The organism is Streptomyces sp. NPDC101776 (assembly GCF_044766845.1).
GTDB lineage: Bacteria > Actinomycetota > Actinomycetes > Streptomycetales > Streptomycetaceae > Streptomyces.
The window spans coordinates 169815-224928 of sequence record NZ_JBIWMV010000018.1 but is presented as its reverse complement, the minus strand read 5'-3'; the positions used below and the strand labels follow the sequence as shown (position 1 = coordinate 224928).

The following is a 55114-nucleotide window of genomic DNA, read 5'->3' as shown; positions in this document are numbered from 1 at the left end:
GAGGTGACGTCCGGCGCGGCGGATCGACTGGGGTTCGAAGCCGCTGCCGTCGTCGGTGATCCGTAGGACCGCTCCGCAGCCGTTTCGCTCCAGGGTCACGGTGACATGGTCCGCGCCGGAGTGCCGCAGTGCGTTGTGCAGGGCTTCCTGGGCGACGCGCAGCATGGCCTCCTCCTGGGCGGCGGGCAGGGCGCGGAAGCCTCGGCCGGTGAAGGTCACGCGCGCGGTGTGGGCGCGGTCGAGGACCTGGATCTGGGTGCGCAGGGTGGCGCTCAGTCCGTCCTCGTCGAGGGCGGCGGGGCGCAACTCGACCACTGCGGCACGCAGTTCGTCGGCTGCCTCGGCGGCGAGCGCGGCGACCTGTTGGAGTTCGCCCTTGGCGCGGGAGGGGTCGCGGTCCACGAGGGTGGCGGCGGCCTGTGCGGTGAGGCGGAGGGAGAACAGCTTCTGGGCCACCGCGTCGTGCAGTTCGTGGGCGAGCCGGGAGCGCTCCTCGGCGATGGTCAGTTCGCGGCTGCGCTCGTAGAGGCGGGCGTTCGTGAGGGCGATCGCGGCGTGCTGGGCGAGGATCGAGAGCAACTCCTCGTCCTCCTCCGTGAAGCCGCAACTGCCGTCCTTCTTGGGGCAGTTCTTGTTCGCGAGGAACAGGGCGCCGATGACCTCGTCGTCGTCGCGGATGGGCAGGCCCAGGAAGTCGGACATGTCGGGGTGGGCCGAGGGCCAGCCCTCGAAGCGCGGGTCCTTGCGCACGTCCGCGAGGCGTTCGGCCTTGGCCTCGTGCAGCATCGCGGCGAGGATGCCGTGCTGGCGCGGGAGCGGGCCGATGGCCTTCCACTGGGCGTCGCTCACACCGTCGACCACGAACTGGGCGAAGCCGCCGTGGTCGTCGGGGACGCCGAGCGCGGCGTACTGCGCGTGGAGCAGCTCGCGGGCCGAGGCGACGATCGTCTTGAGGACGTCGCGCACCTCGAGATGCCTGCTCATGGCCAGCAGCGCGGAACTCACCGCCGCGAGGCCGGACCGTGGACCTTGACTCATGTCCTCACGGTACCGGCGGGGTGTGACAACGCGGATCGGGCTGGTGACTGCCGTCGTCTCGTCCGCAAGGCCTAGGGCGAAGGGCCCCGGTGGACTGCGGCCGGCGTCCGACGCGGCGGAGGCGGTCCCGTTCCTACGTTGGGGGCACGCCGATGGCGGCGTAGTGGACGAGGGGACGTGTGTCATGTCGGTAGCGATCATCACGGGGGCGTCCAAGGGGCTGGGGCGGGCCCTCGCCGAGGCCCTGTCCGCGCGGGGCTGGGACCTGGTGCTCGACGCCAGGACCGAGGGGGTGCTGAGGGAGACCGCGGGGGCTGTCGCCGCGTACGGCACGCGCGTGGAGGCCGTCGCCGGGGATGTCACGGACGCCGCGCACCGGGCCGAGCTGGTGGCGGCGGCGGAGAAGCTGGGCGGTGTCGACCTGGTCGTGAGCAACGCGAGCGCGCTGGGCGCCGAACCGCTCGTACGGCTCGATGAGCTGCCCCTGGACGGGTTGCGGCGGGCGCTGGAGGTGAACGTGGTGGCCGCGCTGGGGCTGGTCCAGGAGGCGCTGCCGCTGCTGCGGGCCTCGCGGGCGGGCGCGGTGATCGCGGTCAGCTCGGACGCGGCGGCCGAGGCGTACGAGACGTGGGGCGGTTACGGGGCGTCCAAGGCGGCCCTCGACCATCTCGCGGCCGTGCTCGGCGCGGAGGAACCCGGGCTGCGGGTCTGGTCGGTCGACCCCGGGGACATGGGCACGGACCTGTACGCGGCGGCCGTACCGGACGACGACGATCCGCGGCCGTCGCCGGCCGAGGTGGTGCCGGCCTTCCTGCGGCTGCTGGACGAGCGTCCCGCGAGCGGGCGCTACGGCGCACCGGCCCTCCTGGAGGAGCGGTGACAGTGGCCCTGCGGGTGCCGGAGGAGCTGTCCGCGCGCGTGCCCGCCGAGCAGCGCGGGCCGGGGCTCGACCGGGATGCCGTACGACTGCTGGTGTCGCGGGGTACCGAGGTGGCGCATCACGTGTTCGCGGAGTTGCCTCGGCTGCTGCGGGCCGGGGATCTGCTGATCGTGAACACGTCGCCGACGCTCGCCGCCGCGGTGGACGGGTGGATCGGGCACGCACGCGTGGTGGTGCATTTCTCCACGCGGGGCGATGACGGGCGGTGGGCGGTCGAACTGCGTGAGCCGGACGGGAAGGGCACCTCACGCGCGCGTGCGGGCGGCCCGGCCGGTGTGGAGGTGCGGCTGCCCGGGAATGGGCGGCTGGTCCTGGAGGAGCCGCTGAGCGGGCGCGGGGAGCGGTTGTGGTGGGCCCGGGTGTCCGGTGCGGGGGTGCTCGATCCGGGCGTGGCGCCCCTAGGAGTACCAGCGGCGGGCATGGCGGCGCCGGAGGCGGGCGCGCGGGGAGCTGGAGTGGGTGCGCCCGAGCGCGGCGGGGCAGAGACAGAAGGGGCGGGTGCGGGCGGGCCCGGCGCAGATGTCCCGGGGCAGGCGGCTTGGGGCGCGAAGGTGCCGGAGGCAGGGGTGCTGGAGGCAGGGGTGGCGGAGCTGTTGCGTGCCTACGGGCGCCCCATTCGCTACTCCTACACGGAGCGGGATCAGCCGTTGTCCGTCTACCAGACGGTGTTCTCGTTGCCGTCGGAGGACGGGACGGGCAGCGCGGAGATGCCCAGCGCCGCTCGGCCCTTCACCGCGCGGCTCGTGGCGGAGCTGGTGAGTCGGGGGGTGCAGTTCGCGCCGATCTCCTTGCACACGGGGGTGGCGTCGGCCGAGGTGCACGAGCCGCCGTATCCGGAGCGGTTCGCCGTGTCGGAGGTGTCGGCCCGGTTGATCAATGCCGCCCGCGCGGGGGACGGGCGGGTGATCGCGGTGGGGACCACCGCCGTGCGGGCCGTGGAGTCCGCCGCCGGGGACGACGGGGTCGTACGCGCGCGTGCCGGGTGGACTGATCTCGTCGTCACCCCGGAGCGGGGGGTGCGGGTGGTGGACGGGCTGGTGACGGGGCTGCACGAGCCGGAGGCCTCGCATCTGCTGATGCTGGAGGCGGTCGCCGGGCGGGCTGCCGTAGGTCGCAGTTATGAGGAGGCGTTGCGGGGGCTCTACCTGTGGCACGAGTTCGGGGACGTGCATCTCATCCTCCCGGAGGAGGACCCTCACACGGTGCGTTGCTCTCGCAACTGCGGGTGAGGTCGGGGCGCGGGCGATGTGAGCCCGCACATAGGGCGCAGATCACGTACTAGGACACATAGGAGATAAACCCGACCCGCCTGAGCGGGACAGACGGTCCCGTCTGTCCCGTTTTGCCCTGTGCCGATCCACTACCCGGGATCGTACGTCACACCTTTGCCAGGGGTTTTTGCGGCCGCTAAGAATTGCAGCCGTCGCTCAGCGCCGCGGATCCCGTCCGCGGCGTTTGTGCCGGAAGCACCCGCGTCCCCGCCGGACGGTGAGCGACCTCCGCGCCATTCGAAGAGGTCCACCCGCCATGCCCAAGAACATGAACACTCCTGGTCATAGTCGTCTGACCAAGCTGAACAAGCTGACGAAGCAGCACAAGATCGCGCTCGCCGGTGTCGCCACGCTCGGCGCCGCCGCCCTCGCCTTCTCGGCGGTTCCCAGCGACGCGGGGACGACCACCAGCGACGCCGCGTCCTCGGCCCACGTGGCGTACAGCACGGAGCCCATCAAGGGCGTCAAGGCCAGCGTCACCGACCAGCTCGCGGGCGCCAGCGTGAAGACCGAGGCGATCCAGGCGAAGGCCGACGCGAAGGCGAAGGCCGCGAAGGCCAAGGGCGACGCTGCCGCCGCGAAGAAAAAGGCCGCCGCCGAAGCCGCCGCCAAGAAGAAGGCGGAGGCCGCCCGCAAGGCCAAGAAGGCCGCGAGCCGCTCCACCCAGCGCGTCAAGATCCAGCCCGTCGCGGCGACGACGTACTCCAACAACCTCAACGGCTGGATCAACCACGCCCTGGCGATCATGAAGCAGAAGGGCATCCCGGGCTCGTACAACGGCCTGTACAAGAACATCATGCGGGAGTCCTCGGGCAACCCGAGCGCCATCAACGGCTGGGACGTCAACGCGGTCAACGGCACCCCGTCGATCGGTCTGCTCCAGGTCATCCAGCCGACGTTCAACGCGTACCACGTGTCCGGCACCTCGACGAGCATCTACGACCCGGTCGCCAACATCACCGCCGCCGCCAACTACGCGGCCGACCGGTACGGCTCGATCGACAACGTCAACAGCGCGTACTGAGACGCGTACCGAGGCCTCCGGCGGACCTCTGGGTCTCGGTATCGACGCCGAAGGGCGGCACCCGTGTGAGGGGTGCCGCCCTTCGGCGTCTGTTTTTCAAACTCACGTGAGTTTGCTTTCCGGACTCACTTCCGCATGGCGCCACTCACTTCCGCATGGCCCTACTCACTTCCGCATGACCCCACTCACTTCCGCATGACCTCAGGCTCGTGGCGGCGCAGGAAGCGGGCCACGAAGAAGCCGCAGATGATGCCGAGGGCGATCAGGGCGGCCATGTTCAGGCCCCAGGCGCCGACGGTGTGCTCCCAGAGCGGGTCCGCGCTGTCGCCGGGCTTGGGCGGGCTGATCTTGTTGAAGTCGAGCGTGGCGCCCGCGGCGCCGACCGCCCAGCGCGACGGCATCAGGTACGAGAACTGGTTGACGCCGATCGCGCCGTTCAGGGTGAACAGGCAGCCGGTGAACACGACTTGGATGATCGCGAACATGACCAGCAGCGGCATGGTCTTCTCGGACGTCTTCACCAGCGCGGAGATGATCAGGCCGAACATCATCGAGGTGAAGCCGAGACCCATGATCGGGATGCAGAGTTCGAGCATGGTCTGGCTGCCGAGGATCAGGCCCTGCTTGGGGATCTCCCGGCTGGAGAAGCCGATGAGACCGACCATCAGGCCCTGGAGCGCGGTGATCACACCGAGCACGAACACCTTGGACATCAGATACGCGGAACGGGACAGCCCGGTCGCGCGCTCCCGTTCGTAGATGACCCGTTCCTTGATCAGCTCACGGACGGAGTTGGCCGCGCCGGCGAAGCAGGCACCGACCGCGAGGATCAGCAGGACCGTGGTGGCCGTGCCGTTCGGGATGATGGTGCCGTTCGCCCGGGGCGGGTTGGGCAGCAGGCTGTTGCCCGCGTCGATGAGCAGGCTCACCGCGCCCAGGACGCCCGGCAGGATCACCATCAGGGCCAGGAAGCCCTTGTCGGAGGCGATCACCGTCACATAGCGGCGCACCAGCGTGACGAACTGCGACATCCAGCCCTGTGGCTTCGGCGGTTTCATGGCCTGCATCGGCGGCATCTGTACGGACTGTGGTGCGATCGCGTCGATGTCCGCGGCGTACATCTGGTAGTGCTGCGAGCCCTTCCAGCGGCCTGCCCAGTCGTAGTCGCGGTAGTTCTCGAAGGCGGAGAAGACATCGGCCCAGGTGTCGTAGCCGAAGAAGTTCAGTGCCTCCTCCGGCGGCCCGAAGTAGGCGACGGCGCCGCCCGGCGCCATCACCAACAGCTTGTCGCAGATCGCCAGTTCGGCCACGGAGTGGGTGACGACGAGGACCGTGCGGCCGTCGTCGGCGAGGCCGCGCAGCAGCTGCATGACATCGCGGTCCATGCCAGGGTCGAGGCCCGAGGTGGGCTCGTCGAGGAAGATCAGCGAGGGCTTGGTGAGGAGTTCCAGGGCGACCGAGACGCGCTTGCGCTGGCCGCCGGAGAGGGAGGTGATCTTCTTCTCTTTGTGGATGTCGAGCTTCAGCTCGCGCAGCACCTCGTCGATGCGGGCCTCGCGCTCGTCGCCGGTGGTGTCGGCGGGGAAGCGCAGCTTGGCCGCGTACTTGAGGGCTTTCTTGACGGTCAGTTCCTTGTGCAGGATGTCGTCCTGCGGGACCAGACCGATGCGCTGGCGCAGCTCGGCGAACTGCTTGTACAGGTTGCGGTTGTCGTAGAGGACGTCGCCCTGGTTGGCGGGCCGGTAGCCGGTGAGCGCCTTGAGCAGGGTCGACTTGCCGGAGCCCGACGGGCCGATGACCGCGATCAGCGACTTCTCCGGTACGCCGAAGGAGACGTCCTTGAGGATCTGCTTGCCGCCGTCGACCTCGACCGTCAAGTGCCGGGCGGAGAAGGAGACTTCACCGGTGTCGACGAACTCCTCGAGCCGGTCCCCGACCAGGCGGAACGTGGAGTGGCCGACGCCGACGATGTCGTTCGGGCCGAGCAGCGCCGAGCCGCCCTTGGTGATCGGCTGGCCGTTCACGTACGTGCCGTTGTGCGAGCCCAGGTCACGGATCTCGAAGCGGCCGTCGAGCGTCGCGTGGAACTCGGCGTGGTGGCGCGAGACTTGGAGGTCGGAGACCACCAACTCGTTCTCCAGCGCACGGCCGATACGCATCACGCGGTCCAGCGAGAACTGGTGGAACGTGGTCGGGCTGCGGTCGCCGTAGACCGACGGCGCCCCCGCGCCGACGCCGGATCCCTGCTGCGGCGGAATGCCCGCGCCGGCGGCCGGCTGCTGGAAACGCTGCTGCTCGGGCGTCTGCTGCGGGGCTGCCTGCTGCGGGGCCTGCTGTGCCCAGCCGGGGCCCGCTCCCTGGGCCGCGTACGGCTGTTGCTGCGGCTGTGGAGCCACGACCGGGGCCGCGGCGCCGGACAGGCTCAGGCGCGGACCGTCGGTCGCGTTGCCCAAGTGCACGGCCGAGCCCGGGCCGATCTCCATCTGATGGATCCGCTGGCCCTGCACGAACGTGCCGTTGGTGCTGCCGTGGTCGTCGATGACCCAACTCCGGCCGCCCCAGCTGATCGTGGCGTGCCGCCAGGAGACCCTGGCGTCGTCGACCACGATGTCCCCCTGCGGATCACGTCCGAGGGTGTAGGGCCTGGACGAGTCGAGCGTCCAGGTCCGTCCATTCAATTCCAGTACGAGTTCCGGCACTCCATGCCCCACTGAGTAGTCCCCCGAGTTACCCCCATCACAGAGGGAGTCTAGGGATGGCGAACATCGTCGGGAACTATTTCAGGCTGCACCCCCTGACCGAAAGTCGGACCTTGTGAAGACCACGTCCGCACGCTTCCGCCGGTTCCGTTGACGGGGTTGAAACCGACCCGGAGAGTGGTAATCCACGCGAGGGGGACATGCGTGGTGTCCGCACAGTGCCGCGGATCGGGGGGTCTGCCATGAGCTCAGCGACGAGTGTCAGGACGGCGAGCTACGACACGAGGGTGCCCTGGGGTGACGTCCTGCTGTCCGCGATCGCGGCGGTGAGCTGGGCGCTGATAGGGATGGCGGGCACGGCCGCGCTCGGTCTGCACCTGCTCGGCGCCGACGCGACGGGCTCGCTCGGCCCGATGACCGCGGCGGTGGTGGCCCTCGGCGCGGGCGGTTCGGTCACCCCGACCGGCGACGTCTCCGCCTTCGGCCTGACCGGCGCCCAGGCGACCACGGCCGTGACGATCACGCCGTTGGGCGTGAGCCTGGTAGGAGCACTGCTTCTTTCGTACTTCTTCCTACGGTCCCTGCGGGCGGCCGGAGTTGTGATCTCCCCGGCCGAACTCCTCGCGCGCGCGGGCTCGGTGATCGCCCTGTTCGTGGCGATGCTCGGCGGGCTGGCCTGGGCCGGGCACGACGTCATCACGATCGACGGAAGCAAGCTGGGCCTCGACAAGCTGACGGGCGGCGGCGGAAGCGGCGGCGGGGTCAACATCCCCGGGATCGGCGACATCGGGGACATCGGCGGGCTGCTGCCGGGCAAGATCAGCGACCTGGTCAAGGCGAAGGCGGCGGTCGGCTTCACGGTGGACACGGCGCCGACCCTGCTGGGCGGCCTCGGCTGGTCGGCCGGCATCCTCCTCATCGCCCTGCTGGCGTCCCGCCGTACGCCACTCCCCCGCGGCTGGGAGGCCGTCCACCGTGTCGTACGGCCGGCCGCGTCCGCGCTCGTGGCGGTGCTGCTGGTCGCGGTCGCGGCGGGGCTCGCGGCGGCGGCGTACGCGGCGATCGGCGACGACCACCCGAAACGCATCGGGGGCGCCGCGCTACTGGGCGCCCCCAACGGGGTCTGGCTCGGCATCCCCATCGGCCTCTTCGTCCCCTGGGACGGCAAGGCGACGGGCGAACTGGCGAAACTCCTCCCCCATCCCCTCGACGACCTCCTCAGCGCGAAGTCCGACCAGCCGGTGACGTTGGGGCGCCTGGCCGAACTGGACGGCCGGGTGTGGTTGTTGGGGGTTGCCGCGGGGCTGATGATGCTGCTGGCGGGGGTGTTGACGGCGGTGCGGACGCCGGTGGGGGCACGTGCCGTGGGCGGGGCGGGAGTTGGGACGGGGGTCCGAAGTCCCGTAGGTGGGGCGGGGGTTGGGGCGGAAGCCCGATGGGATTCAGGTGCCGGGGCGAATTCCGGAAGGCGCGGGAGCGCGGGCGCGGGGAATCCGGGAGCTCTGGGGTTCGCCGGGCGGTGCGCTCTACGGCTCGGGGTCGTGACCGCGATTGCCCTGCCGTTGTTGGCCTGGCTGACGGATGTGTCGGTGGACGCGTCGCTGTCGGTACTGGGGTTCGACGCGTTCGGCGCGGGAATCGAACTGCACGGGCATCTGGGCATGGCGTTGGTGCTCGGTGCGGTGTGGGGGGCCGGGGCGGGGGCTGTCGGGGGGTTGCTCGCCTACGCGACCGGGGCGGCGGGGCGGCAGGCTTCGCGGCTGGCACTGGGTGACTTGGGGGCGACGGGGTCGGGGACGGGGTCGGGTTCTGGGTCGGGTTCTGGGTCGAGGTCGGATTCTGGTTACGGGTCGGATTCGGATGGCTGGGCTCCGGGGCAGCCGGGGTATCCGGAACACGCGCCGTCCGCGGGGGGTGCGGGACGCGCCGGGCATCCGGAGACCGCCGGGGACCCGGGGCCCTACGTACCGAGTTCCCCCTACCGCGCGCCGAACCCTGCGACCAACCCGTATCTGCAAGTGCCCGATGAGCTACGGCAACCGGAGGACGGTGGGCCACCGCCGCCTCGTGGAGCGGCCTGGCCTGGTGGGAAGCAGCGGGGGCAGGGGGGTGGGGCGGTGCCTCGGGGGCCGGGGGCCGGGGGTTCGGGGTCCGGTGGTTCGGGGCCTGGCGGTGCAGGGCCTGACGGTGGGGGTCGGTCGCGTGGGCCGGGGTGGCCGCCGGGCGCCGGTTCACCGACGGAAGGCGTCTGGCCGCCTGGTGCTCGGTCGCCTCAGGAGGGCGGTCGGCCACCGGCCCGAAACCCACGGTCCTCCGGTGACCCTCAACCACCGGGAAACGCGGGGCAGTTCGGAACGGGTCCAGCACCCGGAGGCGTAGGGCCGGGTAGGGGCGGGCCGTATCCCGGAGGCGCGCCGTCGGCCGATGGCGCTCGTGCGGGCGGTGCGGCACAGTCGCCCGGTACGCCTCCGCCGCCTGTCGACATGTACGGCGCTCCGACCATGGCCCAGTCCTACGAGCCGCCGTCCCGGCCGCCTCGGCGTCCGCCCGGGGCACGTCCAGGGGACTGGCCGGAGGACGACTCGGACGGTGGGCAGCAACCTCCCACTCCGCCCCCGTCACCACCACCGCCGCCGCCCCCTCCGGGGAGGCCTAAGGGGCGCCGGTGATCCACGTCGGCGTCGGGTGAGCTGCGGTGATCGGACGGAGTGTGGAGGGTGGGGTGTGGGGGGGGCGGGGTGTGGAGGGTGGGGTGGAATTCCTATGGCCCGACAACCCGGCAACCCGATAGCCCGATAGCCCGACGGCCGGGTATATCGCCGACCCACCCGTCCAGCCGTATCCCCCGCAGCCAGTGCCCATCAACCGTCCCCTCCGCGACGACCGGCCGACTCCCGATCGACACGGCGACCTCACCCCGATCACCTCGACGCGTCTCATGACCGCCTCTCAGCCGTCTCACGACCGTCCGCAGCCCACTTCTGACCGCCGCCCCGCCCCTCCGTGATCAACCCGTAAGGTTCGCGCCACCGACTCGACACCCACTGTTCCGTGTCCGCTAGGCGGACCTCTGCGGCATAAGGCACTCCGTGCCGGATACGGTGGGTACATCATGAGCGCTTCGCAGACCTCTGACGTCCCCACTCTCCTCGTCAAGATCTTCGGCAAGGACAGGCCGGGCATCACGGCCGGACTCTTCGACACCCTCGCCGCCTACTCCGTCGACGTGGTCGACATCGAGCAGGTCGTCACGCGTGGCCGGATGGTGTTGTGCGCACTCGTGACCCCGCCGCCCGCCGGGCTCGAAGGGGATCTGCGGGCCACCGTGCACAGCTGGGCCGAGTCGATGAAGATGCAGGCCGAGATCATCTCCGGCCTCGGCGACAACCGGCCGCGTGGGCTCGGGCGTTCACTCGTGACCGTGCTCGGCCACCCGCTCACCGCGGAGTCCACCGCCGCGATCGCCGCCCGTATCACCAAGGCCGGCGGCAACATCGACCGTATCTTCCGGCTCGCCAAGTACCCCGTGACAGCCGTCGAGTTCGCGGTGTCCGGAGTGGAGACCGAGCCCCTGCGCACCGCCCTCGTCACCCACGCGGCAACGTTCGGCGTCGACATCGCCGTCGTGGCGGCGGGGCTGCACCGGCGGGCCCAGCGGCTCGTCGTCATGGACGTCGACTCCACGCTCATCCAGGACGAGGTCATCGAACTCTTCGCCGCGCACGCCGGCTGCGAGGACGAGGTCGCCGAGGTGACCGCCGCCGCGATGCGCGGTGAGCTGGACTTCGAGCAGTCGCTGCACGCGCGCGTGGCGTTGCTCGCGGGGCTGGACGCCTCGGTCGTGGACAAGGTGCGCAGCGAGGTGCGGCTGACGCCGGGGGCTCGCACTCTCATCCGTACGCTCAAGCGGCTCGGCTACCAAGTCGGCGTCGTATCAGGCGGGTTCACCCAGGTCACCGACGATCTCAAGGACCGGCTCGGGCTCGACTTCGCCCAGGCCAACACGCTGGAGGTCGTCGACGGGAAGTTCACCGGCAAGGTCACCGGCGAGATCGTCGACCGCGCGGGCAAGGCGCGGCTTCTGCGCCGCTTCGCCGCCGAGGCGGGCGTACCGCTCGCGCAGACCGTGGCGATCGGCGACGGCGCCAACGACCTGGACATGCTCAACGCGGCCGGTCTCGGCGTCGCCTTCAACGCGAAGCCGGTTGTACGGGAGGCCGCGCACACCGCGGTGAACGTGCCGTTCCTCGACACCGTGCTGTATCTGCTGGGCGTCACCCGCGAAGAGGTCGAGGCCGCGGACACGCACGACGAGGACTGATTGCGGCCCCGTAGATCCCGCACAGCCTTCGGGCCCGGCACCGGATGGTGCCGGGCCCGTTGTCCTGTGGGTCTGCGTGCCCGCGTGTCTGCGTGCCCGCGTGTCTGCGTGCCGTGCGGGTCCGCCAGTCCGCCGGTCTATTCGGACGGCGCCCAGTAGTCGTCCAGCGCGGCCACGCCCGGCTCCAGTGCCTTCCAGGAACCGGTGAAGGACAGGACCGCGAAGCCGGCGGCCGCGAACCCTCGCTGGTTCAGCCGCTCACGGGCCTCAGCGGAGCCCGCGCCCGCGTCCGCGCCGGGGAGGATCTCGGCCAGGCCCTGCACGCTCGGGTTGTGACCGACGAGGATCACGTTCCGCGCGTCGTCCGGCGTCTCGTTCAGTACCGCGATCAGCTCGCCGGGCGAGGCCTCGTAGAGCCGCTCCTCGTAGACGGTTTTCGGCCGGTGCGCGAGCTCGTGGACGGCGAGCTTCCAGGTCTCGCGGGTCCGGACCGCGGTGGAGCAGAGGGCCAGATCGAAGGGGATGCCGGTGTCGGCCAGCCTGCTTCCGGCGGTGGCCGCGTCCAGGCGGCCCCGCTCAGCGAGCGGCCGCTCGTGATCGGTCACCTGGGGCCAGTCGGCCTTCGCATGCCGGAAGAGGACAATCCTGCGGGGTTCTGCGACGCTCATGGGATCCAGCTTCGCATGAAACAGGCCATGGGGCGCAGGGAGTTGACGGGGCGGCTCCGCGAGTGCTCCGCAGGTGCTCAGCCTGTACTCAGCGGGTACTCACTGGGTACTCAGTGGGCTATGAGCTGCTGCACGCGCTCGAACAGATGGCTGATCACCGGGTCCGAGGCCGCCGCTTGCGCGTCCGTCGGGTTGAGCATCATCACGAGCAGCACGACGAACGCGAGCGCCGGCAGGGCGAGGGCCCACCACGGCAGCCTGATGTCGACGCCGCCCGTGGTCGCCGGGAGGGGCCGGGTGTGCGTAGGGGCCGACATGAGTGCCTCCGCTGGTCTCCGAGTGGTCCGCGATCCGCTTCTCGCGGTCACAACTCGAAGTTACGGAACGCAGGGCCCCCAACCCATCCGGAGATCCACCCACTTGACCCTGAGCCTCACCCCCTAGGGGATGGTGGGGACAACCCCACCATCGGCCCGCGGAGGCGCACTTACCGGCACACGGTCACCGGGAGGCGGGCGCGGCGCTCACGGAGAGGCGATCGTCGCGATGATGGCGATGACGATGAAGATGGCGAAGAACGAGCCGAAGACGATGAGCATCTTCCGCTGGCCGTTCTGGGGGTTCGGGTCGAGCACTGGCATACGGCCAGTCTCGCACCCGCCGTCCGGGCCGCGTCCGCCGGGGCGGGTTCAGCGGGCCGCCTCGTCCTCCACCGTACGGTTGCGGCCCGCGAGGACGCCCACGGCCATCTGCGGGACCATCAGGCCGGCCATGAGGGCGATCGGCAGTCCCCAGCCGCCGCTGTGCTGGTAGAGCACGCCGACCAGGAGCGGCCCCGGGATGGAGATCAGATACCCGGTGCTCTGCGCGAAGGCCGACAACTGGGCGACGCCCGCGCCGGTCCTGGCCCGCATCCCGACCATCGTCAGGGCGAGCGGGAACGAGCAGTTGGCGATGCCGAGCAGCACGGCCCAGGCCCAGGCGCCGCCGGCCGGCGCGAGGTACAGGCCCGCGTATCCGGCGAGGCCGCAGACGCCGAGCGCGATCACGACCGGGCCCTGCCGGGGCAGCCGGGTGGCCACGCGCGGGATGACGAAGGCCAGCGGCACGCCCATCACCATGGTGACGGCCAGCAGCAGTCCGGCGGTGCCCGCGGAGACCCCCGCGTCCCGGAAGATCTGCGGCATCCAGCCCATCGTGATGTACGCGGCGGTGGCCTGGAGCCCGAAGAACACGGCGAGCGCCCAGGCGGTACGGCTGCGGGTGATCCGCAGCACCGGCCGCGCCTGCTCGGCCTCCCGCGCGCGGGCTCGCGTCGCCCTCGAAGTCCCGGGCGCGGATGCCCCGTCGGCCCTCTCCCGCGCGCGGGACGGCTGCTCCCCGGGTGCCTCCCGGTGTCGTACGAGAGCGGTCCACGGCAGTACGGCGGCTGCGGCCAGCGCTGCCCACACGGCGAGGCCGGAGCGCCAACTGCCGCCCAGGGCATCGGTCATGGGCACGGTGACCGCGGCGGCGGAGGCCGTGCCGAGGGCCAGGGCCATCGAGTAGAGGCCGGTCATGGAGCCGACCCGGTCCGGGAACCAGCGCTTGACGATCACCGGCATGAGGACGTTGCTGACCGCGATGCCCATGAGCGCGAGGGCGCTGCCGGCGAGGAAGCCGGCCGTGCCGCCTATGTAGGGGCGTATGAGCAGGCCCGTGGTGATGAGGACCATGCCCGCGCAGACCACCGCGGCCGGGCCGAAGCGGCGGGCGAGGCGGGGGGCCATGACGCCGAAGACGGCGAAGCACAGCGGGGGTACCGAGGTGAGCAGTCCGGCGACGCTGCCGCTCATGCCGAGCCCGTCGCGGACCTCTTCGAGGAGGGCGCCGAGGCTGGTGATGGCGGGGCGGAGGTTCAGCGCGGACAGCACGATGCCGACGACGATCAGACGCGTCGTCCACGCGTGCGTGGGTGATTTCCCGGTCGGGACCGGGGAGTCGCCCGCGGCCGGGCCGCCGACGCTGTCGCCGATGTTCGTCGTGGACTTCAGTGTCCGGGTTTCCTCGCTCGCCATGCTGCCCATCATAGAATGATGGGATGATTGGTTGTCCATCCCCGGGTGGCCCGCTCCCGCCCCGCACATGCGAAGGTGTCCCATGCCCCTGAGCCACCCCCGCCGTTCGGCGCTGTCCGAGCAGGTCATCGCCTCGCTGCGGAACCAGATCACCTCGGGCGAGTGGCCGGTCGGCTCCCGGATCCCGACCGAGCCGGAGCTGGTCGAGCAGCTCGGGGTGGCCCGCAACACGGTCCGCGAGGCCGTCCGGGCGCTCGCGCACAACGGCCTGCTGGACATCCGCCAGGGCTCGGGCACGTACGTCGTGGCGACGAGCGAGCTGGCCGGCGTGATGCACCGGCGCTTCGCGGACGCCGACCCCCGGCACATCGCCGAACTGCGCTCCACGCTGGAGTCGTCGGCGGCGCAGCTCGCGGCCGAGCGGCGCACCGAGAAGGACCTCAAGCAGTTGGACGCCCTTCTCGTACGGCGTGAGGAGGCCTGGGCCTCGGGCGACACGGAGGCCTTCGTGACGGCCGACGCGACCCTGCACATGGCCGTGGTGGCGGCCTCGCACAACGACGTCATGACGGCGATGTACGCCGACCTGGGCGAGGTGCTGCGGGACTGGCTGCGTGCTGATGTCGGCGAGGCGCTGACTCCGGAGACGTACATGGACCACACGCGGCTGGTGGACGCGATCCGCGCGGGTGACGCGCAGGCGGCCGCCGAGGAGGCCGCGGGCTATCCGTTCGTGTGCCGCGCGGGACGGTTCGACCCGCCCGCCCAGGACGCTTCGGAGGGGTTCAGCTCGCCCGTTTCTGGTGGCTGACCCACACCGCGCGGACGTCCTCCCAGCAGCGGCCGGTGAGCCGTACGGTCTGCGCCGGGCCGGCGTCGGTCGCGATGCCGTCGCTGTCGATGTCCCACCAGCGGTCGCACTCGATGTGGAGGCTGACGCGGTCGGTCCGGGGGTACGGGTTGTGGCAGTACGCGATCACGTGCGAGCCGTGGACGGCGGTGCGGCAGTCGGCTCCGAACAGCTGGGGCGCGGCCGGTTTTCGGGCCTCCACGCGTGCGTGGGGCATCGCCTCGTACGCCAGGGAGATGACGAGCGCGACGGCGACGGTCACTGAGGCCAGGCTGCGGGACAGGCGCACAAGGGGAACCTCCTCGGCGGTGCTGGGGAGGAAAACGCGTGGTGAACGCGTACTCCAGGGTGCGCGGGTGTCCCCCGTCACCGCCCGACCACAGGGGCCGAACGGGTGACGCCCCGCTCCCCGCGCGGTGCGGGAAACGGGGCGTCGACGCCGTAGGAGAGGCGGGCTAAGAGGTCAGGCTCCGATGGCGTGCAGGCCGCCGTCCACGTGGATGATCTCGCCCGTGGTCTTCGGGAACCAGTCGCTCAGGAGGGCGACGATGCCCTTGCCGGCGGGCTCCGGGTCCTTGAGGTCCCACTCCAGGGGGGAGCGGTTGTCCCACACGGAGGCCAGCTCGTCGAAGCCCGGGATGGACTTGGCGGCCATCGAGCCGAGCGGACCCGCGGAGATCAGGTTGCAGCGGATGTTCTGCTTGCCCAGGTCGCGGGCGAGGTAGCGGCTGGTGGCCTCCAGGGCGGCCTTGGCCGGGCCCATCCAGTCGTACTGCGGCCACGCGAAGGACGCGTCGAAGGTGAGGCCGACGACCGAGCCGCCGTTCTGCATCAGCGGCAGGCAGGCCGTGGTCAGCGACTTCAGGGAGAACGCCGAGACGTGCATGGCGGTGGCGACCGACGCGAACGGCGTGTTGAGGAAGTTGCCGCCGAGCGCGTCCGGCGGCGCGAAACCGATGGAGTGGACGACACCGTCCAGGCCGCCCAGCTCCTCGCCCACGACGTCGGCGAGGCGCGCCAGGTGCTCGTCGTTGGTGACGTCGAGCTCGATGACCTTGGTGGGCTTGGGGAGCTTCTTGGCGATGCGCTCGGTCAGTGTGGGCCGCGGGAACGCGGTCAGGATGATCTCGGCACCCTGCTCCTGGGCCTGCTTGGCGGCGTGGAAGGCGATGGAGGACTCCAGCAGCACACCGCTGATCAGGACGCGCTTGCCCTCAAGAATTCCGCTCATGGTGATCAGTGACCCATTCCCAGTCCGCCGTCTACGGGGATGACGGCTCCAGTGATGTACGAGGCGTCGTCCGAGGCGAGGAACCGCACCGTCGCGGCGACCTCCTCGGGCTGCGCGTACCGGCCGAGCGGCACCTGCTTCATGATGGCCTCGCGCTGCTCGTCGGTGAGCGACTTGGTCATGTCGGTGTCCACGAAGCCGGGCGCGACGACGTTGAAGGTGATGTTGCGCGAGCCCAGCTCACGGGCGAGGGAGCGCGCGAAGCCGACCAGGGCGGCCTTGGAGGCGGCGTAGTTCGACTGGCCGGGGCCGCCCATCAGGCCGACGACCGACGAGATGAGGACGACGCGGCCCTTCTTGGCGCGCAGCATCGCGCGGTTGGCGCGCTTGACGACGCGGAAGGTGCCGGTGAGGTTGGTGTCGATGACCGAGGTGAAGTCCTCCTCGGTCATGCGCATGAGGAGCTGGTCCTTGGTGACGCCGGCGTTGGCGATCAGGACCTCGACCGGGCCGTGCTCGGCCTCGATCTCCTTGTAGGCCTGCTCCACCTGCTCGGGGTCGGTGATGTCGCACTTGACGGCCAAGAAGCCGGCCGGCGGCTCCCCCGAGCGGTATGTGATGGCGACCTTGTCGCCGGCATCGGCGAACGCGCGGGCGATGGCGAGGCCGATGCCCCGGTTGCCTCCGGTGACGAGAACCGAGCGGCTCAACGGATCACCCTTTCGATAGCGGTTCTGCACGCCTGCCCGATACACCTGGTTGACAGGCGGCTTTATCGAAAATCTATCGGTCCGCCCCGTCCGGCGGACAATCGGGCACCGACAGTGGCTTACGGAACTCGCTGTCGGGTCCCTACAGAAAGTACCGACGCAGCGCGGAAACGTGTGGTCCCCGCACCCGCTCGCGCGACATGATCGGACCCGACAGGCCACGACAGCAGGGAGACCTCCGTGCCCCATTCCATCGACGAAGCCTTCACGGCACTTCCGCTACGCGCCCTGGCCGACGCCGCGCTGGCACGCGCGCGTGCGCTCGGCGCCGAGCACGCGGACTTCCGGTTCGAGCGGGTGCGCAGCGCGTCCTGGCGGCTGCGGGACGCCCGGCCCGCCGGTACGTCGGACACCACCGACCTCGGGTACGCGGTACGGGTCGTGCACGGCGGCACCTGGGGGTTCGCGTCGGGCGTGGACCTGAGCCTGGACGCCGCCGCCAAGGTCGCCTCGCAGGCGGTGGCGATGGCCAAGCTTTCCGCCCAGGTGATCAAGGCCGCCGGGTCGGACGAGCGCGTCGAGCTGGCCGCCGAGCCCGTGCACGAGGAACGGACGTGGATCTCGTCGTACGAGATCGATCCGTTCTCGGTGCCCGACGAGGAGAAGGCGGGGCTGCTGGCGGACTGGAGCGCCCGGCTGCTCGCGGCGGACGGCGTCAATCACGTGGACGCCTCGCTGCTCACCGTGCACGAGAACAAGTTCTACGCCGACACCGCCGGGACGGTGACCACGCAGCAGCGGGTCCGGCTGCATCCGCAGTTGAACGCGGTGTCGGTCGACGAGTCGAGCGGTGAGTTCGACTCCATGCGCACCATCGCGCCGCCCGTGGGTCGCGGCTGGGAGTACCTGACGGGCACCGGCTGGGACTGGGACGAGGAGCTGGCCCGGATCCCCGAGCTGCTCGCCGAGAAGATGCGCGCCCCGAGCGTCGAGGCGGGCCTCTACGACCTCGTGGTCGACCCGTCCAACCTCTGGCTGACGATCCACGAGTCCATCGGCCACGCGACCGAACTGGACCGCGCGCTGGGCTACGAGGCCGCCTACGCCGGCACGTCCTTCGCCACCTTCGACAAGCTCGGCAAGCTCAAGTACGGCTCCGAGCGGATGAACGTCACCGGGGACCGCACCGCCGAGCACGGCCTGGCGACCATCGGCTACGACGACGAGGGCGTCGAGGGCCAGTCCTGGGACCTCGTCAAGGACGGCACCCTGGTCGGCTACCAACTCGACCGCCGTATCGCGAAGTTGACCGGCTTCGACCGCTCGAACGGCTGCGCGTACGCCGACTCCCCCGGGCATGTGCCGGTGCAGCGCATGGCCAACGTGTCACTTCAGCCGGACCCTGCGGGGCTCTCCACGGAGGATCTGATCGGCGGGGTCGACCGCGGGATCTACGTGGTCGGCGACCGGTCGTGGTCGATCGACATGCAGCGATACAACTTCCAGTTCACCGGGCAGCGGTTCTTCAAGATCGAGAACGGGCGGATCACGGGGCAGTTGCGGGACGTCGCGTACCAGGCGACGACCACCGACTTCTGGGGGTCCATGGCGGCCGTCGGGGGTCCGCAGACGTACGTCCTGGGCGGCGCCTTCAACTGCGGCAAGGCCCAGCCGGGCCAGGTCGCCTCGGTCTCGCACGGCTGCCCGTCGGCCCTCTTCCAGGGCGTCAACATCCTCAACACCACGCAGGAGGCCGGTCGATGAGTCCTCGTACGAACAAGCCGCACGAGATCGTCGAGCGCGCCCTCGAACTGTCGCGGGCCGACGGCTGTGTCGTCATCGCCGACGAGCAGTCGACCGCCAACCTCCGCTGGGCGGGCAACACGCTGACCACGAACGGCGTCACGCGCGGGCGCACGCTCACCGTCATCGCGACCGTCGACGGCAAGGAGGGCACCGCCTCGGGGGTCGTGTCCCGGTCCGCCGTCACCCCGGAGGAACTGGAGCCGCTCGTACGCGCCGCCGAGGCCGCCGCGCGCGGGGCCGCGCCCGCCGAGGACGCGCAGCCGCTCGTCACGGGTGTGGCCCAGTCGCCCGACTTCACGGACGCGCCCGCCGAGACCTCGTCCTCCGTGTTCACCGACTTCGCGCCGGCCCTCGGCGAATCGTTCGCACGCGCGCGTGCGGGCGGTCGCGAACTGTACGGCTTCGCCAACCACGAGCTGGTCTCCAGCTACCTGGGTACGTCGACGGGCCTGCGCCTGCGCCACGACCAGCCCAACGGGACGCTGGAGCTGAACGCCAAGTCCCCGGACCGTACGCGCTCGGCCTGGGCCGGCCGCTCGACCCGGGACTTCAAGGACGTCGACCCGGCCGCCCTGGACGCCGAGTTGGCCGTACGGCTGGGCTGGGCGGAGCGGAAGATCCAGTTGCCCGCGGGCCGCTACGAGACGCTGCTGCCGCCGACCGCGGTCGCGGACCTGCTGATCTACCAGATGTGGTCGGCGTCGGGCCGGGACGCGGTCGAGGGGCGCACGGTGTTCTCCAAGCCGGGCGGCGGCACACGTGTCGGCGAGCGGCTCACCGAACTGCCGCTGACCCTGCGCAGCGACCCGAACGAACCGGGCCTGGAATCCGCCCCGTTCGTGCTCGCGCACACCTCCGGGGGCGACCAGTCGGTGTTCGACAACGGGCTGCCGCTGGCGGCGACCGACTGGGTGCGCGAGGGCGAGTTGCAGCACCTGCTGACCAGCCGGCACAGCGCGGGTCTGACCGGGCTGCCGGTCGCGCCGTCGATCGACAACCTGATCCTCGGCGGGGGCGAGGACACCTCCCTGGAGGAGATGGTCGCCAACACCGAGCGCGGGCTGCTGCTCACCTGCCTCTGGTACATCCGCGAGGTCGACCCGGCGACACTGCTGCTCACCGGGCTGACCCGGGACGGCGTCTACCTCGTCGAGAACGGCGAGGTGGCGGGCGAGGTGAACAACTTCCGGTTCAACGAGTCGCCGGTGGATCTGCTGGGGCGGGCGACCGAGGCGGGGCGGACGGAAAAGACGCTGCCGAGGGAATGGAGCGACTGGTTCACTAGGGCCGCGATGCCCGCGCTGCGGGTGCCGGACTTCAACATGAGCTCTGTCAGTCAGGGCGTATAACCTCGTACCTGATCCACGAGACCATCCCAAGGAGATACGAGAACCGTGACGGACATCGTCGACGAACTGCAGTGGCGCGGGCTGATCGCCCTCTCCACTGACGAGGACGCATTGCGCAAGGCGTTCGCGGACGGTCCCGTCACGTTCTATTGCGGTTTCGACCCGACCGCGCCCAGCCTGCACCTAGGCAACCTCGTGCAGATCCTCACGATGCGCCGGATCCAGCAGGCGGGCAACCGCCCGCTGGGCCTGGTCGGCGGTGCCACGGGCCTGATCGGCGACCCGAAGCCGAACGCGGAGCGGACGCTCAACGCGCCGGACGTCGTGGCCCAGTGGGTCGAGCGACTGCGCGCGCAGATCGCCCCGCTGCTGGACTTCGAGGGCCCGCACGCCGCGATCATGGTCAACAACCTGGACTGGACCCAGGGTCTGTCGGCCATCGAGTTCCTGCGGGACATCGGCAAGCACTTCAGGGTCAACAAGATGATCGCGAAGGAGGCCGTCTCGCGACGGCTCAACTCCGACGCGGGCATCAGCTACACCGAGTTCAGCTACCAGATCCTCCAGGGCATGGACTTCCTGGAGCTGTTCCGGCGGCACGGCTGCACGCTCCAGACCGGCGGCAGCGACCAGTGGGGCAACCTCACCTCGGGCACCGACCTGATCCACCGGGCCGAGCCGGAGGCCGTGGTGCACGCGCTGGGCACCCCGCTGATCACCAAGGCCGACGGCACCAAGTTCGGCAAGACGGAGTCCGGCACGGTCTGGCTCGACCCGGAGATGACCACGCCGTACGCCTTCTTCCAGTTCTGGCTGAACGCGGACGACCGGGACGTCTCCAAGTTCCTGCGGATCTTCAGCTTCAAGTCCCACGAGGAGATCGAGGAGCTGGAGCGGCAGACCGAGGAGCGTCCCCAGGCGCGGGCCGCGCAGCGCGCGCTGGCCGAGGAGCTGACGACGCTGGTGCACGGCGCCGAGCAGACGGCCGCCGTGACCGCCGCGTCCAAGGCCCTCTTCGGGCAGGGGGAGCTGGCGGAGCTGGACGAGAAGACGCTGGCCGCGTCGCTCTCCGAGGTGCCGCACGTCCAGGTCGCCGAACTGGGTCCCGTCGTCGACCTGTTCGCCGAGGTCGGTCTGGTGGCGAGCAAGTCAGCCGCTCGCCGCACGGTGAAGGAGGGCGGGGCGTACGTGAACAACGTGAAGGTCGCCGCGGAGGATGCCGTGCCGGCGAAGGAAGATCTCCTGCACGGTCGGTGGCTGGTGCTGCGGCGGGGCAAGAAGAACCTGGCCGCCGTTGAGGTGACCGGAGCGTAGGCGTCATAGGGGCGTGGGGTTCGTTGCGGGCCGCGGCTTTCGTCGTGGCTGGTCGCGCCGTTCCCCGCGCCCCTACGGGGCGCTGTAGTCAGGCTCGTTGTTTGTTCTTGCCGATTGTTGCCATGTAGGCCATGTCGACCACGAAGACGATGATGACCGCGGCGATGAGCTGGAACGCGTGGCGGCTCCAGTCGATGCCGCTGGTCGCGTCGACGCCGGCCGCTCGGGCGATCGCGTTGCCGACGATGGCGCCGAGAATGCCGCAGATGGTGGTCAGCCAGAGCGGACTGTGCTGCTTGCCCGGGATGATCGCCTTCGCGATCAGGCCCAGCACGAATCCCACGATGATCGCCCACAACCAGCCCATGGCTGCCTCCTAGTACGGCTCGACGTGCGACGTGAGCATTACGCCAAGTGTGGGTCCGGTCGCCGTACGGCGCATGTCGGGTACGGCCATACGTGCTGCGGCGCAGATCGGTCGCCCAGGCCCGATGCGCCCCGGTCTCGAAGGCGACGGAGGCGCGGCGTAACGTGGGACGTGTCGGGGCCCGGTTCCCCGATCGGGTGCGAACCGGGGCGCGGGCCGGGGAGAGTCCGATGCGGGCGGATGGTGGAATGTGATGCGGAAGCTGCACGGCGAGGGCAACGCCCAGGTGTTCCGGATCACCGGAGCCCGGACGGGACTCGCGGAGGACATTCGCGGACGGCAGCGCCGCTATGTCATCTCGATGTCGATCCGTACGGTGTCGGTGATCCTCGCCTGCGCGCTGTGGAACGTCGAACGGCACGTCGCGATCGTCGCGTTGGTGCTCGGTGTGCTGCTCCCCTATGTCGCCGTCGTGATCGCGAACGCCGGACGGGAGAACGCGCCGGGGCTTCCGTCCACGTTCGTCACCACGCCGCTGCGGCCGATGATCACACCACCGCGCGCCGACGAGGCGTTCACGGAACCCGTCCCGGAAGAGGTCGTGCCCGAGCCGGCACCCCACGTCGGAGGCGAACCGCACGACCGGTCGTGACCATGGCGAACGTGCCATAACCGGAAGTCGGCTCCGCACCAAGCTCAAGAAAAGCTCAGATCAATCATGTTGTTCCGGTGCCGGGCGACCGGCTCCCCGTGACATACTTCGTACGCGCTCCGCATCCCCCGTCGGAGCGACGGACCGACGCCGGGCAGCTCCCCCCGTGGCTGCTCGGCGTCGCCTTTTCAGCGCATCTGTGAGACGAAATTCCGTGAGTTCCGGTGAGTGACGAGACCCCGATCTGCTCCGCGAAGGGCTGCCGCGCCGACGCCGTGTGGGTGCTCGCGTGGAACAACCCGAAGATCCATACGCCGGAGCGCCGCAAGACGTGGCTCGCGTGCGAGGAGCATCGCGAGCATCTCTCGCAGTTCCTCGGTGTGCGGGGTTTCTTGAAGGACATCGTCGCGTTCGCGGACTGGGAAGAGCCCGAGGCCTCGTAAAGTCCACCATCGCCCGGGCTGCTACGGCCGCCTCAGCCGCCGATCGCCGACATCGGCCGGTCCGGCTGGAGGAACGACGGGTCGTCCAGGCCCGAGCCCGCCTTCTTGCCCCACATCGCCTGGCGCCAGACGCGGGCGATCTCCTCGTCGGGAGCGCCGGAGCGCAGCTCGGTGCGGAGGCTGGTCTCCTCGCGGGCGAACAGGCAGTTGCGTATCTGGCCGTCGGCGGTGAGCCGGGTGCGGTCGCAGGCTCCGCAGAACGGGCGGGTGACCGAGGCGATGACGCCCACGCGGTGCGGGCCGCCGTCCACGATCCAGCGCTCGGCCGGGGCCGAGCCACGCTCGTCGGAGCCTTCGGGGGTCAGCTCGAAGCGGGTGCGGAGGGAGGCCAGTATGTCGCCCGCCGTGACCATGCCGTCGCGGGTCCAGCCGTGCTGGGCGTCCAGGGGCATCTGCTCGATGAAGCGCAGTTCGTAGTCCTGCGCCACGGCCCAGGCCAGCAGGTCCGGGGCCTCGTCGGCGTTGAGCCCCGGCATCAGCACCGAGTTGATCTTCACCGGGGTCAGGCCCGCGTCGTGGGCGGCTTCCAGGCCCGCGAGGACGTCCTTGAGGCGGTCGCGGCGGGTGAGGGTCTTGAAGACGTCGGGGCGCAGGGTGTCCAGGGAGACGTTGACCCGGTCCAGGCCCACTTCCTTCAGGGCCTTCGCGGTGCGCTTGAGGCCGATGCCGTTGGTCGTGAGGGACATCTGAGGGCGAGGCTCCAGGGCCGCGACCCGCTCGACGATGCCGACCAGGCCGGGGCGCAGCAGGGGCTCGCCGCCGGTGAAGCGGACCTCCTCGATACCGAGGGAGGTGACCGCGATGTCGATCAGGCGGACGATCTCGTCGTCCGTGAGGAGGTCGGGCTTGGCCAGCCACTGCAGGCCCTCCTCGGGCATGCAGTACGTGCACCGGAGGTTGCACCGGTCGGTCAGCGAAACCCGCAGGTCGGTGGCTACTCGGCCATAGGTGTCGATGAGCATGTGGGCCCCCTCCCTAGATTCGGATCGCTTGTTTTCCGACTCTTGCGAGCCTACGCGACACCTCTGACAACGAGAGCGGCCCGATCCCACGAGGTACGACACGGCCGCGTCGTAGGGATCTACGACGCGGCCGTCGACGTGGGGGGATCTGGTGGGGGGACTTCGGGGGCGGGAGGGTCAGTGGGCCCCGGTGCCGGTCAGGGACCGTACCTCCAGCTCCGCGAACTTGCCCGCGTCCGGCTCCTCCTTGGAGAGGATCGTGCCGAGCCAGCCCAGCAGGAAGCCGACGGGGATGGAGATGATGCCGGGGTTCTCCAGGGGGAACCAGTGGAAGTCGACGTCCGTGAACATCGAGGTGGGCTTGCCCGAGACCACTGGCGAGAACAGGACCAGGCCGACCGCGGTGACGAGGCCGCCGTAGATCGACCACAGGGCTCCGGACGTGGTGAAGCGCTTCCAGAAGAGGCTGTAGAGGATCGTCGGGAGGTTGGCGGAGGCAGCGACCGCGAAGGCGAGGGCGACCAGGCCTGCGACGTTCAGGTCACGGGCGAGGGCGCCCAGGAGGATGGAGACGGCGCCGATGCCGATCGTGGCGTAGCGGGCGGCGGCCATCTCCTGCTTCTCGGTCGCCTGGCCGCGCTTGATGACGTTCGCGTAGATGTCGTGTGCGAACGAGGAGGACGAGGCCAGGGTCAGACCGGCGACGACCGCGAGGATCGTGGCGAAGGCGACCGCGGAGATGGTGGCCAGGAGGATGGCACCCCAGTTGGAGTCGACTCCGCCCAGATGCAGTGCCAGGAGTGGGGCCGCGGTGTTGCCCGCCTTGTTGGAGGCGATGATCTCGTCGGGTTTGATCAGTGCCGCCGCGCCGAACCCGAGGGCCAGGGTCATCAGGTAGAAGGCGCCGATCAGGCCGATGGCCCAGATGACCGACTTACGGGCGGCCTTGGCGGTGGGCACCGTGTAGAAGCGGATCAGGATGTGCGGCAGACCGGCGGTGCCGAGGACCAGGGCGATGCCCAGGGAGATGAAGTCCAGCTTGGTCGTGCCGGTCGCGCCGTACTTGAGGCCGGGGTTCAGGAAGGCGGAGCCCTTGCCGCTGTTGTCGGCGGCCTTGCCGAGCAGGTCGGAGATGTTGAAGTCGAACTTCAGCAGCACCAGGAAGGTCAGCAGCAGGGCGCCGGCGATGAGCAGGCAGGCCTTGACCATCTGGACCCAGGTGGTGCCCTTCATGCCGCCGATGGTGACGTACACGATCATCAGGACGCCGACCAGGGCGACGATGCCGATCTTGCCCGCGTCGGTGGTGATGCCGAGGAGCAGGGAGACCAGGACGCCCGCGCCGGCCATCTGGGCCAGCAGATAGAAGATCGACACCACGATGGTGGAGGTGCCGGCCGCGGTACGGACCGGGCGCTGGCGCATGCGGTACGCGAGGACGTCGCCCATGGTGTAGCGGCCCGAGTTGCGCAGCGGTTCGGCCACCAGGAGCAGGGCGACCAGCCAGGCGACCAGGAAGCCGATGGAGTACAGGAAGCCGTCGTAGCCGAAGAGGGCGATGGCGCCCGCGATGCCGAGGAAGGACGCGGCGGACATGTAGTCGCCGGAGACGGCGAGGCCGTTCTGGAAGGCGGTGAACTGGCGGCCGCCCGCGTAGAAGTCGGCGGCGCTCTTCGTCTGGCGGCCCGCCCAGACGGTGATGACGAGCGTCGCGGCGACGAAGATCGCGAACAGGGTGATGATCAGCGGTCGGTGCTGGCTCGCCTCGCCTGCGGCCAGGGTGATCGTGGGGCTCATGCGCCGCCCTCCATCCGGGACTTGATGGCTTCGGCCTTGGGGTCGAGCTTCGCGGCGGAGTAGCGCGCGTACCACCAGGCGATGAGGAACGTGGTGAGGAACTGGGCGAGACCCAGGACCAGGGCCACGTTGATGTTGCCGACGACCTTGGTGTCCATGAAGTCGTCCGCGTAGTTGCACAGCAGCACGTACAGCAGGTACCAGACGATGAAGGCGATGGTCAGCGGAAAGGCGAAGGAGCGGTGGGCGCGGCGCAGCTCGGCGAACTCCGCGCTCTCCTGGACCTGTTCGAACTCCTGTGTACTGGGGAGTTGGTGTTCGGCTTTCGAGGGGGGTGGTGTCTCGGTGGCCACGGTGTCTCCTCGCGTTACGGACCTGCGGGTTCTGGTCTGGCTCGGCGCTTCCTGCCCAAGGGCACGGCGCGGCACGTCGACCGGTTCAACTCCTTTGACTTCTTTCGGTAGTCGTCTTTGGGAAATCATTGCTGGCCAGCCACCGCGGAAGATAACTTCAGGTCTGCACCACTAGTCATGTACCTGCCCGGGCGCGCCACCACGTCTCGGGCCGTTTCGTTTCCGGATGATGTGGAGATCCCATGGCTCATCTGCGCCCCAGACACCGGCTCGCCCTGGCCGTACCGGTCGTGCTGTCCCTGACCGCCTCGCTCGGCTTCCTCCCGTCGACGGCCTCGGCGGTGCCGAGCGCGGAGACCACCGCGCAGACCGCTGACGCGCCCAACCTCGCGTATGTGGTCAACACTCGGCTGGACCACTGGACGATCAACTCGGTCAAGAAGGCGATCAACGCGGCCGGCGGCACCATCGTGGTGACGTACGAGAAGATCGGTGTGATCGTCGTCCACTCGGCGAACCCCGACTTCGGGCCGACCATCCGCAAGGTGCACGGTGTGCAGTCGGCCGGTGCCACGCGTACGGCGCCGCTGAGCCTCGCCTCGACGACCGACGAGGGCGCGGTGCAGTACCTCTCCAAGGACCAGGCCGCGAAGACGGCGAAGGCCTCCGCCGCGGCCGGTGACAGCGAGCCCCTCGAAGCCGACCAGTGGGACCTGCCCGCGATCGGCGCCGACAAGGCCGCGAAGATCAATCCGGGCAGCAAGAGCGTGACGGTCGCCGTCATCGACGTCGGCGTCGACGACACCCACCCGGACATCGCCCCGAACTTCTCCGCCTCGCAGTCCGCCAACTGCGTGGGCGGCAAGGCGGACACGACGTACGGCTCCTGGCGTCCCGTGGACTCCGCCCACTACCACGGCACGCATGTCGCGGGTGAGATCGCCGCCGCCCGCAACGGCATCGGCGTGGCGGGGGTCGCCCCGGGTGTGAAGGTCTCCGGGATCACGGTGGCCGAGCCGGACTCGACCCAGCTCTTCTACCCGGAGAGCGTGGTCTGCGCGTTCGTGTTCGCCGCGGATCACGGCGTGGAGATCACCAACAACAGCTACTACGTTGATCCCTGGCTGTACAACTGCCTGGACGACCCCGATCAACGTGCCATCGTCGACGCGGTCAACAGGGCCCAGTTGTACGCGCAGCACAAGGGCACGCTCAATGTCGCGGCGGCCGGCAACTCCAATGACGACCTCGACTCCGACGCCCTGGTCGACGCCTCCAGCCCGGACGACTCGACCGCGACGACCCGCACGGTCGACCCGCACGAGTGCTTCGACGTGCCGACCCAGTTGCCGGGCGTCGTCACGGTGAGCTCGGTCGGCGTCACCAAGGCCAAGTCGTACTTCTCCAGCTACGGCCAGGGCGTGATCGACGTGGCGGCGCCGGGCGGGGACTCCCGGCAGATCCCGGACACCCCGTCGAAGAACGGCCGCATCCTGTCCACGCTGCCGAACAACACGTACGGCTATCTCCAGGGCACCTCGATGGCGACCCCGCACGTCGCCGCCGTGGCCGCGCTGCTCAAGTCGACGCACCCGCACGCCACTCCGGCCCAGTTGCAGCGCCTGCTGAAGGCCGAGGCGGACAACCCGGGCTGCCCGACCGCCCCGTACGACACCAACGGCGACGGCATCGCGGACGCGACCTGCGTGGGCGGCAAGCGCGTCAACGGCTTCTACGGGTTCGGCATCGTCAACGCGCTGCGGGCGGTGAAGTAGCCAGTACCCGTCAAAGGGCCGGGCGGATCTCCGCCCGGCCCTTGCGTGTGTTGACGCGCGTGTGCACAGCCATCGGCATCTATATTGATTGAATCAATACTGCATAGTTCAATCATGACTGACATCAAGATGGCATGGGCGGCCATGGGCGGCGATCCCGCCCTGGTCCCGCGCGTCTCGACCGTGGCGCGTCAGGGGGCGCTCGAAGCGCGGCTTCCCGTACGGGAGTTGGCGCGGGCCTGTGTGGGAGCGTGCGCGCTGGCCGCCGCCGAGCTGGGGGCGCGACGGGCCGGACTCACCGAGGTGCCCGGGGTGCGGGTGGACGACGGGGCCGTCGCGACGGCGTTCGTCAGTGAACGGCATCTGTTGATCGACGGGCGGGCGCCGGTCGTCTTCGCACCCCTGTCACGGTTCTGGCGGACGGCCGACGGCTGGGTCCGCACCCACGCGAACTATCCGCACCACCGGGCGCGGCTGCTGGACGCGCTGAAGCTGCCGGGAGACGCGTCCGTGGACGCCGTGTCCGAGATGCTCGCCGAGCGGTCCGCGCGGGAGGTGGAGGACGCCGTCTACGGCGCCGGAGGCCTCGCGGTCGCGCTGCGGACGGCACAGGAGTGGGCCGCGCACGCGCAGGGGGCCGCCGTCGCAGAGCGGCCGCTCATCGAACGCGAGCGGCTCGGCACCGCACGCACGCGTGCGCTCCCGCCGCTCGACGGCGACCTGTTGCTGCCCGCCGCCGGGCTGCGGGTGCTCGATCTGACCCGGGTCATCGCGGGCCCGGTCGCCACCCGCACGCTCGCGCTGCTCGGCGCGGACGTGCTGCGCGTGGACGCCCCGCAGTTGCCCGAGGATCCCGACGCGCACGCGGACACCGGTCTCGGGAAGCGGTCGACCCGGCTGGACCTCCGGCTGCCGACGGACCGGGAGACCTTCGAGGAGTTGCTCGCGCGTGCGGACGTGGTCGTCACCGGGTACCGGCCGGGCGCGCTGGACCGGTTCGGGCTCTCCCCGGAGGCACTGGTCGACCGCAGGCCGGGGCTGATCGTGGCGCAGTTGTCGGCGTGGGGCGCGTACGGGCCCTGGGGTGACCGGCGCGGCTTCGACAGTCTGGTGCAGGTCGCCACCGGCATCGCGACGATCGAGGGGTCACCGGAGCGGCCCGGCGCGCTGCCGGCGCAGGCCCTCGACCACGGGACGGGGTATCTGCTGGCGGGCGCTGTGCTGCGGGCGCTGACGGAACAACCGGAGCGGGGCTCCGGCATCGCCCTGCGGTTGGCGCTCGCACGGACCGCGGCCTGGTTGACGGCAGACGGGGTCGAGCGGGGAGCAGCGGTGACCGGAACGGCGTATGGGACGAGCGGCACGGCGTACGACCGGCCCGACGCCTGGCTGGTCGAGAGGGGCAGCGGGATCGGGCGGCTGCGGCACGCCCTGTCGCCGGTCTCGTTCGCCGGTGGGCCCTCGAACTGGGCGCGTCCGCCGGGTCGTTGGGGCACGGACCCGGCTTGTTGGGCTTGATGCGGGCGTCGGCCGGAAACGTACCTATGAGCGGAATACTGTCCCCCAGTTGTTTTGCTGCACTTGCCCGGTTCTGTGGCGGCTGGTGAAGATCTTGGGGTGACCTTGATACGACCGACCGTCGAAGCGGCCGACACGAGCGGCTCCGGGCGGCGCCCCGGTACGCGTCGGGCCGTCGCCGTACTGGCCCTGGTGGTGCTCGCCGCGCTGATCCCGCTGCTCGGGCCGTCCGCCGCGCTGCACGACACCGGGGAGGCCGCCGCGCCCGGCACGGGCGGCATCGCGCTGCTTCGGGCCGTATTGTTCGGCGCTCTGTGCGTCCCGCTGGGCGAGCTGTTCGTGAACCGGCTCGCGCGTACCGTGCCCGGCGCTCCCCCGAACGGCCCCCGCAGTTGGGCCCCGTACGCGGCCGGTGCCGGTTTCGTCGCCGCGCTGGGGCTCGCGTCGGTCGTGGCCACCGGCAACCTGGTGCCGAGCAGCCTCACCCAGATCGACATCGGCGGCCTCTACCAGTCCCGCGACGGCAAGCTCGCGCTTCTGGAGGTCAACGCGTTCGCCCTGGCCGCTCTGTGCGCCCGGTCGCGTCGGCCCGGCCTCCAGGTGTGGCCCCTTGCCGCCGTGATCGTCGCGGAGGCCCTGCGAGTGCACCCGGCGAGCGAGCACAGTCCCCTGGTCGGCACCGAGCTGACCCTGGTGCACCTGACGTGCGCGGCGCTGTGGGTGGGCGGTCTGCTGCACGCGCTGCGGACGTTGCGGCAGTGGCGCGGTGCCGAGGCGGGGGCCGCGCTCTTGGGGCTCTACGCGCGCGTGGCCGTCGTCCTGCTCGCCGCGATCACCGCGACGGGGGTGTGGAGTTCGCTGCGCCGGATGCCGGCAGGCACGATCCTGGACCAGCTGACGACGACGGCGTACGGGCGCACCCTGCTCGCGAAGGTGCTCCTCGTCGCCGCCGTCGCCGTACTGGCGCTGTGGGCGCGGTCCCGGCTGCGGCGGGCCACCGATCCGCTGGCCGCCTGCTCACCCGCGCGGGCTGAGGTCGTCGCCCTGGGGGTGGTGGTCGTGCTCTCCGGACTGTTGACGGCGTTGCCGGTGCCGATCCGTTGGCATTGACCGACTCAAGTGTTGACCGACTCCGGCATTGATCAACTGTTGACGACCAGGACCTTGAGCGCGGTGCGCTCGTCCATCGCCCTGTAGCCGTCCGGCACGCCCTCCAGGCCGACCGTCAGGTCGAAGACGGGTGACGGGTCGATGGTGCCGTCCAGGATGTCGGGCAGCAACTCCGGTATGTACGCGCGGACCGGTGCGACGCCACCGCGCAGCGCGATGTTCCGGTCGAACATGACCCCGAGGTCGAGGCCCGTGCCGCTGCCGTGCGGCACGCCGACGAAGCCGATCGCGCCGCCGTCGCGCGTGATGTCGACGGCCGTCCGCATGGACTGCTGGGTACCGACGGCCTCGATGACCGCGTGCGCGCCCTGGCCGCGGGTGAGTTCGCGCACGGCCTCGACGGCGGCCTCGCCGCGTTCGGCGACGACGTCGGTGGCACCGAAGGTGCGGGCGATGTCCGTACGGGTCTTGTGGCGGCCGAGCGCGATGATCCGCTCGGCGCCGAGCCGCTTGGCGGCGAGGACGGCGCACAGGCCGACCGCTCCGTCGCCCACGACGGCGACGGTGGCACCCTTGCGGGCGCCCGCGCCGAGGGCCGCGTGGTGGCCGGTGCCCATGACGTCCGACAGGGTCAGCAGCGCGGACAGCAGGTGCTCGTCGGAGGCCGCCTCCTTGGGCAGCCGTACGAGGGTGCCGTCGGCGAAGGGCACGCGTACCGCCTCGCCCTGGCCGCCGTCGTAGCCCACGGCGCCCCAGAAGCCGCCGTGCACGCACGAGGTGGTGAGGCCCTCACGGCAGTAGTCGCAGACGCCGTCGGACCACATGAAGGGCGCGACCACGAGGTCGCCGGTCCTGACACCGCTCACCTCGGAGCCGGTCTCCTCCACGATCCCGAGGAACTCGTGGCCGATCCGCTGCCCCGGCTGCCGGGCCGACTCACCGCGGTACGCCCACAGGTCGCTGCCGCAGACGCAGGCGCGCAGCACCCGGACCACGGCGTCGGTGGGCAGCTGCACCATGGGCTCGGGCACGTCCTCCACGCGCATGTCGAACGGGGCGTGGATGGTGGTGGCGCGCATGGCGAGGGTCCTTCTCGTCGCTGGTGTGCTGATGCGCTCAGGGGGTGGTCGAGCGCACTTCACGGTACGCCGCCGCCGGTGCGCGGCGCTCGGCGAGGGTGCCGAGCACGCCCTGGACCAGCAGGAACTGCGCTGCGATGTACGTCAGCATGATCCAGAAGTCCGGTCTCGGCGGCTGCCGCCAGTCGGCGACGCCGGTCGCGATGAGGGTGTCGGAGACCATGAACAGCGCCCCGCCGAGCCCGGCGACGAGACCGAGCCGGGTGGCCGCGGCGCAGGCCATGGCCGTGAGGAGGGCGCTGTAGCCGGCCACGGGGACACGCAGGTCCGCCGGGAGGTCCGGCCACAGCAGCGTGACGGTGACGGTCAGGGCGGCGGCGTATCCAACGGCGAGGAGGACGGCACGCGCGCGTGGGGCACCTTTCCGGCCGCCGTACGTCCTGAAGAGGGCGAGGTAGCAGAGGTGGCCCGCCGCGAAGCAGGCCATGCCGGCGAGGAAGGCGGGGTCGGCGTCGGAGAGCAGCAGGGTGTCGCCGCCCCAGCCGAGGAGGAGTGCGGCGACGAGGAGCCGGGGTGCGCCGCGCAGGGCCGCGTACGCGGCGAGGAGCGGCATCAGGAGGGGTTTGGTGACGGTGTGGGCGGGGTCGTACCCGACGGCGAGCGCGAGCAGGTCCACGAGGGCTGTCAGTCCGAAGACGGGCAGGAGGGCGCGCGAGACGGACGGGCGTGTACGAGGCGGGTTCACGCGGCCGCGGTCTCCTCGGCGGCCGGAATGTTCCGCTCCGGGGCGGGCGCCGGCTGCCAGCCCGGTCCCCGGAACACGCGCCCCGCGCGCTCGCGCCAACTGGTCGCCGCCTTCAGGTCCTTGGCGATGGCGACGTACTCATGGGTGGCGACCTTGATCGGGTTGAACGTGTTGATGTTCTTGGTCAACCCGTAGACGGGACGCTCGACCTCCGCGACGAAGGACCCGAAGAGCCGGTCCCAGACGATGAGGATGCCGCCGAAGTTGCGGTCCAGATAGCCGCCCTGGGACGCGTGGTGGACCCGGTGGTGGGACGGAGTGTTGAAGACGAACTCGAACCAGCGGGGCATCCTGTCGATCCGCTCGGTGTGGATCCAGAACTGGTAGACGAGGTTGGCCGAGGAGCAGAAGGCCAGCGCGGCGGGGTGCACTCCCAGGGCGATGAGCGGGACGTAGAACGGCCACACCGTGAGGGTCGTCCAGGGCTGGCGCAGGGCCGTGGTGAGGTTGAACCTGCGGCTGGAGTGGTGGACGACGTGGCAGGCCCACAGGATGCGGATGACGTGATGGCCGCGGTGGGACCAGTAGTAGAAGAAGTCCTGCCCCAGGAGCATCAGCGGGATCGTCCACCACAGGACGGGCACGCGCAGTGGGGTGAGTTCGTAGATCGCCGTGTAGATCGCGACGATCGGGATCTTCCACAGGAAGTCGAAGACGAGGCTCCCGAGTCCCATGCCGACGCTCGTGGCGGCGTCCTTCGCCTCGTAGCCCGCCGCGTCCTCGTCGGGGTGGACGCGCACGCTGATCATCTCGATCACGGTGAGCAGCACGAAGGCGGGTATCGACCAGAGCACGGCATCGGGCAGGTTCGGCATGAGTGAACCGTAGGACCGCAAATCGGCCACGCCTAGACGTTGTTACCCACAAGTATTACCTGGGGTACGCGCTTGCTTGTTGGCGATCTCCGCCAACCGGTCAGGCTCCGGCCGCCCCCAACAGCGTCCCCGCCACGTACGTCACGGCCATCGCCAGCGCGCCTCCGGCCACGTTCCGCACCATCGCCGTCCTCGGACCGGCCGCGCCGAGACGCGCGCTGGTCCAGCCGGTGAAGACGAGGGCGGCCAGGGACGAGCCGACGGTGACGCCGAGCCGCCAGTCGGCCGGGGGCAGGACGATCGCCAGGAGGGGCAGCAGGGCGCCCGCCGTGAAGGACAGGAAGCTGGCCCAGGCCGCGTGCCAGGGGTTGGTGAGGTCGTCGGGGTCGATGTTGAGCTCCACGCGCGCGTGGGCGCGCAGGGCGTCGCGTTCCGTGAGCTGGGTCGCCGCCTCCAAGGCCACATCACGGGTCAGACCCCGGTCCTGGAGGAGTTCGGTCAACTCCTCCAGTTCGGCCTCCGGTTGCTCCTTCAGCTCGCGCTTCTCCAGGGCGAGGGCGGCCTTCTCCGAGTCGCGCTGCGTGGAGACGGACACGTACTCCCCCGCCGCCATCGACATGGAGCCGGCGAGAAGACCCGCGAGGCCCGCCGTCAGCAGCGCCGAGCGGTCGTCGGTGGCGCCGGCCACGCCGACGACGAGACCGGCGGTCGACAGGATGCCGTCGTTCGCCCCGAGGACCGCGGCCCGCAGCCAGTTCAGCCGGGAGCCGAGGCTGCCGCCGTGCGCCTCGGAGTGGGACTCGCCGTTGGTTTCAGTCACTCCCGGAGGATTCCACCCCCGGTGTCACCACACCCGTACCGACGCTCCCCGCGCGAACACCGGGCTCGTGGCGTCCGCAGGCGGTTCGGCGAGCGGTTCCGCGATCTCGCTCACCAGGGGGCCGATCTTCGCCGCGACCGGGTCCAGGATGTCGAGGTCGAAGCCGTACACGCGGGCCGCGTTGCCGCCGACCATCGCGGCGACCTCGGCACGCGGCACACGCGCGTAGGCGAAGCGCAGGCCCTCCCTGGAGTACGGGTACGTGCCCTCGTCGTGCGGGTAGTCGCTCCCCCACATGATCTTCTCGATGCCGATGCGGTCGCGCAGGGGCACCTCGTGCGGCCGCATGAAACTGGCGCCCACGAAGCAGTTGTCGCGCCATACCTCAGAGGGACCCTTGCCCATCGAAGTGGCGAGCCCCGCGCCGAACTTGGACTCCGCGGTCGCTGCCCTCGACGCCTTCGCGGCCGACGCGACCAGGCGACCGTGGTAGTAGTCCAGCATGTCGAGCACGCCGGGTATCCAGCCGGAGCCCTGCTCGGTCAGCACCAGCTTCAGCTCCGGGTGACGGCGGAAGGCACCGCCGAAGATCAGGTGCCACAGGGCGCGGTGCGAGAACCAGGTCGTCTCGACCATGTACACCGCGCGGGCGGCCGGTTCGTCGCCCAGGGGCGGGGAGGCCGAGCCCGCGTGGTGGTTGACGGGAACGCCGAGTTCCGCGCACACGGCCCAGATCGGGTCGTACGTCGACGAGTACAGCTCCGGCAGCCCCGAGCCCGGTGGGGTGCCGGGGAGCAACAGGCCGCCCCTGAGGCCCGCTTGGACCGCCCGGCGGATCTCCTGGACGGCCTCCTGGACGTCGTTGAGGAGGATCTGGAAGACACCCGCCCGCCGGCCCGGCGCGGCCCCGCAGAAGTCCGCCAGCCAGCGGTTGTGGGCGCGCAGGCCGGCCCAACGGCGCTGGAACTCCTCGGCGGTGGGCGCCGGCGCCATCAGGGAGCCGGACGGGAAGAACGGCGGGATGGTGTTCGGGAAGACCACCTCGGCGACGATGCCGTCCTGCTCCAGCTCCGCGATCCGCCGCTCGGAGTTCCAGTTCTTGTCGGCCGTGTCGGCGACCAGGTCCTCGTACGGGTTGACGTACGTGGCCGCCCACGCGTCGAACTCGTCGTGGTACCGCTTCTCCAAGTAGGGCCGGTAGTCGAGGAGATCGGCGCCCGCGTGGCAGTCGGCCGAGATCACCGTGTACCGGTCCTCGCTCGCGGCACCCGTGGCGCTCATGAGGTCGTCCCCAGCACCGGGAAGTCGTGGTCGGTCAGCCAGTGCCGGCCGACCTCGCGGGAGCGCGCCCAGGACGCCGTCACGTCCGCCTGGTCGTCCTGCTGGCCGAGTTCGGCGGGGGTGGGGCCGATCCGGCGGGCCAGGGGCTCCAGGGCCGCCACGTCGAAGCCGAAGGCGTCGGCCGCCGCCAGGCCCAGCATGCGGCGGGTCTCGTCCACCGGGATGTCGTGGAACGTGCGCTTCAGCCACGCGCGCGTGTCGGGCCAGGTGCCCTCGGGGTGCGGGAAGTCGCTGCCCCAGAGGATGTTGTCGACGCCGATCTCGTACCGCTGGGCCAGTTCACGGCGCTTGGTGTTGGTGGCGCAGATGAAGACCTGCCGGTCGAGGTACTCGCTCGGCGGCCGTTTCAGCTCCGCGAACGGCGACAGCTTCTTGCCGCCGTGAGCGCCCAGGTAGAGGCGGTCCATGAACCAGAGCTGATTGGGCAGCCACCAGCAACCCGACTCCGCCACACCGAACTTGAGACCCGGGTGGCGTTCGAAGACCCCGGACCAGAGCAGGAACCAGAGCGGCCGGGCGGGCCACCAGGTCACCTCGCTCACGTAGATGCCCAGATGGTCGCCGTACTCGTGGCGGGGCGCGGCCCCGGAGTGGGTCAGTACGGGCATCGCGCACTCGGCGGCGGCCGCCCACACGGGGTCGTAACGACGGTCGTGGTAGGGCTCCTTGTCGACCCACATGGAGGGGATCATCAGGGCGCCGAGTCCGGACTCCTTGGCGCGGTGGATCTCCGCTACGACCTTCTCCGTAGGGGCCGTCACGGGCAACAGGGCGACTCCGCAGTGCCGTTCGGGGTGCTCGGAGACGAAGTCGGCGAGCCAGCGGTTGTGCGCCTGCGCGCCCGCCATGCCCAACTCGGGGTCCTGGTCCCCGGAGAGGCCGAGTCCGACTCCGAAGGGCGCGGCCGTCCGGCTGTCCACGGCGTCGGCGTCCGGGAAGACCACCTCGGCGGCCACTCCGTCGCCGTCCAGTTCCTTGAGGCGCTGCGCGGTGTCCCAACCCCCGCGCAGACCCTCCTCGTTGTCGTGGAACCACTTGGTGGCGAACGCCTCGTTGCGGATGCCGAGCCGGGTCATCTCCTCGCGGCGCCGGTCGCGTCCGGCGAGGAACTCGTCGAAGTCCCGGTGGAACCGGGCGTCCAGATAGGGCCGGTACTCCTCGGTGGGCAGTCCGGCGTGGCAGTCGGAGGAGATGATCAGGTACGGCTCCTGGTCGGTCACAACAACCCCCTCGGTCAGTCCAGGATGAAGCTCTCCAGATACGACGGGTTCGCGCGGTCGAGCATCGAACGCGCGCGTGCCCGGATCTGGTCGTCGCTGTGCTCGCTCTCGGGCAGCAGCCAGAAGCGGTCCGCGCGGATGCCGTCCACGACGTGGTCGGCGACCTCCTCGACGGGCGTGAAGGCGACCTCCTTGCCCGCGTCCTTCATCGCGGTCTCCCACTGGTCGAGACTGCGGTAAGGCGTCCTACGGGGCCGCTCCTTGGCGTACCGGTCGGGCCGGTTGCGGTGCGACTCCCACAGGCCGGTGCGCAGCATGTGCGGCCCGGGGAAGAGCACCGAGGCGCCCACGCGTGCGTGCTCCGCTCTCAAGTGGGCGTACAGGGACTCGGTCATCGTCACGACGGCCGCCTTGGTGACGGCGTACACGGAGGCGGTGGGCAGCGGGGCGATTCCGCCGTCCCCGGAGGACGTGTTGACGACATGACCGGGTTGACCGGACTTGATCATCCTCGGCACGAACGCCTGGATGCCGTGGAAGACGCCCCACACATTGACGGCGAACGCCCACTGCCAGTCGTTCGGTTCGTGCTCCCACATCCGGCCCTCGGCACCCGAGCCGACCCCGGCGTTGTTGCACAGCACGTGGACGGCGCCGTACGTGTCGTACGCCGACTCGGCCAGATCCAGGACCTGTTGGCGTACGCCGACGTCGACCACGCGCGCGTGCACGTCGGCGCCGTCGGCGCGCAGGTCGGAGGCGGCCTTGTCGAGGGCGCTCTCCTCGACGTCGGCGAGCACCACCTTGAGCCCGTCGGCCGCGAACCGCCGTGCCATCGCGAGCCCGATCCCGCTCGCCGCCCCGGTGACGACGGCGACCTGACCCTCCGTCAACTCCATCAGACGCTCCCTTCAGGGGGACCGTCATGAACCTGTTGCGGGTCGTCGTAGCGCTGGTGGATGTACGGCAACAGGGCTCGCGCGTCGACCCGTTCGACGACCCTGCCGCGCTGGTCGCTGGTCTTCTCGCCGATGGTGATGTCGACGAGGGTGCGTACGGGGAGGTCGGCGACCGGGTCGTACATGGACTCGCGCAGAACGACGTCCCCGGTGACGCGTTCCAGGCGGCGGACCTTCTCGTTGCGCAGGCAGTGCACGAGCACCGGGTCGGCGTCGAAGCCCGAACCGTCCACCGCGGGAAGGAACTTGAAGTAGAAGTCGGTCTTCTGCGTCGGCCCGGGGAGGGGCAGTTCCTCGCTGACCGCGCCGCGGACCTCGACGAAGGCGATGCCGTGCCGGGCTAGGGACGCGTGCACGACGAGGCCCACGCGCTCGACGGTCACCTCGCCGAGTTTCTTGGGCTCTCCGAAGACCTCTCGGCCGCCGGTGAGGGCCCGTTCGTGAGTCATCGGCATCACCAGCGGGTACCAGCCCTCGACGCCGTCGTGCGCGGCGGCGACCGCGAACGAGCCCGCGCCCAGGGGGTATCCGGTCAGCTCGACCTTGCTGATGTTCACCCGGACCAGGGGTCGTCCGGTGGGCTTGAGGGGCGGCGGGAGGACCGCCGCGACCGCGTCCGGGTCGCTCTCCCAGACGGCCACCACACCGGTGGACCAGATGTCGGGGAGCTTGGAGCTCGCTGTGCGTGCGGCGGCGATCTCCGCCTCGGTCCGTGCGCCGTACCGTACGCGTGCCATACGCCGTACCGCCCTTCGTAGGCCGTCATCCGTCAGGCGGGCAGCACGCTTGCACCGGGCGGGCAAAAGGTCCATAGCAGCGCGCGCGTGCGTTCGGCGGACCCGAACTGGCGGGCGGGACAAGGCACCTGAGGGACAGGGCTGTCAGTGACGGCCCGTATCCTCAGTGACCATGCTCGAAGACCACTCGCCCGCCGTGTCCGCAGCCGCTCCGTGGCCGGCCGCGTATCCCCAGGGATACGCGGTAGTCGACGTGGAGACCACCGGCCTGGCCCGGGACGACCGGATAATCTCCGCGGCCGTCTACCGTCTGGACGCGCTCGGCGAGGTCGAGGACCACTGGTACACGATGGTCAACCCGGAGCGCGATCCCGGCCCCGTGTGGATCCACGGTCTGACGAGTGACGTCCTGGAGGGCGCGCCCCTCTTCAAGGACATCGCCGACGAGTTCGCGACCCGCCTGGAGGGCAGGGTGCTGGTCGCGCACAACGCGGTCTTCGACTGGCAGATGATCGCGCGGGAGTACGCGCGCGTGGCGATCGATCCCCCGGTCCGTCAGCGGCTGTGCACCATCGCCCTGTCGAAGGAACTGAGCCTTCCGCTGCCCAACCACAAACTGGAGTCCCTGGCGGCGCACTTCGGTGTCGTGCAGCAGCGCGCGCACCACGCGCTGGACGACGCGCGCGTGCTCGCCGAGGCGTTCCGGCCGAGCCTGCGCGCGGCGGCCCTGGGCGGCGTACGGCTGCCGCTGCACGAGTGCCGGCCGCTGACCGAGTGGACCGCCGACCGGCCCGCGCCCCGGATCGGCCAGCAGTCCGGGGGCTACAGCGGCTACGGGGCGGGCGGTTGGCGTCCCGCGCGCAAGCGGCCCGCGTGCCCCTACCCCAACCCTGGGCGGTTCGAGGACGGCAAGCCGCTCAAGCAGGGGATGCGGATCGCGTTCTCCGGGGACACGTCCATCGAGCGCGAGCTGCTGGAGGACCGGGCGGTGGAGGCCGGGCTGCATGTCGCGACGAGCCTGTCCCGGCTGACCAGCCTGCTCGTCACGAACGACCCGGACTCGGGCACCTCGAAGGTGGTCAAGGCGCGGCAGTTCGGCACGCCTGTGGTGGACGAGGCGGCCTTCGGGCAACTCCTCCGGGACGTCGAGCAGGCGGACTGAGCACGCCGCGGGGAGCCGTACGGACGGGTGATTGGGGCGCGACTCGCCCCGCGTCCGCTCGCCCGTGCCGGGTGGACGGCCCACCCTGTGGCGCATGGCGAGATGCGAAGTGTGCGGCAATGACTACGGCATGAGTTTCGAGGTGCACGCGCAGGGCGCGGTGCATGTCTTCGACTGCTTCTCCTGCGCGATCCACCGTATGGCCCCCATCTGCGAGCACTGCCGGGTGCAGATCATCGGCCAGGGCGTCGAGGTCGAGGGCCGCTGGTTCTGCGGCGGCCACTGCGCGCGGGCGGAAGGGATGGTGGGCATCGTCGACAAGGTGTGAGCCACCGGCCGTCCGGAAGCCCTGTCCGACACCCCTTCCGGTACCCCCCTCAACGCGCCCCACGACCGAGTTGTACGGTCGTGGGGTGTACCGCTTCCTGATGTCCCGGCAGTGGGTGATCCTCGCGTTGATCACCCTTCTCCTGATCCCGACGATGATCAGGCTGGGCATCTGGCAGATGCACCGCTACGAGATGCGCAGCGCCCGGAACCAGTTGGTCGCGGACGCGCTGCACGCCAAGCCGGTCCCCGTGGAGACGATCAGCACCCCCGGGCACGCGGTGACGCGCAAGGAGAAGTACCGCACCGTCACCGCGACGGGCACCTTCGAGACCTCCAAGGAAGTCGTCGTCCGGCGCCGTACCAACGACGACGACGAGGTCGGCTTCCATGTACTCACCCCGTTCGTGTTGACGGACGGCAAGGTCGTGTTGATCAACCGTGGATGGATCCCGGCGAACGGCGCGCAGACCGCCTTCCCGAAGATCCCCGCGCCGCCGAGCGGCAGGACGACGATCACCGGGCGTCTGATGGCCGACGAGACGACCGCGGCCAGCGGCATCAAGGACCTCAAGGGCCTGCCCGACCGCCAGATCATGTTGATCAACAGTGAAGAGCAGGCGAAGCGGCTCGACGCCCAGGTGCTCGGCGGCTATGTCGAGCAGACGGCGCCCGAGGCGAAGGGCGACACCCCGGAGCAGATCTCCGACCCGGGCAAGGAAGACGCCCCGCTGAACTACGCGTACATGATCCAGTGGTGGCTGTTCGCGGCGGCCGTCCCGGTCGGCTACGTCGTCCTGGCGCGGCGCGAGGCCCGGGACCGCCGGGAGGCGGCGGCGAAGGCCGCGGAGCCGGCGGAGGCCGAGCCCGCGGCGGTGTGAGCCCTCCCGCGCTTCACCCGCCCGGCCCCGAACCTTGATTGCCCCGCCGGTTGGGAGGGAACCCGCACCCCGTGCACCCACGTATTGAGGACTACGCCCTCATCGGCGACGAACAGACCGCGGCCCTGGTCGGCATGGACGGCTCGGTCGACTGGCTGTGTCTGCCCCGCTTCGACTCGGCCGCCTGCTTCGCCCGACTGCTCGGCGACGAGGACAACGGCCACTGGCGCATCGCCCCCAAGGGCGCCGACCGCTGCACCCGCCGCGCCTACCGCCCCGACACCCTGGTCCTGGACACGGAGTGGGAGACCGACGAGGGCACGGTCCGCGTCACCGACCTGATGCCCCAGCGCCACCGCGCCCCCGACGTCGTACGCGTCGTGGAGGGCCTGAGCGGCAAGGTCACCGTCCGCAGCACGCTCCGCCTGCGCTTCGACTACGGCGCGGTCGTGCCGTGGGTGCGCAGGTCCGACGGGCACCGGGTGGCCGTCGCGGGCCCCGACTCGGTGTGGCTGCGCAGCGAGCCCGAGGTGCACACCTGGGGCGAGGACTTCAGCACGCTCTCGGAGTTCACCGTCGAGGCCGGTGAGAAGGTCGCCTTCGTCCTCACCTGGCATCCCTCGCACGAGCCGCGTCCGCCGCTCGTCGACCCGTACAAGTCGCTGGGGCACAGCGTCGCGGACTGGGAGCACTGGGCGGCCCGTTGCCGCTACGACGGCCCCTACAGGGACGCGGTCGTACGCTCCCTGATCACCCTCAAGGCCCTCACGTACCGCCCGACGGGTGGCATCGTCGCCGCGGCCACCACCTCGCTGCCCGAGGAGATGGGCGGTGTCCGCAACTGGGACTACCGCTACTGCTGGCTGCGCGATTCGAGCCTCACCCTGGGTGCCCTGGTCGCCGCGGGCTATACGAAGGAGGCCGAGGCCTGGCGCGACTGGCTGCTGCGCGCGGTCGCGGGCGATCCGGCCGACCTGCAGATCATGTACGGCGTGGCGGGCGAGCGGCGACTGCCCGAGTTCGAGCTGCCGCACCTCTCCGGGTTCGCCGGTTCGGCCCCCGTACGAATCGGCAACGGCGCCGTCAACCAGCTCCAACTCGACGTCTACGGGGAGGTCATGGACTCCCTGTGGCTGGCCCGCCGCGCGGGCCTGTCCCCCAAGCCGCACATGTGGTCACTCCAGGCCGTCCTCCTGGAGTGGCTGCGCGCGCGGTGGCAGCAGCCGGACGAGGGCCTGTGGGAGGTGCGCGGCGGGCGCCGGCACTTCGTGCACTCCAAGGTCATGGTGTGGGTGGCCGCCGACCGGGCCGTACGCACCCTGGAGGAGTACGCCGACCTGTCCGGCGACCTGGAGGGCTGGCGCGCGCTGCGGGACGCCGTACACCAGGACGTGTGCGAGAAGGGCTACGACCCGGAACGCAACACGTTCACGCAGTACTACGGCTCGCAGGAACTCGATGCCGCCCTGCTGCTCATCCCCCGCTTCGGTTTCCTGCCGCCCGACGACCCACGGGTCGTCGGCACGGTCGACGCGGTCCACGCGGCCCTGGGCCACGACGGCTTCGTACGCCGCTACGACACCGCGGCCGACGCCTCCGTCGACGGACTGCCCGGCGACGAGGGCGCCTTCCTGGCGTGCTCCTTCTGGCTCGTGGACGCCCTGCACATGACGGGCCGCACGAAGGACGCGCGCGTGCTGTTCGAGCGGCTGGTCGGGCTCGCGAACGACGTGGGGCTCCTCGCGGAGGAGTACGACCCGGTGGCCGGCCGTCAGCTCGGCAACTTCCCGCAGGCGTTCAGCCACATCGGGCTGGTGAACACCGCCCTCGCCCTCTTCGGTACCGAGGAGGCAGGATAGGAGCCATGGATCTTGGACTGAAGGACCGGGTGTACGTCGTCACCGGGGCCACGCGTGGGCTGGGCAACGCCTCCGCGCGCGAGCTGGTGGCCGACGGCGCGAAGGTGGTCGTCACCGGGCGGGACGAGCAGCGGGCCGCCGACGCGGCGGCCGAGCTGGGGCCGAACGCGGTCGGCGTGGCGGTCGACAACGCCGAAGCGGACGCGCCGGCCCGGCTGATCGCCGCCGCGCGCGACCGCTTCGGGCGCTTCGACGGCATCCTCGTGAGCGTCGGCGGGCCGCCGCCCGGGTTCGTCGCCGACGCCACCGACGAGCAGTGGCAGGCGTCGTTCGAGTCGGTGTTCCTGGGCGCGGTGCGGCTCGCCCGCGCGGCGGCCGCGGAGCTGGAGGCGGGCGGTGTCATCGGGTTCGTGCTGTCGGGGTCGGTGCACGAGCCGATCCCGGGGCTGACGATCTCGAACGCGCTGCGGCCCGGTCTGGCCGGTTTCGCCAAGTCCCTCGCGGACGAGCTGGGACCGCGCGGCATCCGGGTCGTGGGGCTGCTGCCGGCCCGTATCGACACGGATCGCGTGCGCGAGCTGGACGGGCTGTCCGCGGACCCGGTGGCCACGCGTGTGGCCAACGAGTCGCGGATTCCGTTGCGGCGGTACGGGACTTCGGACGAGTTCGGGCGGGTGGCGGCGTTCCTGTTGTCTCCGGCCGCGTCCTATCTGACGGGGATCATGGTGCCGGTCGACGGCGGGATGCGGCACGGGTTCTGACGACCCGTCACCTCGACCCGCCGCATCGACCCGCTCGCTCGACCCGTCAACTCACCCTCTCCGCGCGGTGCTTGACGCCCGTCAGCCGCACCTCTGTCGGCAACGCCTCCAGGCCCGCCGAATCGCGGGCGTGGGCCAGGGCGTTGGCCGTCAGGTGGTCGAGGGCCACTCCGGGGTCCACGTGCGGTTCCAGGCTGAGCTGGACGCGGGCCTCGGGTGCGGTGCGGGTGCCGGCGAGCCGCACGTGCGCGTGGGCCACGCCTTCCAGGGCGCCCGCGTCGGTGGCGAGGACGCCCTCCAGGGCCCGGCCCCGCAGCAGCGCGCCCTCGCCGTCGCCGGTGCTGACGGCGACCTCGGTGAGCCGACGCCGCCGCAGGACAGCGACGAGCCACCACAGGGCCAGCAGGACGAGGACGGCGAGCGTGGCGAGGACCGTGGGCCACCACCAGCCGTCGGCCCGCCAGCGGGTCCGCTGAGCGTCGCTCAGCAGGACGTCGTGACGGCCGTCGTGGACCCACCAGGAGGGCGGCTTCACGCCGAGCCCGACGGCCAGCACGGACCCGCCGAGCACGACCAGTACGAGACCGACGACGCCGGTCACCACACGGTTGACGATCCTGAGCACCGACCTCACCCCTTCCGTCCGGCACGGCCGACGCGTACCGACAGCGCGGGCGGCCGGGCCAGCCCGAGCCCGGTGATCGCGTCGCCGAGCACGGCGTCCAAGTCGGCCCGTACATCGTCGAGTTCACGGAAATGCGACACCGCGCGGACGTCGGCCTTCGTCCGGCTCGTCCGTACGCGTACCGACTGCACGCCCGAGACCTCCATGGCCCGGTCGCGCAGCACCATCGCTGCGGCGGTGCGCTGCAGGCCGGCCCGGATGTCGGCGTGGGTGCGGCGCATCGGCAGCACCTGGCGCAGGCCGGGCGTGAGGGCGAGCACGATCAGCCAGAGGCCGAGGGCGGCGGCGATCCCGGCGCCGACGAGCACCCAGGTGTCGTCCAGGGGGCGTTCGGCGAGTTGCCGGGCGAGTTCACGGCGCCAGTGCGCGGCGGGCCGCTCCGCGCGCACGGCGGTGACGTCGTAGAGCAGGGCGCCCGCGCCGGCGAGCAGCAGGACGGCGACGATGCCCGCGGGGACGCGGCGCACCGACCAGAAGCGGCCGTTCTTGCCGTCCCCCACCACGGGTACGGGATCGTGGTCCGGCGCCGGGACGTACCCGCCCCGCCCCGGATCGGTCTCCTTCTCGATGACCGGTAGTCGTTGGGTCGTGCCTTCGGAGCCCTGGGGCTCGCTCATCGCGTCCTCCCCTGTGCCGCACGGTGCGCCTGTGCCGGATGGAGCCGTTCCACGTGAACGGCGACCTCGGGCACCTCCATGCCCACCAACGCGCGTACCCGCTGAACCACCTGTCGACGCACCTGAGAACAGCGATCCCCGATGTCGCAGGGATAGTCGAGTTCGAGGTGCACGCGCACGCGTACCGACTCGACGGGGGTCCCCCCGCTCGAACGAAGCTGAGAGTGGGGGAGTACGACGACGGTGGCATGCGGCGGTGCGGCCTCCGGGGGCAGTGGTCCGAGCGCCTCGCGCGCGGCCTGCGCGGCGATCTTCGCGACGACCCGGTCGGCGATGCGGGTGGCGCCCCGCTTGCCGGGCGCGACGACCACCGCGGTTCTGCCGCGCTCGTCGACCGCGCCGTCCCCGCCGCTCATGGACGTCATCGCCGCCGGTCGTCACGCGAGCGGAAGAAGTCGCCGAGTTCCAGGTCCCCCTCGAGGAACCGGCCGACGACGAACCCGATGGCGCCCAGGGCCGCCACCAGCAGGAAGGCACCGAACCCGCCGAAGTATCCGGCGAAGCCCAGTGCCATTCCGGCGATCATGCCGACCACGGCCCTGCTCATCCTGCGCTCCTCAGCTCGTTCGTCGGCCAGCTCATCGCTTCGTTCGTCGGCTCGGTCACTGGAGTCGGGGTTCCGGTTCGTCGTCCTCTTCGTCCGGCAGCTTCACGTCGCTCACCGCGATGTTGACCTCGACGACTTCGAGGCCTGTCATCCGTTCCACGGCCGCGATGACGTTCTCCCGTACGGCCCGGGCGACGTCCGCGATCGACACCCCGTAGTCGACGACGATCTCCAGGTCGAGCGCGGTCTGTACCTCGCCGACCTCGGCCTTCACACCCCGGGACACCGACTTCGTACCGCCGGGCACCCGGTCGCGCACGGCCCCGAAGGTGCGGGACAGTCCACTGCCCATGGCATGCACGCCCACCACGTCCCGGGCGGCCAGCCCGGCGATCTTCTCCACGACCCCGTCGGCGATGGTGGTCCGCCCCCGGGACGCGGGGTCGCCGCCGCCGCGTTTGGTGGGGGGTTTGCGGGTCTGTACGGGCTCCCGCTCACCGTCGGGGTCCTGGGTCCGGTTCCGCTCCGTCATGTCGGTCATCGCCGTACGTCCCTTTCGGTCGTCGTCCTTCGACCAAGGTAAGTGCGGTTGCCCGGTCGCGCGCTGGACATGCGGCAGGCTGGAGGAATGACGGCGGACGCGTGGACACGAGCGGTACGGCATCAACTGCGGCTCGGCAGGCTGCTGCCCCTGGGGGACCGGCGTGACGGCGCGTGGATCACCGAGCGGGCGGCCGAGGCGGTGCTCCGGGGCGTGGCGCGGCACGTACGGGGCGTGCGGCTGGGCGCGCTCCGGATCGCGCTCGCGGATCCGGCAGACGCGCACGAGCCCGCCGTACCGCCTCCGCCGGGTGCTCTGCCGCCCGGTCCGCTGCGGATCACGGCCGAATGCGCGGCCGTGGCGACCGAACCCCTGCCGGCCGCGGCGTCCCGGTTGCGCACGGCCCTGGCGACGGCCGCGGCGGAGCGGCTCGGGCTGGTGGTGGCGGAGGTTGATCTACAGGTGACGGCCTTGCTGGACCATATGGACGACGTTGACCATGTTGACCATATGGACGACGTCGACCGTGTGGACGATGTGGATCGTTCCGTCGCCGCCATTGACCATGTTGATGACCTTGACCTGATGATCAATGTTGACGACGGCGGTGAGTCCCGGATCATCGCGGCCGCGCTCGCCGTCCCGGGCGTGGCCCGGCTGACCGGTGCGTTGGGCGGGCTGGGGCGGGCCGTGCACTTCGAGGAGCGGCAGGGTGAAGGCGCACTGACCCGCCTCCACGCGCGCGTGGAGGTCGCCGTACGCGCGGACCACCGGGCCCTGGATGTGGCCCGGGAGGTCCGCGCGAGGGTCGGCGAGGTGCTGCCGGGTCAGCCGACCGTGACGGTGCTCGTCACGAGGGTCGGCTGACGCCTATTCGCCGACGCCGGCCAGGTCCCGCAGTCGTCGCGCCTGCGCGGCGCGCTCGGCGGCGCGCTGGTCGTCGTAGGCACGCCCCTGGACGCCCTGGAGCAGGGCCTTGGTCTCGATGACGGCGTCGCGCGGTGCGGCCAGCAGTGCGGACGTGAGGTCGCGTACGGCGTCCTCGAGTTGGTCGCCGGGCACGGCGATGTTCGCGAGGCCGGTGCTGACGGCTTCCTCGGCGAGGACTGAGCGCCCGGTCACGCAGATCTCCAGCGCGCGGGCGTAGCCGACGAGGCCCACCAGGGGATGCGTGCCGGTGAGGTCGGGCACCAGTCCGAGGCTGGTCTCGCGCATGGCGAACTGAACGTCGTCGGCGACGACGCGCAGGTCACAGGCGAGGGCGAGCTGGAACCCGGCCCCGATGGCGTGCCCCTGGACAGCGGCGATGGACACGATGTCGCTGCGTCGCCACCAGGTGAAGCCCGCCTGGTACTCGGCGATGGTCCCGTCCAGCACGGTGTCACTGCTGTGCGCGAGGTCGATGAACGACGGTTCGCCGTCGAAGCCCTCGGGCGTGAACGCCTGCCGGTCGAGTCCGGCCGAGAAGGACTTGCCCTCGGCACGCAGTACGACGACACGGACGGAGCCCGGCAGCAGCTGCCCGGCCTCCGCCAACGCCCGCCAGAGAGCAGGACTTTGAGCGTTGCGCTTGGCCGGGTTGGTCAGCATCACCGTGGCGATCGCGTCGTCTACGGTGAGCCGTACGCCGTCCTTGTCGAGTACGGGACCGAGGTCCTTGTCGTCCTGTTCGGGCGAAGCCATGGGGCGCCTCCGATGTGTGCGGTCAGCAGAGCAGAGCTAAGTGACTGCACAGTAACCACCCGGCCGGTCAGTCGTCCGACCGGGTGGCCACCATCGAAAACGATGGGCCGCCCGGGGTCAGGCCGAAGCCTTCTTGCCCCGGGTCGCCCCGCCACGCCCACGGAGCGTGACGCCCGACTCACTGAGCATCCGGTGGACGAAGCCATACGAGCGGCCGGTTTCCTCGGCCAGCGCTCGGATGCTCGCACCGGAGTCGTACTTCTTCTTCAGGTCTGCCGCGAGCTTGTCGCGCGCGGCGCCGGTTACCCGGCTGCCCTTCTTCAGAGTCTCGGCCACCCGTGCCTCCTCATGGGAAGTGCGCTCTTGGTCTCCTCATGATCACCCCTCCAAGCGTTCATGGCCACCCATTCGGCAAGGTCCGTAAGACAAGGTTTTGACGACAGGAGCGCGTCCCCACAAGTGGAATGTGGAATTCCATACGGCCGTGTCCGTACGGCCGAACGGGTTGTCCCGCGAAACACCTGGTCAGAGACACAGAACGGCCGAGCCCTTGTCGATAAAGGGCTCGGCCGGGAAATCGGTGTACGACACACCTCGGTACGAGGAGATCTCACACAGATGGTGGATCACCGGTAGGCCGAATGATCCATACGCCGTGGATCAAGCATTCGATCAGGGCTGTGGATCACGGGCTTCCGGTCACGCCAGGGCGACGAGATCCGCGTAGTCGGCGCCCCACAGGTCCTCGACGCCGTCCGGCAGCAGGATGATGCGCTCCGGCTGGAGGGCTTCCACGGCGCCCTCGTCGTGGGTGACGAGGACGACGGCGCCCTTGTAGGTGCGCAGCGCGCCGAGGATCTCCTCGCGGCTGGCCGGGTCGAGGTTGTTCGTCGGCTCGTCCAGGAGCAGGACGTTCGCCGACGACACGACGAGGGTGGCGAGCGCGAGGCGCGTCTTCTCGCCGCCGGAGAGGACCGCGGCCGGCTTGTCGACGTCGTCCCCGGAGAACAGGAACGAGCCGAGCGTCTTGCGGACCTCGACCAGGTCCAGATCGGGGGCCGCGGAGCGCATGTTCTCCAGAACCGTGCGCTCCGGGTCGAGGGTCTCGTGCTCCTGCGCGTAGTAGCCGAGCTTGAGGCCGTGGCCCTCGATGACCTCGCCGGTGTCGGGCTTCTCGGCGCCGCCGAGCAGCCGCAGCAGGGTCGTCTTGCCCGCGCCGTTCAGACCGAGGATGACGACGCGCGAGCCCTTGTCGATGGCCAGGTCGACGTCGGTGAAGATCTCCAGGGAGCCGTACGACTTCGACAGGCCCTCCGCCATGAGCGGGGTCTTGCCGCAGGGCGAGGGCTCCGGGAAGCGCAGCTTGGCGACCTTGTCGGAGACGCGCACCGCGTCCAGCCCGGCGAGCAGCCTGTCGGCGCGCTTGGCCATGTTCTGCGCGGCGACCGTCTTGGTGGCCTTGGCGCGCATCTTGTCGGCCTGCGAGTGCAGGGCGGCGGCCTTCTTCTCGGCGTTCTGCCGCTCGCGCTTGCGGCGCTTCTCGTCGGCCTCGCGCTGCTGCTGGTAGAGCTTCCAGCCCATGTTGTAGTAGTCGATCTGGGCGCGGTTGGCGTCCAGATAGAACACCTTGTTGACGACGGTCTCGACGAGGTCGACGTCGTGGGAGATCACGATGAAGCCGCCGCGGTACGTCTTCAGGTAGTCGCGCAGCCAGACGATGGAGTCGGCGTCGAGGTGGTTCGTGGGCTCGTCGAGGAGCAGCGTGTCCGCGTCGGAGAACAGGATGCGGGCCAGCTCGATACGGCGCCGCTGACCGCCGGAGAGCGTATGGAGCGGCTGGCCCAGCACGCGGTCCGGGAGGTTCAGCGCGGCGGCGATGGTGGCGGCCTCGGCCTCGGCGGAGTAGCCCCCCTTGGTGAGGAACTCCGTCTCCTGGCGCTCGTACTGGCGCATGGCCTTCTCGCGGGTGGCACCGCTGCCGTTGGCGATGCGCTGTTCGTTCTCGCGCATCTTGCGGATCAGGGCGTCCAGGCCGCGCGCGGAGAGGATGCGGTCGCTGGCGAGCACGTCCAGGTCGCCGGTGCGGGGGTCCTGCGGCAGGTAGCCGACCTCGCCGGAGCGGGTGACGGTGCCGCCGGCGGGCTGGCCCTGCCCGGCCAGGACCTTGGTCAGGGTGGTCTTGCCGGCGCCGTTGCGCCCGACCAGACCGATGCGGTCGCCCTTGGCGACTCGGAACGTTGCGGACTCGATGAGGACGCGGGCACCGGCGCGCAGCTCGATACCGGAGGCGGAGATCATGGTCAGACTCCAGAGCGGGGTCGTAGGCGGAAGGGGCGGCTGAGGACGTTCCCGCCGTCTAATGCGCGAGGAGAATGGCCATAGGCCAAGTCTAACGGGGTCGTGCAAGCACTTTTCCTGTGTACGACGGGTCCTTGCCGATGCGCGAGCAGCCGGGGGCGACGCGGCCGGGGCCGTGTACGGCGATGAGCTGCGCGGTACGGGCCGGGGCGGGGAGATGAGCGGCGCCACACCGTGACGTACGGCACGCACGCGTGGAGGCTCACCGGCCGGGCGCGACCTCCCAGGGCGCCGGAGCGCTGGGAACCGTCCCCCGTTCGGCCCCTTGTCCGGCGCCCCGGCGGGAGGCGCGGGCGAGGATGACGCCATGCAGTTCGACGACGACGCGAATCTGGACACCTCCGAGGTGCAGGACGTGCGCGGCAGCCGGATTCCCGGTGGCCGGGCAACCGTGGGCGGTGGTCTCGCGGGGCTGATCGCGCTGCTGCTCGGGCTCTTCTTCGGGGTCGGTCCCGACAACCTGGGGTTGTCGTCGGGGAGCGACTCACCGGCGGCCACCGCGTCGTCGCTGGCCCAGGTGCAGTCGTCCTGCCGTACCGGGCAGGACGCGAACACCAAGGAGGACTGCCGCATCGTGGCGGTGGTCAACAGCGTGCAGGACTTCTGGACGGAGGAGTTCCGGCGGCGCAGCGGTACGTACACGCGGTCGCCGACGGTCTTCTTCAGTGGGCAGGTCGCCACGGCGTGCGGGACGGCAACCTCCGCGGTGGGGCCGTTCTACTGCCCCGGCGACCGGAAGGTCTATCTGGACCTGGGCTTCTTCGACGAGCTGCGGACGAAGTTCGGCTCCAGTGGCGGCCCGTTCGCGCAGGCGTACGTCGTGGCGCACGAGTACGGGCACCACGTGCAGGATCTGATGGGCACGCTCGGCAGGTCGCAGGACGGGCGGACCGGCGCGAACAGCAACGCGGTGAAGGTGGAACTGCAGGCGGACTGCTACGCGGGGGTCTGGGCGCATCACGCGACCACCACGAAGGACGAGTCGACCGGGCGGCCGTTGATCACCAGCCTCACGGACGCCGACATCCGGGACGGGCTGGATGCGGCGGCGGCCGTGGGCGACGACCGGATCCAGGAGCGGTTCCAGGGCCGGGTGACGCCGGAGACCTGGACGCACGGGTCGGCGGCGCAGCGGCAGCAGTGGTTCTACCAGGGCTATCGGACCGGGGACATGGCGCAGTGCGACACCTTCCGCTGACGGCCGCGGGGCCGGTTCGCGGGGCGTTGTCAGTGGCGGGTGCAAGACTCGTCGAAAGCGGATCGAAGCAGCGGAAAGACAGCAAAAAACACCCGGCGGGACCAGACGAGCGAGGAAGTGATCGGCATGGCAGACGAGAACAGCGGGCGTCCCGGCATCCACCCGTCCATCTATCCGTCCCTGCTGTACGCGGACGCGAAGGCGGCGATCCGGCAGCTCACGGAGGCCTTCGGCTTCACCGGGCTGGCGGTGTACGAGGGTGAGGACGGCTCGGTGATGCACGCCGAGCTGGCGCAGGGCAACGGCGCGGTGATGCTCGGCTCCAAGGGCCGCGGCGGCCGTTTCGACGAGGCGATGAAGAGCGCGGGTCCCGCCGGGGTGTACATCGTCGTGGCCGACGTCGACGCCCATCACCGGCGGGCCGTGGAGCACGGCGCGGAGATCCTGATGCCCCCGACGGACCAGGACTACGGATCACGGGACTACATGGCCCGGGACATCGAGGGCAACATCTGGAGCTTCGGTACGTACGCCCCGGAGATACCGGGGCCGACGGGTGCCTGACCCCGCCTAGCTGCCCCCCGTGTGCACCTGGAAGGCCGCCCGGCGCACGGCCTTGGCGAGGGCCGGGTCGGGATGAGCGGCGGCGAGGGCGACCAGGACCTGCACGGTTCGCGGATGTCCTACGGCGCGCACCTCGTCGAGGAGCATGGGGACGGTGGGCTGGATGGCGGACTCCAGGTGGCGCACGAGCAGCGGGGCCTCGCCGTGGTCGGCGACGGCGGCGGCGCTGTCGACCCACAGCCAGGTGGCCTCTTCGCGGGTGAGGACCTCGTGGGCGTCCTCCGGGTCGACCCCGTCGTGCTCGGCGAGCCACAGCAGGGCGTACGGCCGCAGTGTGGCCTCGTCGGCGACGGCGCGGACGTCGGGCTCGGCCGGGGCGCCGACGACGCGCAGCGCCTCGAAGGCCAGTCCGCGCAGCAGGGCGTCCTCACCACGGGCGGCGTCGATCAGCTGGCCGACCGCGGTGCCCACGGTCCGAGCGGCGAGCCAGGCGCGGTACTCGGCGCGGGCCGCGTTCGGGCGGAGCTGGGAGCAGCCGCGGAGCATGTCTTCGGCGGACTGCTCGATGTTCCCGGCGGGGCTCTGCGCCGCCACGCAGATCTGCTCCAGCTTGACCCAGACCGCCCAGCTGCCGAGCGGGGTGAGGGTGGCCTGGGCATCGCCGTAGGTGAGGGCACCGACGGAGGCGAGGGCGTGCAGGGCCCAGTCGAGGAGGGGGTCGAGGGGTGTGTCGACGGCGTTGTCGGCGGCCGGTGGCTGCTGGACGGGTTCGGGCTGGGGGCCGTAGGGGATCTCGCAGCGCTCGGTGCGCAGCTCGGTGACCCGTTGGCCGAGGAGGTCGAGGAGCTGCTCGACGGGGACGGGCCCGGCGGACAACTGGAGGAAGGAGAGCACCTGAGGCATGGCCGAGACGACCTCTGCGACGGCTGAGGGCTCGTGCTCCCGGGGTTCCGGGTGAGCGAGCGACCAGGCGTCGAAGAGGGCGACCCAGCCGCGCAGTACGGCGCTGTCGTCGCGGTCCCAGGCGCGCAGCCGCCAGCCGGGCCGGGCACTGTCGCCGTGTACCTCGACGAGACCGGCGAGGCGGGCGGTGTCCCAGTCGGCGCGGACCTGAGCCGGGGTCAGGCCCAGGTCCTCGGCCGCGAGTTCGGCGGTCGAGTCGGAGAGGGTGCCCTTGCCGCCGGGGGTCGCGCTGTCCCGGCCGGGGCGTAGTGCGGCGTCGGCCCAGTGGGCGACGCGGGCCGCCCCGGCGAGGCCGGAGCGTGCCATTCTGGCCAGTTCCGCGGGGGCCGGTGTGCCCTCCGGAGGGCGGGGTGCGGGGCGGCGCGAGCGCCGCTGGTTCATCGCTCGGGGGGCGGCGGCCAGGGGTCGCGGGCGGACGAGTCGAAGCCTGGAGTCGCGCGGGATACGGGACGTCACGGGTGCAGTCTTCCGGTTGACGGTCCGAAAACCCAAACGGAATGTCACGGCGGGCGATGGGGCGGGCCAAGGCACGGGGTCTCGCGGGCTGCTGGGGACCGGGATCAGGCCAGTGGTACAGGGCTAAACGGAACGGTCGGCAGAGGTGGGAGGGGGTGTCGGTGGAGGGTGGCGCGGACGTGGGGTGGGGGTGAGGCGGGGTGGAGGTGAGGCGGGGTGGAGGTGAGGCGGGGTGGGCATTCGGTGCGGGTGAGGGAGGGCGGATCGGTGTGAGGGAGGCGTGGGGAGGCGGATGGCAGCGCGGCGCGGAGGAGGGGCGGGGTTGCATGCGGCGGTCCAGCTCGGGTCAGGGCGGCGGCATGGCGTGGGCGATGGGTATGACTCGGCGCGGGGGGGGGAGGGCGCGGCCGGGCACGGGGCAAGGGCGACGGCTCGACGCGGGTGAATAGTGCGGCCTGGCACGGGTGAAGGGTGCGGCTCGCCCCGGGCAAAGTGTGTGGCGCGGCGCGGGCCAAGGATGCGGCCCTGTACGGGGCAAGGACGCGGCCCGATGTGGGGCAAGGGCGACGGCCCGGCCCAGGTGAAGAGTGTGGCCCGGCTCGGGTGAGGGGCTCGGCTCGACGCGGGTGACGAGACGAGTCGCGGGTTACGAGTGCGGCCGGACGCGGGGCAAGGACGACAACTCGGCACGGGCAAAGAGTGTGGCGCGGCGCGGGCGAAGGATGTGGCCCTGCACGGGTCAAGGGCATGGCCCGGCACAGGGCAAGGGTGACGGCCCGGCACAGGTGAAGAGTGTGGCCCGGCACAGATGAAGGGCATGGCTCGGTGCGGGCGGGATGCAACAGGCCCACGTCGGCGAAGGTGAGCGACCCGGCAGGTGGGCCGGTAAGTGGCCCGGGGTCACATCAGCGGAGTCAGGAAGCGGCGGAGGATCTCCTCGTAGCCGGCCGGGTCGGCGTTCCACATCGCGCTGTGCGGGGCGTGGGCCATGGGCTGGAGGGTGATGAGGTCGGGGCGGTGGGCGGCGAAGCGGCGGGAGAGGGTCCAGGGGGCCACCGTGTCGTCCGGGCCGTGGAAGATCAGGGTCGGGACCCGCAGCCGGGTGGGGTCGGCGGCCTCGGCGATGCGGTCGCCGTGCAGACCGGTGCGGCCCTGGGCGGCGCGGACTGCCAGCGGCAGCAGCGCGCCCGGGGTGTGCCGGGCGGTGGCGAGGGCGCGCAGCGTCGTCTCCCAGTCCAGTACCGGCGAGTCCAGCACCAGACCAGAGACGCGGCCGCGCATCGCGGAGTGGGCGGCGGCGCGCAACGCCATGGTGGCGCCGGTGGACCAGCCGTACAGAACGACGCGCTCGGCGCCGTAGCGCACGGCGTAGCGGATCGCCGCGTCCAGGTCGCGCCACTCTGTCTCGCCGAGGTGGTTGAGGCCGTCGGGGTTTCGGGGTGCGCCCAGGTCGCCGCGGTAGGCGAGGGCGAGGACCGGGAAGCGGTTGCGGTGCAGGAACTCCATGACGTTCATGGAGAGTTCGCGGGTCGCGGCCAGTCCGTGCACCGCGATCACCCAGGTGCTCCGCGCCCCGGGCACGAACCAGGCGGGCAGGGACCCGAGTTCGCCGGGGAGGTCGATGTCGGCGTGGTCGAGGCCGAGGGCGGCGCTCGGGTTGCCGATGTGGATGTTCGGGGTGAGCCACACCTTGTCGCCGGGGCGCAGGGTGCCGTGGGTGACGCGTTCCAGGCGGCGTACGACGGCGTCGGCGGAGGGGGACGCCGTGTCGACGACGGGGCCGACGACCGCGTGGGAACCGTCACCGGCGAGGCCGTAGGTGCCTGGGCGCAGGGAGGCAAGGTCCCGGGTGAGCGCGATCTGGCCGGCGGCGGTGGAGTGCACCGTGAGCCGGGGTTCGGTGGGCAGGGGACGGCCGGGCGGCGCCTTCAGCGCGGCGTCACTGGCGTACCGGCCGAGGGCGACGCCGGCCGCACCGGCCGCGAGGGCCACGGAGACGGCCGCGGCCGTCGCTTTGACTGTGCGCACGGGTCCAGTGTCCCGGGGGACCCGCTTACCGGCCAGCCGGAGGACGCACGGGGTGATGGGCGGGGGCGGGTCGGTGGTGAGGGTTGTTTCGGTGGCGGTGGCGGGGCGGGCAGATGGTGCGGGGCGAGGGGGAGGCGGCGAGGCGTGCTGGCGGCACGAGGCCGTGCGGGTGACGCGGGTGACTCAGGTGAGGCGGGAGTGCCCGGCGCGATCGGTGTGTGGGAGTGCCTGGTGCCACCGGTGCGCGGGAGTGCTCGGTGCCACCGGTGTTCAGCGTGGCCGAACACCACGTCGCCAGAGACGAGCAGAGAGCAAGGGGCCGCGCGATCAGCG

General features: G+C 70.9%; 53 protein-coding genes (1 of these 53 running past the window's edge). 22 read left to right on the top strand and 31 right to left on the bottom strand.

Annotation, left to right across the window (positions count from 1 at the left end):
* Positions 1–1038, bottom strand: the 5' portion of a protein-coding gene (locus ACIRRY_RS39595) for a GAF domain-containing sensor histidine kinase (RefSeq protein WP_403982992.1). 108 nt of this gene lie to the left of the window's left edge; the window shows 1038 of its 1146 coding nt (coding positions 1–1038); its start codon is at positions 1036–1038; its stop codon lies off the left edge, out of view.
* A gap of 184 nt (positions 1039–1222) precedes the next feature.
* Between ACIRRY_RS39595 and ACIRRY_RS39590 the strand changes: the two genes are divergently transcribed.
* The 3 genes from ACIRRY_RS39590 (at position 1223) to ACIRRY_RS39580 (ending at position 4273) form a co-directional block, all read left to right on the top strand.
* Complete coding sequence (locus ACIRRY_RS39590) at positions 1223–1918, top strand: SDR family NAD(P)-dependent oxidoreductase (RefSeq protein ID WP_403982989.1); 696 nt, start codon at positions 1223–1225, stop codon at positions 1916–1918.
* On the top strand, positions 1915–3207 hold the full coding sequence (locus ACIRRY_RS39585; protein WP_403982987.1) for an S-adenosylmethionine:tRNA ribosyltransferase-isomerase: 1293 nt from the start codon (positions 1915–1917) through the stop codon (positions 3205–3207). Before ACIRRY_RS39590 ends, ACIRRY_RS39585 begins: the two co-directional genes overlap by 4 nt.
* Before the next feature lie 298 nt (positions 3208–3505).
* On the top strand, positions 3506–4273 hold the full coding sequence (locus ACIRRY_RS39580) for a transglycosylase SLT domain-containing protein (protein WP_403982985.1): 768 nt from the start codon (positions 3506–3508) through the stop codon (positions 4271–4273).
* A 185-nt stretch (positions 4274–4458) separates the two neighbouring features.
* Here ACIRRY_RS39580 and ACIRRY_RS39575 read toward each other — a convergent pair whose 3' ends face one another.
* Positions 4459–6972 (bottom strand): FHA domain-containing protein, encoded by a 2514-nt coding sequence (locus ACIRRY_RS39575; RefSeq protein ID WP_403982982.1) that lies wholly within the window; start codon positions 6970–6972, stop codon positions 4459–4461.
* Positions 6973–7214: 242 nt separating this feature from the next.
* Between ACIRRY_RS39575 and ACIRRY_RS39570 the strand changes: the two genes are divergently transcribed.
* Positions 7215–9641, top strand: a complete 2427-nt coding sequence (locus tag ACIRRY_RS39570) for a streptophobe family protein (RefSeq protein WP_403982980.1) — start codon at positions 7215–7217, stop codon at positions 9639–9641.
* A gap of 443 nt (positions 9642–10084) precedes the next feature.
* Positions 10085–11293: a phosphoserine phosphatase SerB gene (gene serB / locus ACIRRY_RS39565; RefSeq protein WP_403982977.1), complete on the top strand. Its 1209-nt coding sequence runs from the start codon at positions 10085–10087 to the stop codon at positions 11291–11293.
* Positions 11294–11430: 137 nt separating this feature from the next.
* Here the strand turns inward: serB and ACIRRY_RS39560 are convergent, their stop codons facing one another.
* The 4 genes from ACIRRY_RS39560 to ACIRRY_RS39545 all read right to left on the bottom strand — a co-directional run bounded on the left by ACIRRY_RS39560 (position 11431) and on the right by ACIRRY_RS39545 (position 14018).
* Complete coding sequence (locus tag ACIRRY_RS39560; RefSeq protein WP_403982973.1) at positions 11431–11961, bottom strand: SixA phosphatase family protein; 531 nt, start codon at positions 11959–11961, stop codon at positions 11431–11433.
* 110 nt (positions 11962–12071) lie between these two features.
* Complete coding sequence (locus ACIRRY_RS39555; RefSeq protein WP_403982970.1) at positions 12072–12278, bottom strand: hypothetical protein; 207 nt, start codon at positions 12276–12278, stop codon at positions 12072–12074.
* Positions 12279–12485: 207 nt separating this feature from the next.
* On the bottom strand, positions 12486–12602 hold the full coding sequence (locus ACIRRY_RS39550) for an SGM_5486 family transporter-associated protein (RefSeq protein WP_019060691.1): 117 nt from the start codon (positions 12600–12602) through the stop codon (positions 12486–12488).
* Between the two features lie 48 nt (positions 12603–12650).
* The gene (locus ACIRRY_RS39545) at positions 12651–14018 is read right to left on the bottom strand and encodes a CynX/NimT family MFS transporter (RefSeq protein WP_403982966.1); all 1368 of its coding nucleotides are present in this window, start codon (positions 14016–14018) and stop codon (positions 12651–12653) included.
* 82 nt (positions 14019–14100) lie between these two features.
* On the opposite strand from ACIRRY_RS39545, the gene ACIRRY_RS39540 reads away from it, so the two are divergent.
* Positions 14101–14829: a FadR/GntR family transcriptional regulator gene (locus tag ACIRRY_RS39540; RefSeq protein ID WP_403982965.1), complete on the top strand. Its 729-nt coding sequence runs from the start codon at positions 14101–14103 to the stop codon at positions 14827–14829.
* On the opposite strand, the gene ACIRRY_RS39535 is transcribed toward ACIRRY_RS39540, so the two are convergent.
* From ACIRRY_RS39535 to fabG, 3 genes are all read right to left on the bottom strand, one after another.
* Complete coding sequence (locus ACIRRY_RS39535; protein WP_327405077.1) at positions 14804–15157, bottom strand: hypothetical protein; 354 nt, start codon at positions 15155–15157, stop codon at positions 14804–14806. The genes ACIRRY_RS39540 and ACIRRY_RS39535 overlap by 26 nt on opposite strands.
* Positions 15158–15331: 174 nt before the next feature.
* The gene (fabI, locus tag ACIRRY_RS39530) at positions 15332–16099 is read right to left on the bottom strand and encodes an enoyl-ACP reductase FabI (protein ID WP_403982963.1); all 768 of its coding nucleotides are present in this window, start codon (positions 16097–16099) and stop codon (positions 15332–15334) included.
* 5 nt (positions 16100–16104) lie between these two features.
* Positions 16105–16809: a 3-oxoacyl-[acyl-carrier-protein] reductase gene (fabG, locus tag ACIRRY_RS39525; RefSeq protein ID WP_403982960.1), complete on the bottom strand. Its 705-nt coding sequence runs from the start codon at positions 16807–16809 to the stop codon at positions 16105–16107.
* A 240-nt stretch (positions 16810–17049) separates the two neighbouring features.
* On the opposite strand from fabG, the gene ACIRRY_RS39520 reads away from it, so the two are divergent.
* The 3 genes from ACIRRY_RS39520 to tyrS are packed head-to-tail and all read left to right on the top strand — an operon-like array spanning position 17050 to position 21278.
* Positions 17050–18573 carry a TldD/PmbA family protein gene (locus tag ACIRRY_RS39520; RefSeq protein WP_403982958.1) on the top strand — a complete coding sequence of 508 codons (1524 nt, stop codon included), beginning with the start codon at positions 17050–17052 and terminating at the stop codon, positions 18571–18573.
* Positions 18570–19964, top strand: a complete 1395-nt coding sequence (locus ACIRRY_RS39515) for a metallopeptidase TldD-related protein (RefSeq protein WP_403982956.1) — start codon at positions 18570–18572, stop codon at positions 19962–19964. Before ACIRRY_RS39520 ends, ACIRRY_RS39515 begins: the two co-directional genes overlap by 4 nt.
* 45 nt (positions 19965–20009) lie before the next feature.
* Entirely contained in the window at positions 20010–21278 is a 1269-nt protein-coding gene (gene tyrS / locus ACIRRY_RS39510; protein ID WP_403982953.1) for a tyrosine--tRNA ligase, read from the top strand.
* 88 nt (positions 21279–21366) lie between these two features.
* Here the strand turns inward: tyrS and ACIRRY_RS39505 are convergent, their stop codons facing one another.
* Positions 21367–21645, bottom strand: coding sequence for a GlsB/YeaQ/YmgE family stress response membrane protein (locus tag ACIRRY_RS39505; RefSeq protein ID WP_403982950.1), 279 nt, complete (start codon positions 21643–21645; stop codon positions 21367–21369).
* Between the two features lie 253 nt (positions 21646–21898).
* Between ACIRRY_RS39505 and ACIRRY_RS39500 the strand changes: the two genes are divergently transcribed.
* A complete protein-coding gene (locus ACIRRY_RS39500) occupies positions 21899–22297 on the top strand; it encodes a DUF3099 domain-containing protein (protein WP_403982948.1) in 399 nt (132 codons plus the stop codon).
* A gap of 224 nt (positions 22298–22521) precedes the next feature.
* Positions 22522–22740, top strand: coding sequence for a hypothetical protein (locus ACIRRY_RS39495; protein WP_403982945.1), 219 nt, complete (start codon positions 22522–22524; stop codon positions 22738–22740).
* Between the two features lie 32 nt (positions 22741–22772).
* Here ACIRRY_RS39495 and moaA read toward each other — a convergent pair whose 3' ends face one another.
* The 3 genes from moaA to ACIRRY_RS39480 all read right to left on the bottom strand — a co-directional run bounded on the left by moaA (position 22773) and on the right by ACIRRY_RS39480 (position 25912).
* Positions 22773–23762: a GTP 3',8-cyclase MoaA gene (moaA, locus tag ACIRRY_RS39490; RefSeq protein ID WP_403982943.1), complete on the bottom strand. Its 990-nt coding sequence runs from the start codon at positions 23760–23762 to the stop codon at positions 22773–22775.
* A gap of 177 nt (positions 23763–23939) precedes the next feature.
* Positions 23940–25559, bottom strand: coding sequence for a cation acetate symporter (locus ACIRRY_RS39485; protein WP_403982940.1), 1620 nt, complete (start codon positions 25557–25559; stop codon positions 23940–23942).
* Positions 25556–25912 carry a DUF485 domain-containing protein gene (locus tag ACIRRY_RS39480; RefSeq protein WP_403982938.1) on the bottom strand — a complete coding sequence of 119 codons (357 nt, stop codon included), beginning with the start codon at positions 25910–25912 and terminating at the stop codon, positions 25556–25558. Before ACIRRY_RS39480 ends, ACIRRY_RS39485 begins: the two co-directional genes overlap by 4 nt.
* A 242-nt stretch (positions 25913–26154) precedes the next feature.
* On the opposite strand from ACIRRY_RS39480, the gene ACIRRY_RS39475 reads away from it, so the two are divergent.
* The 3 genes from ACIRRY_RS39475 to ACIRRY_RS39465 all read left to right on the top strand — a co-directional run bounded on the left by ACIRRY_RS39475 (position 26155) and on the right by ACIRRY_RS39465 (position 30315).
* Complete coding sequence (locus ACIRRY_RS39475) at positions 26155–27687, top strand: S8 family serine peptidase (protein ID WP_403982935.1); 1533 nt, start codon at positions 26155–26157, stop codon at positions 27685–27687.
* Between the two features lie 114 nt (positions 27688–27801).
* Positions 27802–29205: a CoA transferase gene (locus tag ACIRRY_RS39470; RefSeq protein WP_403982933.1), complete on the top strand. Its 1404-nt coding sequence runs from the start codon at positions 27802–27804 to the stop codon at positions 29203–29205.
* Between the two features lie 99 nt (positions 29206–29304).
* Positions 29305–30315 (top strand): CopD family protein, encoded by a 1011-nt coding sequence (locus ACIRRY_RS39465; protein ID WP_403982931.1) that lies wholly within the window; start codon positions 29305–29307, stop codon positions 30313–30315.
* A gap of 32 nt (positions 30316–30347) precedes the next feature.
* Here ACIRRY_RS39465 and ACIRRY_RS39460 read toward each other — a convergent pair whose 3' ends face one another.
* The 8 genes from ACIRRY_RS39460 to ACIRRY_RS39425 form a co-directional block, all read right to left on the bottom strand.
* Positions 30348–31394 (bottom strand): zinc-dependent alcohol dehydrogenase family protein, encoded by a 1047-nt coding sequence (locus tag ACIRRY_RS39460; protein ID WP_403982929.1) that lies wholly within the window; start codon positions 31392–31394, stop codon positions 30348–30350.
* Positions 31395–31431: 37 nt separating this feature from the next.
* Entirely contained in the window at positions 31432–32139 is a 708-nt protein-coding gene (locus tag ACIRRY_RS39455) for a lysoplasmalogenase (RefSeq protein WP_403982926.1), read from the bottom strand.
* Positions 32136–33014: a sterol desaturase family protein gene (locus ACIRRY_RS39450; protein WP_403982924.1), complete on the bottom strand. Its 879-nt coding sequence runs from the start codon at positions 33012–33014 to the stop codon at positions 32136–32138. The genes ACIRRY_RS39455 and ACIRRY_RS39450 overlap by 4 nt, the downstream gene beginning before the upstream one ends.
* A 100-nt stretch (positions 33015–33114) precedes the next feature.
* Positions 33115–33834: a VIT family protein gene (locus ACIRRY_RS39445; RefSeq protein ID WP_403982922.1), complete on the bottom strand. Its 720-nt coding sequence runs from the start codon at positions 33832–33834 to the stop codon at positions 33115–33117.
* A 24-nt stretch (positions 33835–33858) separates the two neighbouring features.
* Entirely contained in the window at positions 33859–35115 is a 1257-nt protein-coding gene (locus tag ACIRRY_RS39440; RefSeq protein ID WP_403982920.1) for an amidohydrolase family protein, read from the bottom strand.
* Positions 35112–36395, bottom strand: a complete 1284-nt coding sequence (locus ACIRRY_RS39435; RefSeq protein WP_403982918.1) for an amidohydrolase family protein — start codon at positions 36393–36395, stop codon at positions 35112–35114. The genes ACIRRY_RS39440 and ACIRRY_RS39435 overlap by 4 nt, the downstream gene beginning before the upstream one ends.
* 14 nt (positions 36396–36409) lie before the next feature.
* On the bottom strand, positions 36410–37294 hold the full coding sequence (locus ACIRRY_RS39430; protein WP_403982916.1) for an SDR family NAD(P)-dependent oxidoreductase: 885 nt from the start codon (positions 37292–37294) through the stop codon (positions 36410–36412).
* Positions 37294–38091, bottom strand: coding sequence for an acetoacetate decarboxylase family protein (locus ACIRRY_RS39425; protein WP_403982914.1), 798 nt, complete (start codon positions 38089–38091; stop codon positions 37294–37296). The genes ACIRRY_RS39430 and ACIRRY_RS39425 overlap by 1 nt, the downstream gene beginning before the upstream one ends.
* Positions 38092–38263: 172 nt before the next feature.
* Between ACIRRY_RS39425 and ACIRRY_RS39420 the strand changes: the two genes are divergently transcribed.
* The 5 genes from ACIRRY_RS39420 to ACIRRY_RS39400 all read left to right on the top strand — a co-directional run bounded on the left by ACIRRY_RS39420 (position 38264) and on the right by ACIRRY_RS39400 (position 43081).
* Entirely contained in the window at positions 38264–39253 is a 990-nt protein-coding gene (locus tag ACIRRY_RS39420; RefSeq protein ID WP_403982912.1) for a DEDDh family exonuclease, read from the top strand.
* 94 nt (positions 39254–39347) lie between these two features.
* A complete protein-coding gene (locus ACIRRY_RS39415; RefSeq protein WP_200686715.1) occupies positions 39348–39581 on the top strand; it encodes a hypothetical protein in 234 nt (77 codons plus the stop codon).
* An 85-nt stretch (positions 39582–39666) separates the two neighbouring features.
* The gene (locus ACIRRY_RS39410) at positions 39667–40461 is read left to right on the top strand and encodes an SURF1 family protein (RefSeq protein WP_403982910.1); all 795 of its coding nucleotides are present in this window, start codon (positions 39667–39669) and stop codon (positions 40459–40461) included.
* A 71-nt stretch (positions 40462–40532) separates the two neighbouring features.
* The gene (locus tag ACIRRY_RS39405; RefSeq protein WP_403982908.1) at positions 40533–42320 is read left to right on the top strand and encodes a glycoside hydrolase family 15 protein; all 1788 of its coding nucleotides are present in this window, start codon (positions 40533–40535) and stop codon (positions 42318–42320) included.
* Between the two features lie 5 nt (positions 42321–42325).
* Positions 42326–43081 (top strand): SDR family oxidoreductase, encoded by a 756-nt coding sequence (locus ACIRRY_RS39400; RefSeq protein WP_403982906.1) that lies wholly within the window; start codon positions 42326–42328, stop codon positions 43079–43081.
* Between the two features lie 46 nt (positions 43082–43127).
* Here the strand turns inward: ACIRRY_RS39400 and amaP are convergent, their stop codons facing one another.
* Genes amaP through ACIRRY_RS39375 form a run of 5 tightly spaced genes read right to left on the bottom strand, consistent with a single transcriptional unit; the run spans position 43128 to position 45531 of the window.
* Positions 43128–43706 carry an alkaline shock response membrane anchor protein AmaP gene (gene amaP, locus ACIRRY_RS39395; RefSeq protein ID WP_403982904.1) on the bottom strand — a complete coding sequence of 193 codons (579 nt, stop codon included), beginning with the start codon at positions 43704–43706 and terminating at the stop codon, positions 43128–43130.
* Between the two features lie 5 nt (positions 43707–43711).
* Positions 43712–44383, bottom strand: coding sequence for a DUF6286 domain-containing protein (locus ACIRRY_RS39390; protein WP_403982901.1), 672 nt, complete (start codon positions 44381–44383; stop codon positions 43712–43714).
* The gene (locus ACIRRY_RS39385) at positions 44380–44808 is read right to left on the bottom strand and encodes an Asp23/Gls24 family envelope stress response protein (RefSeq protein WP_403982899.1); all 429 of its coding nucleotides are present in this window, start codon (positions 44806–44808) and stop codon (positions 44380–44382) included. The genes ACIRRY_RS39390 and ACIRRY_RS39385 overlap by 4 nt, the downstream gene beginning before the upstream one ends.
* Positions 44805–44990, bottom strand: a complete 186-nt coding sequence (locus ACIRRY_RS39380; RefSeq protein ID WP_019060657.1) for a hypothetical protein — start codon at positions 44988–44990, stop codon at positions 44805–44807. The genes ACIRRY_RS39385 and ACIRRY_RS39380 overlap by 4 nt, the downstream gene beginning before the upstream one ends.
* A gap of 55 nt (positions 44991–45045) precedes the next feature.
* Positions 45046–45531, bottom strand: coding sequence for an Asp23/Gls24 family envelope stress response protein (locus ACIRRY_RS39375; protein WP_403982897.1), 486 nt, complete (start codon positions 45529–45531; stop codon positions 45046–45048).
* 87 nt (positions 45532–45618) lie between these two features.
* Between ACIRRY_RS39375 and ACIRRY_RS39370 the strand changes: the two genes are divergently transcribed.
* Complete coding sequence (locus tag ACIRRY_RS39370; protein ID WP_403982895.1) at positions 45619–46398, top strand: nucleopolyhedrovirus P10 family protein; 780 nt, start codon at positions 45619–45621, stop codon at positions 46396–46398.
* A gap of 3 nt (positions 46399–46401) precedes the next feature.
* On the opposite strand, the gene ACIRRY_RS39365 is transcribed toward ACIRRY_RS39370, so the two are convergent.
* The 3 genes from ACIRRY_RS39365 to ACIRRY_RS39355 all read right to left on the bottom strand — a co-directional run bounded on the left by ACIRRY_RS39365 (position 46402) and on the right by ACIRRY_RS39355 (position 49512).
* Positions 46402–47214, bottom strand: a complete 813-nt coding sequence (locus tag ACIRRY_RS39365) for an enoyl-CoA hydratase/isomerase family protein (RefSeq protein ID WP_403982893.1) — start codon at positions 47212–47214, stop codon at positions 46402–46404.
* Positions 47215–47331: 117 nt separating this feature from the next.
* Positions 47332–47550, bottom strand: coding sequence for a helix-turn-helix domain-containing protein (locus tag ACIRRY_RS39360; protein WP_019060653.1), 219 nt, complete (start codon positions 47548–47550; stop codon positions 47332–47334).
* A gap of 363 nt (positions 47551–47913) precedes the next feature.
* Complete coding sequence (locus ACIRRY_RS39355; RefSeq protein ID WP_403982891.1) at positions 47914–49512, bottom strand: ABC-F family ATP-binding cassette domain-containing protein; 1599 nt, start codon at positions 49510–49512, stop codon at positions 47914–47916.
* A gap of 367 nt (positions 49513–49879) precedes the next feature.
* Here ACIRRY_RS39355 and ACIRRY_RS39350 point away from each other — a divergent pair, with 367 nt between their 5' ends.
* Positions 49880–50770: a neutral zinc metallopeptidase gene (locus ACIRRY_RS39350; protein WP_403982889.1), complete on the top strand. Its 891-nt coding sequence runs from the start codon at positions 49880–49882 to the stop codon at positions 50768–50770.
* Between the two features lie 126 nt (positions 50771–50896).
* Entirely contained in the window at positions 50897–51334 is a 438-nt protein-coding gene (locus ACIRRY_RS39345) for a VOC family protein (RefSeq protein WP_403982887.1), read from the top strand.
* Positions 51335–51340: 6 nt separating this feature from the next.
* Here ACIRRY_RS39345 and ACIRRY_RS39340 read toward each other — a convergent pair whose 3' ends face one another.
* Together ACIRRY_RS39340 and ACIRRY_RS39335 are read right to left on the bottom strand one after the other, a co-directional pair.
* Positions 51341–52753, bottom strand: a complete 1413-nt coding sequence (locus tag ACIRRY_RS39340) for a hypothetical protein (protein WP_403982885.1) — start codon at positions 52751–52753, stop codon at positions 51341–51343.
* Between the two features lie 900 nt (positions 52754–53653).
* Positions 53654–54781, bottom strand: a complete 1128-nt coding sequence (locus ACIRRY_RS39335) for an alpha/beta hydrolase family protein (protein ID WP_403982883.1) — start codon at positions 54779–54781, stop codon at positions 53654–53656.
* Positions 54782–55114 lie beyond the last annotated feature (333 nt).

Excerpts from the sequence above, each read along its gene's own strand:
- ACIRRY_RS39590 (WP_403982989.1), top strand. The coding sequence starts at position 1,223 with ATGTCGGTAGCGATCATCACGGGGGCGTCCAAGGGGCTGGGGCGGGCC.
- ACIRRY_RS39580 (WP_403982985.1), top strand. The coding sequence starts at position 3,506 with ATGCCCAAGAACATGAACACTCCTGGTCATAGTCGTCTGACCAAGCTG.
- ACIRRY_RS39570 (WP_403982980.1), top strand. The coding sequence starts at position 7,215 with ATGAGCTCAGCGACGAGTGTCAGGACGGCGAGCTACGACACGAGGGTG.
- serB (WP_403982977.1), top strand. The coding sequence starts at position 10,085 with ATGAGCGCTTCGCAGACCTCTGACGTCCCCACTCTCCTCGTCAAGATC.
- ACIRRY_RS39560 (WP_403982973.1), bottom strand. The coding sequence starts at position 11,961 with ATGAGCGTCGCAGAACCCCGCAGGATTGTCCTCTTCCGGCATGCGAAG.
- ACIRRY_RS39555 (WP_403982970.1), bottom strand. The coding sequence starts at position 12,278 with ATGTCGGCCCCTACGCACACCCGGCCCCTCCCGGCGACCACGGGCGGC.
- ACIRRY_RS39550 (WP_019060691.1), bottom strand. The coding sequence starts at position 12,602 with ATGCCAGTGCTCGACCCGAACCCCCAGAACGGCCAGCGGAAGATGCTC.
- ACIRRY_RS39545 (WP_403982966.1), bottom strand. The coding sequence starts at position 14,018 with ATGGCGAGCGAGGAAACCCGGACACTGAAGTCCACGACGAACATCGGC.
- ACIRRY_RS39540 (WP_403982965.1), top strand. The coding sequence starts at position 14,101 with ATGCCCCTGAGCCACCCCCGCCGTTCGGCGCTGTCCGAGCAGGTCATC.
- fabI (WP_403982963.1), bottom strand. The coding sequence starts at position 16,099 with ATGAGCGGAATTCTTGAGGGCAAGCGCGTCCTGATCAGCGGTGTGCTG.
- ACIRRY_RS39515 (WP_403982956.1), top strand. The coding sequence starts at position 18,570 with ATGAGTCCTCGTACGAACAAGCCGCACGAGATCGTCGAGCGCGCCCTC.
- ACIRRY_RS39505 (WP_403982950.1), bottom strand. The coding sequence starts at position 21,645 with ATGGGCTGGTTGTGGGCGATCATCGTGGGATTCGTGCTGGGCCTGATC.
- ACIRRY_RS39500 (WP_403982948.1), top strand. The coding sequence starts at position 21,899 with ATGCGGAAGCTGCACGGCGAGGGCAACGCCCAGGTGTTCCGGATCACC.
- moaA (WP_403982943.1), bottom strand. The coding sequence starts at position 23,762 with ATGCTCATCGACACCTATGGCCGAGTAGCCACCGACCTGCGGGTTTCG.
- ACIRRY_RS39485 (WP_403982940.1), bottom strand. The coding sequence starts at position 25,559 with ATGAGCCCCACGATCACCCTGGCCGCAGGCGAGGCGAGCCAGCACCGA.
- ACIRRY_RS39475 (WP_403982935.1), top strand. The coding sequence starts at position 26,155 with ATGGCTCATCTGCGCCCCAGACACCGGCTCGCCCTGGCCGTACCGGTC.
- ACIRRY_RS39470 (WP_403982933.1), top strand. The coding sequence starts at position 27,802 with ATGACTGACATCAAGATGGCATGGGCGGCCATGGGCGGCGATCCCGCC.
- ACIRRY_RS39460 (WP_403982929.1), bottom strand. The coding sequence starts at position 31,394 with ATGCGCGCCACCACCATCCACGCCCCGTTCGACATGCGCGTGGAGGAC.
- ACIRRY_RS39450 (WP_403982924.1), bottom strand. The coding sequence starts at position 33,014 with ATGCCGAACCTGCCCGATGCCGTGCTCTGGTCGATACCCGCCTTCGTG.
- ACIRRY_RS39440 (WP_403982920.1), bottom strand. The coding sequence starts at position 35,115 with ATGAGCGCCACGGGTGCCGCGAGCGAGGACCGGTACACGGTGATCTCG.
- ACIRRY_RS39430 (WP_403982916.1), bottom strand. The coding sequence starts at position 37,294 with ATGGAGTTGACGGAGGGTCAGGTCGCCGTCGTCACCGGGGCGGCGAGC.
- ACIRRY_RS39425 (WP_403982914.1), bottom strand. The coding sequence starts at position 38,091 with ATGGCACGCGTACGGTACGGCGCACGGACCGAGGCGGAGATCGCCGCC.
- ACIRRY_RS39420 (WP_403982912.1), top strand. The coding sequence starts at position 38,264 with ATGCTCGAAGACCACTCGCCCGCCGTGTCCGCAGCCGCTCCGTGGCCG.
- ACIRRY_RS39415 (WP_200686715.1), top strand. The coding sequence starts at position 39,348 with ATGGCGAGATGCGAAGTGTGCGGCAATGACTACGGCATGAGTTTCGAG.
- ACIRRY_RS39400 (WP_403982906.1), top strand. The coding sequence starts at position 42,326 with ATGGATCTTGGACTGAAGGACCGGGTGTACGTCGTCACCGGGGCCACG.
- ACIRRY_RS39390 (WP_403982901.1), bottom strand. The coding sequence starts at position 44,383 with ATGAGCGAGCCCCAGGGCTCCGAAGGCACGACCCAACGACTACCGGTC.
- ACIRRY_RS39385 (WP_403982899.1), bottom strand. The coding sequence starts at position 44,808 with ATGACGTCCATGAGCGGCGGGGACGGCGCGGTCGACGAGCGCGGCAGA.
- ACIRRY_RS39380 (WP_019060657.1), bottom strand. The coding sequence starts at position 44,990 with ATGAGCAGGGCCGTGGTCGGCATGATCGCCGGAATGGCACTGGGCTTC.
- ACIRRY_RS39375 (WP_403982897.1), bottom strand. The coding sequence starts at position 45,531 with ATGACCGACATGACGGAGCGGAACCGGACCCAGGACCCCGACGGTGAG.
- ACIRRY_RS39370 (WP_403982895.1), top strand. The coding sequence starts at position 45,619 with ATGACGGCGGACGCGTGGACACGAGCGGTACGGCATCAACTGCGGCTC.
- ACIRRY_RS39365 (WP_403982893.1), bottom strand. The coding sequence starts at position 47,214 with ATGGCTTCGCCCGAACAGGACGACAAGGACCTCGGTCCCGTACTCGAC.
- ACIRRY_RS39355 (WP_403982891.1), bottom strand. The coding sequence starts at position 49,512 with ATGATCTCCGCCTCCGGTATCGAGCTGCGCGCCGGTGCCCGCGTCCTC.
- ACIRRY_RS39350 (WP_403982889.1), top strand. The coding sequence starts at position 49,880 with ATGCAGTTCGACGACGACGCGAATCTGGACACCTCCGAGGTGCAGGAC.
- ACIRRY_RS39345 (WP_403982887.1), top strand. The coding sequence starts at position 50,897 with ATGGCAGACGAGAACAGCGGGCGTCCCGGCATCCACCCGTCCATCTAT.